42 protein-coding genes and 2 pseudogenes (2 of these 44 cut by a window edge) are annotated in these 57,671 nt (G+C 70.9%); 12 read left to right on the top strand and 32 right to left on the bottom strand.

Annotated elements, in window-relative coordinates; translation table 11 throughout:
• A protein-coding gene (locus ACWIHY_RS00475) for a DNA gyrase/topoisomerase IV subunit A (protein ID WP_454373334.1) crosses the window boundary here: on the top strand, positions 1 to 1,355 show its 3' portion. Its footprint begins 1,099 nt before the window's first position; the window shows 1,355 of its 2,454 coding nt (coding positions 1,100–2,454); its start codon lies beyond the left edge, outside the window; it ends in the stop codon at positions 1,353 to 1,355.
• On the opposite strand, the gene ACWIHY_RS00470 is transcribed toward ACWIHY_RS00475, so the two are convergent.
• Positions 1,352 to 2,479 carry a CobW family GTP-binding protein gene (locus tag ACWIHY_RS00470; protein WP_454373333.1) on the bottom strand — a complete coding sequence of 376 codons (1,128 nt, stop codon included), beginning with the start codon at positions 2,477 to 2,479 and terminating at the stop codon, positions 1,352 to 1,354. The genes ACWIHY_RS00475 and ACWIHY_RS00470 overlap by 4 nt on opposite strands.
• Positions 2,480 to 2,619: 140 nt before the next feature.
• Here ACWIHY_RS00470 and ACWIHY_RS00465 point away from each other — a divergent pair, with 140 nt between their 5' ends.
• Together ACWIHY_RS00465 and ACWIHY_RS00460 are read left to right on the top strand one after the other, a co-directional pair.
• Entirely contained in the window at positions 2,620 to 4,326 is a 1,707-nt protein-coding gene (locus tag ACWIHY_RS00465) for a sensor histidine kinase (RefSeq protein WP_454373332.1), read from the top strand.
• Positions 4,323 to 5,003 (top strand): DUF7342 family protein, encoded by a 681-nt coding sequence (locus tag ACWIHY_RS00460; RefSeq protein WP_454373331.1) that lies wholly within the window; start codon positions 4,323 to 4,325, stop codon positions 5,001 to 5,003. The genes ACWIHY_RS00465 and ACWIHY_RS00460 overlap by 4 nt, the downstream gene beginning before the upstream one ends.
• Before the next feature lie 21 nt (positions 5,004 to 5,024).
• Here the strand turns inward: ACWIHY_RS00460 and ACWIHY_RS00455 are convergent, their stop codons facing one another.
• The 5 genes from ACWIHY_RS00455 to ACWIHY_RS00435 form a co-directional block, all read right to left on the bottom strand.
• Entirely contained in the window at positions 5,025 to 6,617 is a 1,593-nt protein-coding gene (locus tag ACWIHY_RS00455) for a solute symporter family protein (protein WP_454373330.1), read from the bottom strand.
• Entirely contained in the window at positions 6,614 to 7,090 is a 477-nt protein-coding gene (locus ACWIHY_RS00450) for a DUF485 domain-containing protein (RefSeq protein ID WP_454373329.1), read from the bottom strand. The genes ACWIHY_RS00455 and ACWIHY_RS00450 overlap by 4 nt, the downstream gene beginning before the upstream one ends.
• Before the next feature lie 98 nt (positions 7,091 to 7,188).
• Positions 7,189 to 7,896, bottom strand: coding sequence for a response regulator (locus tag ACWIHY_RS00445; protein ID WP_454373328.1), 708 nt, complete (start codon positions 7,894 to 7,896; stop codon positions 7,189 to 7,191).
• A gap of 55 nt (positions 7,897 to 7,951) precedes the next feature.
• On the bottom strand, positions 7,952 to 9,151 hold the full coding sequence (locus ACWIHY_RS00440) for a sensor histidine kinase (RefSeq protein ID WP_454373327.1): 1,200 nt from the start codon (positions 9,149 to 9,151) through the stop codon (positions 7,952 to 7,954).
• 104 nt (positions 9,152 to 9,255) lie between these two features.
• Positions 9,256 to 11,376: a DNA gyrase/topoisomerase IV subunit B gene (locus tag ACWIHY_RS00435; protein ID WP_454373326.1), complete on the bottom strand. Its 2,121-nt coding sequence runs from the start codon at positions 11,374 to 11,376 to the stop codon at positions 9,256 to 9,258.
• Between the two features lie 432 nt (positions 11,377 to 11,808).
• Between ACWIHY_RS00435 and ACWIHY_RS00430 the strand changes: the two genes are divergently transcribed.
• Positions 11,809 to 12,039 (top strand): DUF7455 domain-containing protein, encoded by a 231-nt coding sequence (locus tag ACWIHY_RS00430; RefSeq protein WP_028814168.1) that lies wholly within the window; start codon positions 11,809 to 11,811, stop codon positions 12,037 to 12,039.
• A 109-nt stretch (positions 12,040 to 12,148) separates the two neighbouring features.
• On the opposite strand, the gene ACWIHY_RS00425 is transcribed toward ACWIHY_RS00430, so the two are convergent.
• From ACWIHY_RS00425 to ACWIHY_RS00395, 7 genes are all read right to left on the bottom strand, one after another.
• Entirely contained in the window at positions 12,149 to 12,976 is an 828-nt protein-coding gene (locus tag ACWIHY_RS00425) for a S1 family serine peptidase (RefSeq protein WP_454373325.1), read from the bottom strand.
• Positions 12,977 to 13,131: 155 nt separating this feature from the next.
• Positions 13,132 to 14,694 carry an RNA polymerase sigma factor gene (locus ACWIHY_RS00420; protein WP_454373324.1) on the bottom strand — a complete coding sequence of 521 codons (1,563 nt, stop codon included), beginning with the start codon at positions 14,692 to 14,694 and terminating at the stop codon, positions 13,132 to 13,134.
• Between the two features lie 362 nt (positions 14,695 to 15,056).
• Entirely contained in the window at positions 15,057 to 15,944 is an 888-nt protein-coding gene (locus tag ACWIHY_RS00415; RefSeq protein WP_454373323.1) for a FadR/GntR family transcriptional regulator, read from the bottom strand.
• 160 nt (positions 15,945 to 16,104) lie between these two features.
• The gene (locus ACWIHY_RS00410; RefSeq protein WP_454373322.1) at positions 16,105 to 17,859 is read right to left on the bottom strand and encodes an ATP-binding cassette domain-containing protein; all 1,755 of its coding nucleotides are present in this window, start codon (positions 17,857 to 17,859) and stop codon (positions 16,105 to 16,107) included.
• Between the two features lie 200 nt (positions 17,860 to 18,059).
• Positions 18,060 to 18,824: an NUDIX hydrolase gene (locus ACWIHY_RS00405; protein ID WP_454373838.1), complete on the bottom strand. Its 765-nt coding sequence runs from the start codon at positions 18,822 to 18,824 to the stop codon at positions 18,060 to 18,062.
• 99 nt (positions 18,825 to 18,923) lie between these two features.
• Positions 18,924 to 20,930: a glycogen debranching N-terminal domain-containing protein gene (locus ACWIHY_RS00400; RefSeq protein ID WP_454373321.1), complete on the bottom strand. Its 2,007-nt coding sequence runs from the start codon at positions 20,928 to 20,930 to the stop codon at positions 18,924 to 18,926.
• 108 nt (positions 20,931 to 21,038) lie between these two features.
• The gene (locus ACWIHY_RS00395) at positions 21,039 to 22,334 is read right to left on the bottom strand and encodes a DUF4192 domain-containing protein (RefSeq protein WP_454373320.1); all 1,296 of its coding nucleotides are present in this window, start codon (positions 22,332 to 22,334) and stop codon (positions 21,039 to 21,041) included.
• A gap of 111 nt (positions 22,335 to 22,445) precedes the next feature.
• Between ACWIHY_RS00395 and ACWIHY_RS00390 the strand changes: the two genes are divergently transcribed.
• Entirely contained in the window at positions 22,446 to 24,608 is a 2,163-nt protein-coding gene (locus tag ACWIHY_RS00390; RefSeq protein ID WP_454373319.1) for a RecQ family ATP-dependent DNA helicase, read from the top strand.
• 251 nt (positions 24,609 to 24,859) lie between these two features.
• Entirely contained in the window at positions 24,860 to 25,489 is a 630-nt protein-coding gene (locus ACWIHY_RS00385) for a hypothetical protein (protein ID WP_454373318.1), read from the top strand.
• A gap of 105 nt (positions 25,490 to 25,594) precedes the next feature.
• Here ACWIHY_RS00385 and ACWIHY_RS00380 read toward each other — a convergent pair whose 3' ends face one another.
• From ACWIHY_RS00380 to ACWIHY_RS00370, 3 genes are all read right to left on the bottom strand, one after another.
• Positions 25,595 to 26,230 (bottom strand): hypothetical protein, encoded by a 636-nt coding sequence (locus ACWIHY_RS00380; RefSeq protein ID WP_454373317.1) that lies wholly within the window; start codon positions 26,228 to 26,230, stop codon positions 25,595 to 25,597.
• 60 nt (positions 26,231 to 26,290) lie between these two features.
• Positions 26,291 to 27,001 carry a ribonuclease HII gene (locus tag ACWIHY_RS00375; protein ID WP_454373316.1) on the bottom strand — a complete coding sequence of 237 codons (711 nt, stop codon included), beginning with the start codon at positions 26,999 to 27,001 and terminating at the stop codon, positions 26,291 to 26,293.
• A gap of 61 nt (positions 27,002 to 27,062) precedes the next feature.
• Positions 27,063 to 27,692 (bottom strand): TetR/AcrR family transcriptional regulator, encoded by a 630-nt coding sequence (locus tag ACWIHY_RS00370; RefSeq protein ID WP_454373315.1) that lies wholly within the window; start codon positions 27,690 to 27,692, stop codon positions 27,063 to 27,065.
• Positions 27,693 to 27,813: 121 nt separating this feature from the next.
• On the opposite strand from ACWIHY_RS00370, the gene ACWIHY_RS00365 reads away from it, so the two are divergent.
• Positions 27,814 to 29,370 carry an MFS transporter gene (locus ACWIHY_RS00365; RefSeq protein WP_454373314.1) on the top strand — a complete coding sequence of 519 codons (1,557 nt, stop codon included), beginning with the start codon at positions 27,814 to 27,816 and terminating at the stop codon, positions 29,368 to 29,370.
• A gap of 77 nt (positions 29,371 to 29,447) precedes the next feature.
• Here ACWIHY_RS00365 and ACWIHY_RS00360 read toward each other — a convergent pair whose 3' ends face one another.
• The 4 genes and pseudogenes from ACWIHY_RS00360 to ACWIHY_RS00345 form a co-directional block, all read right to left on the bottom strand.
• Positions 29,448 to 31,190 (bottom strand): DUF4153 domain-containing protein, encoded by a 1,743-nt coding sequence (locus ACWIHY_RS00360; protein WP_454373313.1) that lies wholly within the window; start codon positions 31,188 to 31,190, stop codon positions 29,448 to 29,450.
• 606 nt (positions 31,191 to 31,796) lie between these two features.
• On the bottom strand, positions 31,797 to 32,705 hold the full coding sequence (locus ACWIHY_RS00355; RefSeq protein WP_454373312.1) for an ADP-ribosylglycohydrolase family protein: 909 nt from the start codon (positions 32,703 to 32,705) through the stop codon (positions 31,797 to 31,799).
• Positions 32,702 to 33,376 (bottom strand): histidine phosphatase family protein, encoded by a 675-nt coding sequence (locus ACWIHY_RS00350; RefSeq protein ID WP_454373311.1) that lies wholly within the window; start codon positions 33,374 to 33,376, stop codon positions 32,702 to 32,704. Before ACWIHY_RS00350 ends, ACWIHY_RS00355 begins: the two co-directional genes overlap by 4 nt.
• A 33-nt stretch (positions 33,377 to 33,409) precedes the next feature.
• Positions 33,410 to 33,921 (bottom strand): annotated as a pseudogene (locus ACWIHY_RS00345) (ATP-binding cassette domain-containing protein).
• Between the two features lie 229 nt (positions 33,922 to 34,150).
• Between ACWIHY_RS00345 and ACWIHY_RS00340 the strand changes: the two are divergent.
• Positions 34,151 to 34,577: pseudogene (locus tag ACWIHY_RS00340) on the top strand (TetR-like C-terminal domain-containing protein); the annotation flags it as partial.
• Between the two features lie 24 nt (positions 34,578 to 34,601).
• On the opposite strand, the gene ACWIHY_RS00335 reads toward ACWIHY_RS00340, so the two are convergent.
• Both ACWIHY_RS00335 and ACWIHY_RS00330 read right to left on the bottom strand, forming a co-directional pair.
• Entirely contained in the window at positions 34,602 to 35,207 is a 606-nt protein-coding gene (locus ACWIHY_RS00335) for a YdbC family protein (RefSeq protein WP_454373310.1), read from the bottom strand.
• A gap of 76 nt (positions 35,208 to 35,283) precedes the next feature.
• Positions 35,284 to 36,099 (bottom strand): arylamine N-acetyltransferase family protein, encoded by an 816-nt coding sequence (locus tag ACWIHY_RS00330; protein WP_454373309.1) that lies wholly within the window; start codon positions 36,097 to 36,099, stop codon positions 35,284 to 35,286.
• Between the two features lie 236 nt (positions 36,100 to 36,335).
• Here ACWIHY_RS00330 and ACWIHY_RS00325 point away from each other — a divergent pair, with 236 nt between their 5' ends.
• Positions 36,336 to 36,866, top strand: a complete 531-nt coding sequence (locus ACWIHY_RS00325; protein ID WP_454373308.1) for a TerD family protein — start codon at positions 36,336 to 36,338, stop codon at positions 36,864 to 36,866.
• 424 nt (positions 36,867 to 37,290) lie between these two features.
• On the opposite strand, the gene ACWIHY_RS00320 is transcribed toward ACWIHY_RS00325, so the two are convergent.
• Positions 37,291 to 40,197: a vitamin B12-dependent ribonucleotide reductase gene (locus tag ACWIHY_RS00320; RefSeq protein ID WP_454373307.1), complete on the bottom strand. Its 2,907-nt coding sequence runs from the start codon at positions 40,195 to 40,197 to the stop codon at positions 37,291 to 37,293.
• A 125-nt stretch (positions 40,198 to 40,322) separates the two neighbouring features.
• The gene (gene nrdR / locus ACWIHY_RS00315) at positions 40,323 to 40,841 is read right to left on the bottom strand and encodes a transcriptional regulator NrdR (protein ID WP_454373306.1); all 519 of its coding nucleotides are present in this window, start codon (positions 40,839 to 40,841) and stop codon (positions 40,323 to 40,325) included.
• Positions 40,842 to 41,299: 458 nt separating this feature from the next.
• On the opposite strand from nrdR, the gene lexA reads away from it, so the two are divergent.
• Positions 41,300 to 42,085 (top strand): transcriptional repressor LexA, encoded by a 786-nt coding sequence (lexA, locus tag ACWIHY_RS00310; RefSeq protein ID WP_069926533.1) that lies wholly within the window; start codon positions 41,300 to 41,302, stop codon positions 42,083 to 42,085.
• 79 nt (positions 42,086 to 42,164) lie between these two features.
• On the opposite strand, the gene ACWIHY_RS00305 is transcribed toward lexA, so the two are convergent.
• The 5 genes from ACWIHY_RS00305 to ACWIHY_RS00285 are packed head-to-tail and all read right to left on the bottom strand — an operon-like array spanning position 42,165 to position 50,286.
• The gene (locus ACWIHY_RS00305; RefSeq protein WP_454373305.1) at positions 42,165 to 44,135 is read right to left on the bottom strand and encodes an ATP-dependent DNA helicase; all 1,971 of its coding nucleotides are present in this window, start codon (positions 44,133 to 44,135) and stop codon (positions 42,165 to 42,167) included.
• A gap of 55 nt (positions 44,136 to 44,190) precedes the next feature.
• Positions 44,191 to 46,128 (bottom strand): IucA/IucC family protein, encoded by a 1,938-nt coding sequence (locus tag ACWIHY_RS00300; protein WP_454373304.1) that lies wholly within the window; start codon positions 46,126 to 46,128, stop codon positions 44,191 to 44,193.
• Between the two features lie 59 nt (positions 46,129 to 46,187).
• Positions 46,188 to 46,913, bottom strand: a complete 726-nt coding sequence (locus tag ACWIHY_RS00295; RefSeq protein WP_454373303.1) for a GNAT family N-acetyltransferase — start codon at positions 46,911 to 46,913, stop codon at positions 46,188 to 46,190.
• 39 nt (positions 46,914 to 46,952) lie between these two features.
• Positions 46,953 to 48,875, bottom strand: coding sequence for an IucA/IucC family protein (locus ACWIHY_RS00290; RefSeq protein ID WP_454373302.1), 1,923 nt, complete (start codon positions 48,873 to 48,875; stop codon positions 46,953 to 46,955).
• 31 nt (positions 48,876 to 48,906) lie between these two features.
• Positions 48,907 to 50,286, bottom strand: coding sequence for a diaminobutyrate--2-oxoglutarate transaminase (locus ACWIHY_RS00285; RefSeq protein ID WP_454373301.1), 1,380 nt, complete (start codon positions 50,284 to 50,286; stop codon positions 48,907 to 48,909).
• A gap of 324 nt (positions 50,287 to 50,610) precedes the next feature.
• Here ACWIHY_RS00285 and ACWIHY_RS00280 point away from each other — a divergent pair, with 324 nt between their 5' ends.
• Both ACWIHY_RS00280 and ACWIHY_RS00275 read left to right on the top strand, forming a co-directional pair.
• Positions 50,611 to 51,834, top strand: coding sequence for a trypsin-like serine peptidase (locus ACWIHY_RS00280; protein WP_454373300.1), 1,224 nt, complete (start codon positions 50,611 to 50,613; stop codon positions 51,832 to 51,834).
• Between the two features lie 146 nt (positions 51,835 to 51,980).
• A complete protein-coding gene (locus ACWIHY_RS00275; RefSeq protein ID WP_454373299.1) occupies positions 51,981 to 53,147 on the top strand; it encodes a trypsin-like serine peptidase in 1,167 nt (388 codons plus the stop codon).
• A 128-nt stretch (positions 53,148 to 53,275) separates the two neighbouring features.
• Here the strand turns inward: ACWIHY_RS00275 and hflX are convergent, their stop codons facing one another.
• From hflX to ACWIHY_RS00260, 3 genes are all read right to left on the bottom strand, one after another.
• Positions 53,276 to 54,775 carry a GTPase HflX gene (hflX, locus tag ACWIHY_RS00270; RefSeq protein ID WP_454373298.1) on the bottom strand — a complete coding sequence of 500 codons (1,500 nt, stop codon included), beginning with the start codon at positions 54,773 to 54,775 and terminating at the stop codon, positions 53,276 to 53,278.
• Positions 54,776 to 54,947: 172 nt separating this feature from the next.
• Complete coding sequence (locus tag ACWIHY_RS00265) at positions 54,948 to 56,492, bottom strand: M1 family metallopeptidase (protein WP_454373297.1); 1,545 nt, start codon at positions 56,490 to 56,492, stop codon at positions 54,948 to 54,950.
• A gap of 77 nt (positions 56,493 to 56,569) precedes the next feature.
• A protein-coding gene (locus ACWIHY_RS00260) for a RelA/SpoT family protein (RefSeq protein WP_454373296.1) crosses the window boundary here: on the bottom strand, positions 56,570 to 57,671 show its 3' portion. 1,019 nt of this gene lie beyond the right edge of the window; only the last 1,102 of its 2,121 coding nucleotides appear in the window; the start codon falls outside the window, past its right edge — the gene reads right to left on this strand; the stop codon is at positions 56,570 to 56,572.

Below are 57,671 nucleotides of genomic sequence, written 5' to 3'. Positions count from 1 at the left end.
TCGATCACCGCTTCGAGGTCGTACGCCGCCGCAGCGAGTTCCGCCGTACCAAGCGGCGCGACCGGCTGCACCTGGTCCTCGGTCTGCTGGTCGCGCTGCTCGACATCGACGAGGTCATCCGGCTCATCCGTTCCAGCGACAACTCGGCGCAGGCCAAGGAGCGGCTCATCGAGCACTTCTCCCTGAGCGAGATCCAGACGCAGTACATCCTGGACACGCCACTGCGCCGGCTCACCAAGTTCGACCGGATCGAGCTGGAGAGCGAGCGCGACCGGCTGACCGGCGAGATCGACGAGCTGACCGGGATCCTGGAGTCGGACACCGAGCTGCGCAAGCTGGTCTCGGCCGAACTGGCGGCGGTGGCGAAGAAGTTCGGCACCGACCGGCGCACCGTACTGCTGGAGTCCGGGAGTTCGCCCGTCGCCGCGGTGCCGCTGGAGGTCGCGGACGACCCCTGCCGGGTGCTGCTGTCGTCGACCGGCCTGCTGGCCCGCACGGCCAATGGCGAGCCCCTGGCCATGGACGACGCCCGGCGCACCAAGCACGACGTGATCGTCTCGGCCGTACCCGCCACGGCGCGCGGCGACGTGGGCGCGGTGACGTCGTCCGGCCGTCTGCTCCGTCTGGCGGTCATCGACCTGCCCCAGCTCCCCGGCACGGCCTCCGCACCCAACCTCTCGGGCGGGGCCCCGGTCACCGAGTTCCTGTCCCTGGAGCCGGACGAGTCGCTGATCTGTCTCACCACGCTCGACGAGGCCTCACCGGGACTCGCGCTCGGCACCGAGCAGGGCGTGGTCAAGCGGGTGGTCCCCGACTACCCGGCCAACAAGGACGAGCTGGAGGTCATCACCCTCAAGGACGGTGACCGGATCGTCGGCGGGGCCGAGCTGCGCTCCGGTGAGGAGGACCTGGTCTTCATCACGGACGACGCCCAGCTCCTGCGCTACCCGGCGGGGCAGGTCAGGCCGCAGGGCCGGGCCGCGGGCGGCATGGCGGGCATCAAGCTCGCCGAGGGCGCCAAGGTGATCTCCTTCACGGCGGTGGACCCGGCGGCGGACGCCGCGGTCTTCACGGTGGCCGGTACGGCCGGCACGCTGCTCGGCGACACGGAGACGTCGGCGAAGCTGACACCGTTCGACCAGTACCCGCGCAAGGGCCGGGCCACCGGCGGCGTGCGCTGCCAGCGGTTCCTCAAGGGCGAGGACATTCTCATCCTGGCCTGGGCGGGGGCCGCACCGGCCCGCGCGGCAGCGAAGAACGGCGCGCCGGTCGAGCTGCCGGAGCCGGACCCGCGCCGCGACGGCTCGGGCACCCCGCTGACCACGCCGGTGGCGGCGCTGGCGGGTCCGGTCTAGCCCTCGCCCCGTACGTACCGCAGGACGCCCCACATGCTGTGCTCGTAGGCAGCGGCGGGGGCGTCCTGCGGGCTGTCCAGCGGTACGTCCTGCGGGCCGTCCTGTGCGTCGTCCCGCGATCCCTCCCGCGTCCCGTCCGCCCGGCAGGCCGCGAGCTCCTTGGCCAGCGCCGCTCCGTCGGTGCCCGACCCGATCAGTACGAGCTGAGTGATCCGCTGCTCGTCGCGCCCCCACGGCTCGGGGTAGAAGCGGAGGAACCGGCCGACGGCATGCACCGCGTAGCGGTTACGGGCGTCGCCCGTGCCGAAGTCGACGTACCCCTTGATGCGGTAGAGCCCCTGCGGCCTGGTGTCGAGGAACTCCATGAGCCGTCGCGGGTCCATGGGCACCTCCGAGGTGAAGGAGACGCTCTCGTACGCCGCGTGCAGGTGATCCCCGTGGCAGTCGTGCGCGTCCGCGGCCTGCTCCTCGCCCCGCAGGTCGTCGAACGACAGCTGTCGTACCTTCTCCTCGGCGTCCGGCCGCGCCGCCGGGTCGAAGAGCAGCTCCGGATCGATCCGCCCGAACGCCGCGCGCACCACGGCCGTACCGCCGCTGAGGCCCCGGACGGTGCCGAGGACACGGGCGAGGTGCTCCTCCCCCACCCGGTCCGTCTTGTTCAGTACGACGAGGTCGGCGACGGCGAGGTGCCGGTCCAGCTCGGGGTGACGCTCTCGCGTCGCGTCGAACTCGACGGCGTCGACGACCTCGGCGAGCCCCCCGTACACGATGCGCTCGTTCTCGCTGGCCAGGATCATCCGGACCAGTTCCTGCGGCTCCGCGAGGCCGCTCGCCTCGATGACGATCACGTCGAGCCGGGCGGCGGGGCGGGTCAGCTTCTCCAGGTACTCGTCGAGCTCGCTCACATCGACCGCGCAGCACAGACACCCGTTGCCGAGCGAAACGGTGGAGTCCCCGAGCTGCCCGGCGACCGCCATGGCGTCGATCTCGATGGCCCCGAAGTCGTTCACGATCGCGCCGATCCTGGTGCCCCGGCTCCGCGCGAGGAGATGGTTGAGCAAGGTCGTCTTGCCGGACCCCAGGAAGCCCGCGAGGACGATGACCGGGATCTGCTTCTTGCTCACCAGGGGGCCTTTCTCTTGACGCGGGAAGGGGTCGCCCCAGGATATTGGCGACCTCGGCGCTCCGGACCGCCGTGGGAGCCGTACCGGGCCGGAGCGTGGGATTTCGGAAAGGTGTGCCCAGCGCTTTACCGTTCGTAGACATGAGCACCGCACCGACCACCTCCGGCAGACGGATCCGTCTGGGCTGGCCCCGGCGCGTCTTCTCGCAGGTGCTCCTCATGCAGCTGGCCATCGCCACCGGCGTCACCGTGCTGGCCACCGGCCTCTTCCTCGCCCCGCTCAGCGCCCAGCTCGACCAGGAGGCCATGCGGCGGGCGCTCGCGATCGCGCAGACCACCGCCGCACAGCCGCAGCTCGCCGACGCCGTGACCGGTTCGCGGCCGGCCGCGGCGGGACCCGTCCAGGCCGAGGCGGAGCGCATCAGGGTCTCGACCGGCGCCGAGTACGTCGTGATCATGGACGAGCGCGGCGTCCGCTGGTCCCACACCGACGCCCGCCAGATCGGCAAGGTCGTCTCCACCGACCCGAGCGAGGCGCTCGCCGGCCGGGAGGTCATGGAGATCGACGAGGGGACGCTCGGCCGCTCCGCCCGCGGCAAGGTCCCGCTGCGTGACGCCGACGGCGACATCGTCGGCGCGGTATCGGTCGGCATCGAGTACGACAGCGTCCGCGCCCGGCTGCTGGCGGCGATCCCCGGGCTGCTGGCGTACGCGGGCGGCGCTCTCGCCGTCGGCGCGGTGGCGGCGTATCTCATCTCCCGAAGACTCCAGCGGCAGACCCACGACCTGGCCTTCTCCGACATCTCCGCGCTGCTGGCCGAGCGCGAGGCGATGCTGCACGGCATCCGGGAAGGTGTCGTCGCGCTGGATGCCGGCGGCAGGATCCGGCTGATGAACGACGAGGCCCAGCGGCTGCTCGGCCTCGGCGCCGAGGCCACGGGGTGTCCGCTCGACGATGTGCTGGGCGAAGGACGTACGGCGGATGTACTGGCCGGGCGGGTGACCGGCGACGACCTGCTGACCGTGCGCGGCCATCGTGTCCTGGTCACCAACCGGATGCCGACGGACGACGGCGGCGCCGTGGCGACCCTGCGCGACCGCACCGAACTGGAGCGGCTAGGGCGCGAGCTGGACTCGACGCGTGGCCTGATCGACGCCCTCCGCGCCCAGGACCACGAGCACGCCAACCGGATGCATACGCTCCTGGGCCTGCTGGAGCTGGGCATGCACGAGGAGGCGGTGCAGTTCGTCACGGAGGTCGCGGGGGTGCACCGCGCCACCGCCGAGCAGATCACCGAGAAGATCCACGACCCGATGCTTGCCGCCCTGCTGGTCGGCAAGGCCACGGTCGCCGCCGAGCGCGGGGTCGCGTTGCGGCTGTCCGACGCGACGCTGCTGCCCGACCGGCTGGTGGACCCGCGTGGTCTGGTCACCGTCGTCGGCAACCTGGTGGACAACGCGCTGGACGCGTCGGCCGGCTCCCCGGACGCCGTGATCGAGGTCGAGCTGCGGGCGCGGGGGCGTACGGCCGTACTGCGCGTGACCGACAGCGGGCCCGGCGTCCCGGCAGAGCGGCGCGAACTGATCTTCACGGAGGGATGGTCGACCAAGGAGCTGCCGGCCCACGGCAAGCGGGGCCTCGGCCTCGCGATGGTGCGCAGGCTCGCGGAACGGCAGGGCGGCAGCGCCCGGGCCGGCGAGGGTGCGCAGCGCGGCGCCGAATTCACCGTCGTACTCCCGGAGGCGCTGACGGATGGCGGACTGGGCGATACGCGGCCGGTGGAGGCGGGCCTGGACGCGGCGGCGCCGGACACGGCGGCCCTGGACGCAGCAGGAGAGACGCGATGATCGACGTACTCGTGGTGGACGACGACGTCCGCGTCGCGGAGATCAACGCCGCGTACGTCGCCAAGGTCGCGGGCTTCCGCGTCGCCGGTCGGGCGCATTCCGCCGCCGACGCCCTGGCCCAGCTCCGCGCGCACCGCGTCGACCTGGTGCTCCTGGACCACTACTTGCCGGACGGGAACGGGCTCGCGCTCGTCCAGGAACTGCGCGCGCTCGGCCTCCAGACCGATGTGATCATGGTGACGGCGGCGCGCGACATCGGTACCGTGCAGGCGGCGATGCGCCAGGGAGCCCTCCAGTACCTGGTGAAGCCCTTCAACTTCGCCGGGCTGCGCACGAAGCTCGAGGCGTACGCCGCGCTGCGCCGGACCCTCGACGGGGGCGGCGAGGCGGAACAGGCCGAGGTGGACCGCATCTTCGGGGCGCTCTCCGTGACCGGTTCCCCCGACCTCCCGAAGGGGCACTCGCCGACCACGGCCGAGCTGGTCCGGCAGGTGCTGCTGGCAGCCGGAGGGCCGCTGTCCGCCCAGGAGATCGCGGAACGGGCGGGTATGAGCCGGCAGACCGCACAGCGCTATCTGAAGCTGCTGGAGCGGTCGGGGCGTGTACGGCTCAGCCTCAAGTACGGCGAGACGGGCCGCCCTGAGCACCGGTACGCCTGGACGGCGAGCAGCGGCTGAGCGCGGGGTCCGCCGACGGCTTCAGACCGCGCCCGCGCCCGTCAGTGCCCGCACCTCCGTCTCGGCGTGCCGGGCCTCGTCCGGCGGTTCGGGCGACAGCGCCGTACCGGCCCAGCCCGCGACGAAGCCCAGCGGGATCGAGACCAGGCCCGGGTTCTGCAGCGGGAAGAACTGGAAGTCGACGCCCGGGAACAGCGACTCGGGGCTGCCTGAGACGACCGGCGAGAGCAGCACGAGCAGCACCGCCGGGATGAGGCCGCCGTACACCGCCCAGACCGCGCCCCGGGTGGTGAAGTGCCGCCAGAACAGCGAGTAGAGCAGCACGGGCAGGTTGGCGGACGCGGCGACCGCGAAGGCCAGCCCGACGAGGAACGCGACGTTCATGTCGCGGGCGAGCAGGCCGAGCGCGATGGCCACGGCCCCGATCCCGGCCGCCGCGAACCGGGCCACCGCGACCTCGCTGTACTGCTTGGCGTGGCGCCGCCTGAGCGAGGCGTACAGATCGTGGGCGACGGATGCGGAGGACGCCAGGGTGATGCCGGCGACGACCGCGAGGATGGTGGCGAAGGCCACGGCCGCGACGACGGCGAAGAGAACCGTTCCTCCGGTGGAGCCCGCGCCGCCGCCGAGGTCGAGGGCGAGCAGCGGAACCGCTGTGTTGCCCGCCGCGTTGGACGCCCGTACCTCGTCGGTGCCGACCACCGCCGCCGCGCCGAAGCCGAGCACGATCGTCATCAGGTAGAAGCTGCCGATCAGGCCGATCGACCAGACGACGGAACGGCGGGCGGCACGCGCGGTCGGCACGGTGTAGAAGCGGGACAGGATGTGCGGCAGACCCGCCGTGCCGAGGACGAGCGCGAGGCCGAGGCTGATGAAGTCGAAGCGGGCCGTCCAGTCCCCGCCGTACCGCAGACCGGGCGAGAGGAAGTCCTTGCCGTGGCCACTGCGCTCGGCGGCCGTGAGCAACAGCTGGTTGAAGTCGCCGTGGAAGCGCACCAGTACGAGCACGGTGAGCACGACCGTGCCCGCCATGAGCAGTACTGCCTTGACGATCTGGATCCAGGTGGTGGCCCGCATCCCTCCCAGTGATACGTAGATCACCATCAGCGCGCCCACACCGATGACCGTCCAGGAGCGCGCGGCCTCGCTGCTCCCGCCCAGCAGCAGCGCGACCAGGCTGCCCGCCCCCACCATCTGCGCCACCAGGTAGAGAACGGACACCGTGACCGAGGAAGTTCCCGCCGCGATACGGACGGGCCGCTCCCGCATCCGCGCGGCGACGACGTCGGCCAGCGTGAACCGGCCGCAGTTGCGGACGAGTTCGGCGACGAGCAGCAGGACGACGAGCCAGGCGACGAGGAAGCCGACGGAGTACAGCATGCCGTCGTAGCCGAAGAGCGCGATCAGACCCGAGATGCCGAGGAACGACGCGGCGGACATGTAGTCGCCCGCGATGGCGAAACCGTTCTCCATGGGCGAGAACAGCCGTCCCCCCGCGTAGAACTCCTCCGCGGAACCGCGCCGGTTGCGGCTCACCCACGTCGTGATGGCCAGTGTCGCGGCGATGAACGCGCAGAACAGCAGTAGCGCGAGTACCTGGTGGTCGTCGGTCACCGCTTGATCCCCCGGGTCAGTTCCTGGGTGTCCCAGCGGAGATCGAGCGCCGCGCGGTCCCTGCGCAGCCGCGCGTGACGTGCGTACGCCCAGGTCAGCAGGAAGGTGGTGAGGAACTGTCCGAGTCCGGCGACCATCGCCACGTTCACCGCACCCGCGACCGGGCGGGCCATCAGGTCGTGCGCGGTGGTCGCCGCGACGACGTAGACGACGTACCAGGTGAAGAAGGCGAGCGACGCGGGCACGACGAACCGCCGGTAGCGGCCGCGCACTTCCTGGAAGGCGGCGCTGCGCTGCACCTCCAGATAGATCTCGGCGGCACTGTGACCGGGTTCGGGGCCCGCCGGTGCGGGGGGCGCGAGTGGCGCGGGAGCGCCCGTGCCGTCGAGTTCGCCCCAGCCGGAGGCAAGCGCGTCGTACCAGGGATCGTCGTACCGCACTGCTGCGGCCTCTCGCCCTTCCTGCTTCTCCACCGAAACAACTCTCCTTGTCCGCGAACGAATTGTCCGCGTGCCCAAGGATGGACAGAGTGGGAACATCCCGGACTCTTCAATCCCCGCACTTCACCCCATCAGGTGACGGATGTTCCTGGCGGCTGTGCGAGCCCGTGCCGGTAGGCGTACCGCACCGCCTGGGCCCGGTCGCGCACCCCCGCCTTGGCGAAGAGGTTGTTGATGTGCGTCTTCACGGTGGCCGTGCCGATGTGCAGCGTGCGGGCGATCTCGGCGTTGGACAGCCCCTCGGCGACGAGCGCCAGCACCTGCGCCTCGCGTCGGGTGAGACCGTCGGGCGGCTCGGCCGGCGCGCTCGCGACGGGAGCGGTGACCTCCTCGAGGAGGCGCAACTGGACGGCCGGCGCGAGGCCGGCCCGGCCCGACATCACGTCCGCTACGGCGCGTGCGATCTCCTCGCCGTCGGCGTCCTTGGTGAGATAGCCGCGCGCCCCCGCGCGCAGCGCCGCGAAGAGCGACTCGTCGTCGGCGTAGGTCGTGAGGACCACGACCTGCGTCGCCGGATGCGCGGCGCGGATGCGGCGGGTGGCCTCGACGCCGTCGCAGCGCGGCATCCGCAGGTCCATGAGGACGACGTCGGGCGCGTGGGTGGCGACGAGGGCGACCGCTTCGTCGCCGTCCTTCGCCGCGCCGACCACCTCGATGCCGGGCAGCAGGCCGAGGAGCAGCACGATGCCCTCGCGCACCATCGCCTGGTCGTCGGCGACGACGACTCTGGCGGTCGCCTCCGTATTTCCGGCGGCCATGTCAGCCTCCCTGGCGGTCATGCCGGGCTCCCGGCGGCCGTGGCAGCGCCGACGGCCCCACCCGCCCCTTCGGCGGTCATGCCGGGACCCGCAGCCGCACCGAGTACCCCTCGCCGTCCGGTCCCGCCTCCAGGCTGCCGCCCAGAAGCTCGGCCCGTTCCCGCATCCCCAGCAGGCCGTAACCACAGCCGGAGTCCGTGAGCTCGCCGACGGCGCCTGTTGCTCCGGCGGCGCCAGGTGCGTCCGGTGAACCCTCTGCGCCCGAATCCCTTACGTGCAACGTCACTTCGCCCTCCCCGTACCCGAGCAGGATACGAACTGTCGCGCCCGGCGCGTGCTTTCGTACGTTCGTCAGCGCCTCCTGCGCCACTCGCCGCACCGCCTGCGAGGCCTCGGCGGACAGCGGCCGGCGCTCCCCCGACACCTCGACCGTCGCGCCCCCTGAAGGGGCCACCAGTTCCCGCAGGAAGGCCTCGACGGCCACCACCTCACCGCGCAGCGCGGAGAGCGCCTGGCGGGTCTCCGCGAGCCCCTCGCGGGCCATCCCGCGCGCCGCCACGACCCGCTCCAGGATCTGTGCGGGGTCGGCGCCCTGTTCGATCTGGATCCGTGCCGCCTCGAGGTGCACCATCTGCGCGGAGAGGCTGTGCGCCAGTACGTCGTGGATCTCGCGGGCGATGCGGGCCCGCTCGGCGAGGGCCGCGGACTCCGCCTCGGCGGCCCGGGCCACCCGCTCCTGGCCCAGCAGCCGGAAGCCCGCGCCCCGGGCCTGTGCGTCGAGGCGCAGGGCGTAGCCGATGATCACGATGCCGAGCCCCAGGACAGCCGGCTCCGCGCCCCCGTCGTCGTTGACGGCGTGCGCCGCGAGGACGGCCGCGGAGACGGGCAGGGCGGCGGCGAGCGGAAGCCGTGCCATGGCCTGTACGGCGCACATGATCCAGAGGATGGAGGCGGGGGCCCGCGCCCCGGCGGCGTACGAGCCGGCCGCGACCAGGGCCACTACGCCGAGCGTCCCCACCGCCGGCACCAGCCGGTTGCGCCTCGTGAGCCGCTCGTACGCGTGGGCGGCGGCGGCGCACAGCCCGACCCCGGCCACCGGGACGACGACGGCGGCGCCCCGGAAGACCCCCGCGTCGTACGCCGTCCAGAGGACCCAGGTGGTCATCGACGCCCAGACGATGCCGTCGATGACCATGCGCCCCCGTGGCACACCGAGCCGCGACAGGGCCTCCGCCGAAGGCCACGCGGTCCAGCCACCGTTCGCCTGCGATGTCATGGAGCGACCCTACGGACCGGGCTCCCGCAGGGGATCGGCTCGTGGGTGGAGCTGTGCGCTCCACCCACGGGCGGACTCCGTGCAGCCCTCGACGGCGGCCGGACTCAGGCGTCGATGCGCGAGCGGTCCAGGGTGGCGGCGGAGCTGGTGATGAACTCCTTGCGGGGAGCCACCTCGTTGCCCATCAGCAGGTCGAAGACCTGCTCGGAGGATTCGAGGTCACCGATGTTGATGCGGCGCAGAGTGCGGTGACGGGGGTCCATCGTGGTCTCCGCCAGCTGGTCCGCGTCCATCTCACCGAGGCCCTTGTAGCGCTGGATGGAGTCCTTGTAGCGCACGTTCTTGCGCTGGTACTCCAGCAGCGTCTGCCGCAGCTCGTTGTCCGAGTACGTGTAGACGTACTTCTCCTGGCCCTTCTTCGGCTGGATCAGCTCGATGCGGTGCAGCGGCGGTACGGCCGCGAAGACCCGCCCCGCCTCCACCATGGGCCGCATGTAGCGCTGGAAGAGCGTCAGCAGCAGGCAGCGGATGTGCGCACCGTCGACATCGGCGTCCACGAGGAGCACGATCTTGCCGTAGCGGGCGGCGTCGAGGTCGAAGGTCCGTCCCGACCCCGCTCCTATGACCTGGATGATGGCGCCGCACTCGGCGTTCTTGAGCATGTCCGAGACGGACGACTTCTGAACGTTGAGGATCTTGCCCCGGATGGGCAGCAGCGCCTGGAATTCGGAGTTCCGCGCGAGCTTGGCCGTACCGAGCGCGGAGTCTCCCTCGACGATGAAGAGCTCGCTGCGCTCCACGTCGTCGCTGCGGCAGTCGGCGAGCTTCGCCGGCAGCGAGGACGACTCCAGCGCGGTCTTGCGGCGCTGCGCCTCCTTGTGCTGGCGGGCCGCGATGCGCGTCCGCGCGGCGGCGACGACCTTCTCCATGACGGAGCGAGCCTGCTGCTTGGCGTCGCGCTTGGTCGAGGTCAGGAAGGTCTTGAGCTCCTTGGCCACGACATTGCCGACGATCCGCGCGGCAGCCGACGTACCGAGCACTTCCTTCGTCTGGCCCTCGAACTGCGGCTCCGCCAGCCGCACGGTGACGACCGCGGTGAGGCCCTCCATGGCGTCGTCCTTGACGACGTCGTCCTCGGCTACGCGCAGCAGCTTGGCCGACCGCAGCGCCTCATTGACGGTCCTGGTGAGGGACCGCTCGAAGCCCGAGATGTGGGTGCCGCCCTTGGGGGTGGCGATGATGTTGACGAAGGACTTGACGGTGGTGTCGTACCCGGTGCCCCAGCGCAGCGCGATGTCCACGCCCAGCTCTCGTGTGACCTCGGTGGCCGTCATGTGCCCGCGGTCGTCGAGGACCGGCACGGTCTCCTTGAAGGTGCCCTGTCCGCTCAGCCGCAGGACGTCGCAGACGGCCCTGTCCTGGGCGAGGTACTCGCAGAACTCGCTGATGCCGCCGTCGAAGCGGAAGATCTCCTCGGTCTTGCCCTCGCCCTCCATGGCGCGCTCGTCGCGGACGACGATGGTCAGGCCGGGGACGAGGAAGGCCGTCTGGCGGGCGCGCTGGTAGAGCGTCTCCAGGTTGAGCTTGGCGTCCTTGAGGAAGATCTGGTGGTCGGCCCAGTAGCGCACGCGTGTGCCGGTGCGCGTCTTGGGGACCCGCTTGCCCTTGCGCAGGCCGTTCGCCGGGTCGAAGGGCGAGTCGGGCCCCGACTCGGTGAACATGCCGGGGACGCCGCGCCGGAAGCTGATGGCGTGCGTCGCGCTGTTGCGGTCGACCTCGACATCCAGGCGGGCGGAAAGGGCGTTGACGACGGAGGCGCCCACGCCGTGCAGACCACCGGAGGCCGCGTACGAGCCGCCGCCGAACTTGCCGCCGGCGTGCAGCTTGGTCATCACGACCTCGACGCCGGACAGGCCCGTCTTGGGTTCGACGTCGACCGGGATGCCGCGGCCGTTGTCCCTGACCTCCACCGAGCCGTCCTCGTGGAGGACGACCTCGATGTGGTCGCAGTAACCGCCGAGGGCCTCGTCGACGGAATTGTCGATGATTTCCCAGAGGCAGTGCATGAGACCGCGGCTGTCGGTGGACCCGATGTACATACCGGGGCGCTTGCGGACGGCCTCGAGACCCTCGAGTACGAGAAGGTGCCGCGCGGTGTAGTTGGAGCCGTCGCGGTCTGCACCGGTCAGAAGCGCAGTGGACGGCACGGACGTTTCGGCGGTCACGCGGTTCGCTCCTCGCTGAATTTCAAATGTGTCCCGATGGGGTACGGGCCCGGCGTGGGTCGCCGGTCAGAGGGTACCGAGGCCTGGTAGAGCCGATGTAACGCCACCCTAGGGAAAACTCATGCTAGTCCAGAGTCGTATGCACGTTCGATCCCTCGAAGGGGTGACGTGGACATCACGTTCCCTTCGAGGCATGAACCATTTAGGCTCCGGGCACGTCCTCATGAACAACCGGCAAGCCAGCCGGGAGGGCAAATACCCAACAATCGACGCGAAACCGTAGAGCGACGCAATACGGCTCCTTCGCCGCTAACCGGCAGCAGACAGCCACCTCGGAAGAATTTTCAAGGAAAAGCCACGAGCGGGAACGTTTTCGGCCTGGTTGGATGTTGACCCTGGTACGACAGCTCGTCGAGCTAGAGAAGAGGCGACGTGACTACTGTTCTGACCCCCGCGAGCCCCCTGACGGCCGCTGACCGATGCGACCGATGCGGCGCCCAGGCCTACCTGCGCGTTGTCCTGGCCAGCGGCGGCGAACTGCTCTTTTGCGCCCACCACGGACGTAAGTTCGAGCCGGAACTCAAGAAGATCGCCGCTGAAATACAGGACGAGACCGACCGGCTGACCCCCGTGCCGCCGTCCCCGGAAGACGAGGAACGCTGACACGTCCTCGCGATCACGACGAGCCATGGGCCGGTCCTGAACCGGCCGACGGGCGGTCTCCCCGGCTGGTCCGGGGAAGGCCGCCCGTACTCGTACGCTGCAAGCGTAATCAGCTTCTTGCGGCCCAGGTTTCAGGGGCCGCAGAGAGGCGTGAGTACACCCCAGGGCTCTCCGCCTGACCACAGCCACTCCCCCAGGAGACGAGCCCGACCAGCCGGCCGTCGGCCACCAGCGGCCCGCCGCTGTCCCCCTGACAGGCGTCGTGGCCCCCGTTCTCGTCCCCGGCGCACAGCATCGTGTCCGCGCGGTACGTACCGTCGGCATGCCCCGGGTACGCGCGCTCGCAGGCACTGTCGGCCAGCACCTTCACCGGCGCGGCCCGCAGCTCACTGGCGTACGCGCCGCTGCCGCTCGTATCGCCCCACCCGTAGACGATCGCGCTAGTACCAGCGCTGTACGCCCCGTGCCCCGGCCCCGCCGCCGTGATGGTGTGAGCCGCGGGAAGCCGGCTCGACAGCGTCAGGAGCGCGAAGTCTCCGGCGTTGGTCTTGGCGTCGTACGCCGGATTGACCTGGACGTCACTCACTGCGATCTCCCGGCCACCCGCGCCCTTGAGTGCGCTGCGCCCCGTGATGACCCGCAGATCGCGCACCTGCCCGAGCGGTACGCCGAGTACCTCAGAGCTCACACAGTGCGCCGCCGTCAGCACCTTGGCGGGCGCCACCAGCACTCCCCCGCAGAATTGCCCCGCTCGCGTACCCCCGAACCGGTCACGGCTGGACAGGGCCACTACCCAGGGCGCCTGCGAGATCTGTACCGGCCGGCCCCCGATCACCACACCGTCCGGGGCAGCGCCTCCCCATGCCTTTGGCGCCGCGACGGCCATGGCCGTCAGGGCCAGCGCCCCTGTCAGTGATCCGGCGAAAGAGCGACGCATACGGCCTCCTGGCTCGGTGCTGCAATGGCACCACCAGCCTCAGCCGGACGCCTGCGCACCGCACCCGCGAAAGCCCGGGGCCCGGAGCCTCACGTATGAGACTCCGGGCCCCGGGCCCGAGCGGGTGCAGCGGTGACGCGTGCTGCGGTGACGTCCTAGTCGAGGTAGTCGCGCAGGACCTGCGAGCGCGACGGGTGGCGCAGCTTCGACATCGTCTTCGACTCGATCTGGCGGATGCGCTCACGCGTCACGCCGTAGACCTTGCCGATCTCGTCCAGGGTCTTCGGCTGGCCGTCGGTGAGACCGAACCGCATGGAAACGACACCCGCCTCGCGCTCGGAGAGGGTGTCCAGCACCGAGTGCAGCTGCTCCTGGAGGAGGGTGAAGGAGACCGCGTCGGCCGGGACGACCGCCTCGGAGTCCTCGATCAGGTCACCGAACTCGCTGTCGCCGTCCTCGCCGAGCGGGGTGTGCAGCGAGATGGGCTCGCGGCCGTACTTCTGGACCTCGATGACCTTCTCGGGGGTCATGTCGAGTTCCTTGGCCAGTTCCTCCGGGGTGGGCTCGCGGCCCAGGTCCTGGAGCATCTGGCGCTGCACGCGGGCCAGCTTGTTGATGACCTCGACCATGTGCACGGGGATACGGATGGTGCGGGCCTGGTCGGCCATCGCGCGGGTGATCGCCTGACGGATCCACCAGGTGGCGTACGTCGAGAACTTGTAGCCCTTGGTGTAGTCGAACTTCTCGACGGCACGGATCAGGCCCAGGTTGCCCTCCTGGATGAGGTCCAGGAAGAGCATGCCGCGGCCCGTGTAGCGCTTGGCCAGCGAGACCACGAGACGGAGGTTGGCCTCCAGCAGGTGGTTCTTGGCGCGGCGGCCGTCCTCCGCGATGATCTCCAGCTCGCGCTTGAGCTTCGGCGCGAGCTTGTCGCTGTTGGCGAGCTTGTCCTCGGCGAACAGGCCCGCCTCGATGCGCTTGGCGAGCTCGACCTCCTGCTCGGCGTTGAGGAGGGGAACCTTGCCGATCTGCTTGAGGTAGTCCTTGACGGGGTCGGCGGTTGCGCCGGCGACCGCGACCTGCTGTGCGGGCGCGTCGTCCTCGTCCTCGTCGGAGAGAACGAAGCCCTTCTCGCCGCCCTCTTCCTCTTCGTCGCCGCCGGGCTTGGCCGGGGTCTCCTCGCCGGAGTCCTCACCGTCGGCCTCGTCGGCGTCCTTCTTGGCGGTGGTCTTCTTGGCGGCCGACTTCTTGGCCGCGGTCTTCTTCACAGCCGTCTTCTTGGCTGCCGTCTTCTTAGCGGCGGCCTTCTTCACCGACTCCGGGGCGACGACGTCGTCGTCGGCCACGGCGTCCACGGTTTCCGATGCCGGTGCGGCGGTTGCCGCGACCGTCTTGGCGGGGGACGGCTGGGCCGCGGTTGCCGCGACGGACCTGGTGGCGGTGCGCTTGGCCGGGCTCTTCGCTGCGACGCTCTTGCGGGGGCGCTTGGGCGACTCCGCGGCAGTGACCATCAGCGTCACACCCTCTTCCTCGAGGATCTGGTTGAGGCTGCGCAGAACGTTCTTCCACTGGGCCGCCGGAATCTGGTCGGCCAAGAATGCCTGGCGCACGTCATCGCCCGCGATCTGCCCATCAGCCTTTCCCCGCTCGATGAGCGCCATCACAGACTCGGACTCGGCGATCTCCGGCGGGAGCGTACGGGATGTGCTGGCCGACACGAACAACCTCTCGGAACGATGGAAACGGCTTCCGGCCTCGCCCTGAGTACGGGCCACGACCGACGACATCGGCTGGGGATGTACCGACGGCGCAGGTTGAACCTCGGACTGGTTACAGCGCCACTTTCGGCGGCTGTATTCCCTCTTCGGCTGTCACCTCTTAGGTCATCGCACAGTTCCGCGGAGTGTTACGCCCAATCTGCGTGGCCCGAGTCACACCCCGTACGAATTGAGGAGGAACAGAAGGGACATCGGCTCGCAATCAGTTCACAACCGTGTCGCCGGACCCCATGGGATCCGGCGACACGAGGTTCGTCAGCGCAGCCGGGCCGCAAGGCACACACCCTGGCCGTGGTCGGCGGTCAGTGCTCGCGCGGCGCCGGCACCACACGCTCCACTTCCGGGTGAACGGTGAGCAGTTGGCGCATGGCGGTCTCGGCGGCCATGGCGTCGCCCGTGGCGAGCGCGTCGACGGTGCGGGAGTGGTGGACGAGAGCCGCCTCGGTGGGGCGATCACAGCCCGTGACAGGGCCGCCGGACACCTGGAGGGCGGCGGAGACGATGCCGGAGAGGTGCTCGAGCATGCGGTTGCCGGCGAGCTGGATGAGCAGCGAGTGGAACTCGGCGTCGGCGCGGGAGAACGTCAGGGAGTCGCCCTGCGTGAGGGCGTGGCCCATGATCTCGACCATGTCACCGAGGCGCTGCTGGAGGTCCTCGCGTCCGTGGCCGGCCGCGAGGCGGGCAGCGAGCGGCTCGATCATCCACCGCAGTTCACCCAGTTCGCGACGCTGGTCGTCGCGCTGCGGACCGAAGGCCCGCCATTCGATGATGTCGGGGTCCAGGAGGTTCCAGTCACTGACGGGGCGGACCCGGGTGCCGACGTTGGGACGGGCGCTGACCAGGCCCTTCGCCTCGAGGACGCGCAGGGATTCACGTACGACGGTACGGGAGACCTCGAAGCGCTGGCCGATCTCCTCGGGGACGAGCGGACGGTCGGCGCCGAGGTCGCCGGAGACGATCATCTGGCCGAGCTGCTGGACGAGTTGGCCGTGGAGCCCGCGGCCCCGGCTGCCCGCCGAGCGGCGGCCCATCCGGCCGAGGTCCGTGTCGGCCCCGTCCCAGGAGGGCACGCCGACGCGGTCGGCGCCCGGCGCCTCCGCGTAGGGATAGCGGTCGAGTTCACCCGGCCCGGCGAGGCCGGAATCGGCGGGGCGGGAGGCGGTCATCATGGTGTGCGCAAGGGTACTCACGGATCCTTTGTCGGCGGGACTTCCACGACCCTTGAGGTCTTTGGTGAAAAGCACACGAAAGGGTGATCGCCGCTCGCCCTGCAATTGACGACTTATCGGAAAGAAACGGGCGTACTCAGGGGAGTTGTGAGCGGTCACCAGCCTTCACAGCCGGAGCCGGTCACCAAGAGGTCCTGCGGCGAAGGCCAGTGAACAGATATGCGCAAAGCAGGGCACACAGCGACAACGTCAGTGCTGCCCCGACCGGTTGGGCCGCAACTCTCATCGCTGCCACAAGCCACGGATCGATCTCGTACGGCCACTGCAGCCACGCCACCTCGCGCAGCCTGCCCGGCAGTCCGGCCACCGAACGCACGGACGGGGCCACGACCATCCGCTGCGCCAGCGGAGCCACCAGCACGGGTACGGCGAGCACCGCGGCCACTCCGGCGGCCGTGGCGCGGAAGACCCCCGCGCCAAGCAGCCCGGCCCAGGCACAGCCGACGGTCAGGCCGGACCAACTGACCGCCATCGGCACCCATTTGTCGGGTACGCGCAGCAAGTCCTCGCCGTACACCAGCCTCAGGGCCTGCGCGTCGGCCACCGCGACGAGGACGCCCAGCAGCAGCGCGGTGGCGGCCGAGACGGCCAGTTTGGCGAGGAGCAGTCCGAGGCGGCGGGGCACCGTGCCGCGGGCGGCCGCGAGGGCGGGGTACCGGAACTCCTCGCCGAAGGCGATCGCGCCGAGCAGTCCGGCGCCGAACGCGGCGGGCGGCAGGGGCAGAATGTCCGGCCAGGCGGCGAGAAGGGCGGGCAGGGGGGTGCTGCCGACTCGGGCCAGCAGCACGGAGATCGTCACTGAGGCGGCCAGGACTGCGCCGGCCACGAGCAGAGTCGTCCTCGTACCGAGGAGGCGGTGCAGTTCGTAGCGCAGGGGGCGGATCGGGCTGCGGGTCGGCCGCAGGCGCGGCGGCCTCAGAACCGTAACGGGGGCCCGGGCTCCGGTCTCTCCCGCGCCTCCGGAGCCGCCGGGGGCGGCCTGCCGGTCCGGCACGGGGGCCGGGCCGGCGTCGCCGGTCTCGTCGGCGAGCCGGTGAACGAGGATGCCGTGCCGGAACGCGGTCTCGCCGATCTGTGCGCAGTCGCTGCCGTAGACGGAGAGGCGGGTGCCGCCCTCGGTGACGACTTCGACGGAACGCCGGGCGGCGCGCGCCTCGCGGGTGACCAGGGCGCCCAGGCGGGCGGCGTGCGGCGTCCTGACGGCCACGCGGGGGCGCAGCCGGGTCCTGGCGAACTCGGTGGCGTCCTGGTCCGCGACGAGGCGGCCGCCGTCGATGGTGACGACCCGGTCGGCGGTACGGGCGGCCTCCTTGGCATCGCGCGTGGTGTACAGGACCGTGCCGCCCTGAGCCGCGTGGCCGCGCAGCAGCCCGAACAGCCAGCAGTTCTCGCGCGGCGACAGGCCCTTCGCGGGCTCGTCGAGGAGGAGCGTGTGCGGGTCTCCCAACAAGGCGGAAGCGAGACCGAGTCGGCGGTCCATGCCCAGCGAGAGCGTACTGAGGCGCTCGTCGGCGAGGGCGGCCAGGCCGACGAGGTCGAGCATGTCGTTGGCGCGGGAGGCGGGCACGCCGACCGCGGCGCAGAGCATGCGGAGTTGACCTCGGGCGGTACGCGCCGGGTGACCCGGGACGTCACCGAGGAGCGCCCCGACCTCGCGGGCGGGGTGAGCGATGCGGTGCAGCGGGCGGCCGCGGAAGTACGTGACACCGCGGCGCGGTGCGAGGTCGAGCATCAACTTGAGCGCCGTGCTCTTGCCGGACCCGGCGGCACCCAGGAGGGCCGTGACCTGCCCCGGCCGGGCCTCGAAGGTGAGGTCGTCGACGGCGGGCGGGAGTTCCCGGCGGGGGGCGCTGGTGAGTCCGATGGCCTGGAGCATCGCTTCTCTCGCGGAAGGGGGACCGCTCGGCGGCTGGGTGGTACCGCAGCAAGATAACGCGACATATCCGACTTTTTGTGCAATGAAGGGCGTGCGGGTGTCACGGGTCTGCCGCCGAACGGATGCCGGGCCTCCGGGCCGGCGCCTGACAGGCCTCGGTACAGCCGTCGGCGTGGCTTTCCTTCGTCGGAGCCCCGGCGTCAGACCTCGGGGCGGAGCATCGGCGGGTTGAGCAGCGTCGCCCCGCCCGCCCGGAACAGCTGCGCGGGCCTGCCGCCCTGCCGGGTCGTAGTGCCACCGGAGGGGACGAGGAAGCCCGGCGTGCCAGTGACCTTGCGGTGGAAGTTCCGGGGGTCGAGCGCGACGCCCCAGACGGCTTCGTACACGCGGCGCAGCTCGCCGACCGTGAACTCCGGCGGGCAGAAGGCGGTCGCGAGCGACGAGTACTCGATCTTGGAACGGGCGCGCTCCACACCGTCGGCGAGGATCTGCGCATGGTCGAAGGCGAGCGGCGCCGGGGGTTCGTCCTCGCGGCTGTAGTCGCCGTCCTGGCCGAGCAGAGCCTCCACCGGCGCCCAGCGCGCACTGTGCGCGTCGCCGCCCGCCCGCGGCGCGGGCAGGTCCGGCGCCAGCACCAGATAGGCCACGCTCACCACCCGCATCCGGGGATCCCGCTTCGGGTCTCCGTACGTGGCGAGCTGCTCCAGGTGCGCCCCGTTCCCGACCGAAGGTGTGCCGGGCTCGTGCGCGCACAGCCCCGTCTCCTCGGCGAGTTCGCGTGCCGCCGCCGCCCCGAGGTCCTCCTCCCCCCGGACGAAGCCGCCGGGGAGCGCCCAGCGGCCCTGGTACGGCTGCTCGCCACGGCGTACGACCAGTGCGCAGAGCGCGTGACGGCGCACGGTGAGTACGACCAGATCCACGGTGACGGCGAACGGGGGAAAGGCCGATGGGTCGTAGGGCGACATGCCGTGATCATAGTCGTCTGCCTGACGATAAACAGTCCTCTTGGCGTGGAAGCCGCTGTCCGCGCCCACCTCTTCGCGCCATGCGTCGTCGTCCACGCTTCAGCCCCCCAACTGGAGTGCGCCGGCGGCTTCCTCGATCATGCCGAGACCGAGCCTGTTGATCCGTACGGCGAAGGGCTCCCCCGCCACCCGCAGTCCGGAGAACTGCACGGCGCCGAGTGGCGCGCTGCGCACGGGAGCAAGCGCGACCGTGCCCGCCGGGACGTCCGGGCGAATGCCCGCGAGGGTGGTGAGCAGGTGAATCCCGGCAGCGGCGGCCACGGCCGCGGGCCGACAGGCGGCCGGGTGCGGCACGGGAAGACTGTCCGCGGTGCGCTGCTCGCCGGCGTACATCTCCGGCAGCCGGTTGCCGAAAGCGCCCGCCGCGTCGAGGACCCCGCGCAGCAGAGCCGCAGCCTCCCGCTCGTACCCGGCGGCCGCGAGTCCCGCGACGGCGACAGCCGTTTCGTGGACGCGCACCGCACCGCCTCGATGACCGAATGGGTTGTGGCCGGTCTCCTTCGCGCCGAGGCTGCGCAGCCCCCAGCCCGAGTCCATCGCCGGGCCGCCGAGCAGCCTCGCCACCTGCCCGGTCTGCACCCTGTCCAGCAGGCCGGGCCCCTGTCTCCCCGCGCCGAGCAGCCCGGTGTCCAGGAGATGCGCGGCGGCTCCGCCGAGGTGCGGGACGAGCCGCCCGCCGGGCGCACGTGCCGCCGCCGGCCGGCCGCCTGCGCGGTCGTCGATCCAGAAGCTCTCCCGGAACGTACGGCGGAGCATGGCCGCCCACTCGCGCCACCCTTCGGCGCCCGCTCTGCCGCACTCCGCCAGCAGCTCCGCGCCGAGCACGGCCGCACGGTGGGCGTGGGCCTGGGTCTCGCTGCGCCGGGGCCCGTCGGGTCCCCGTTCGGCCAGGCAGCCGTCGTCGTCCGCGGCTCTGCGCAGCCAGAGCAGACAACGTTCGGCCACCGGGAGCAGCTCTTCCAGGTCCTGGTCCGGCAACCCCCACCGCCGCGCCTCCGCGAGGACGACCGGGAAGGCCAGCGTCGCCTCCACGCCCGTGCAACTGGGCGGGAGATGCGGGCCGGCGTCCCTGAGCGGGCCTGGCAGCCGCCCCTGGCCGGGCCCCGCGCCCCTGAGCTGGGTGCGGGCAACGGCCCGCAGGGTGGAGGCGGCGAGCCGGGTGCCGAGCGGCAGCAACATCCGCGCCGCCCAGAGCGCCTCGGCGGGCGCGAGCCCGCAGCGCCAGGGCACCCCCGCCGCGAGGTACAGGTCCGACGGGTTGCGAGGGTCGCGCATCAGCAGCGCCCGCAGATCGTCGAGGCTGGTCCGCAGCAGCTCCCGTACCCGTGGATCGTCTCCCTCCGCCGTCGCCTCGGAAAGCGGCCCCGCCCCGGCCTTCGTCGGCGGCCGGGCACCACGGTCCGTACGGATCCGCAGCTCGATGACGCGGGAGGCGCCCGGCAGCAGCTCGATCTCCCAGCGCAGCAGACCGGCGGAGGCGATCGCGTCCTGTGGAGGGGGGTCGGCGGTGAGCACGGACCGGGCGCCCGCCGCCGACCAGCGCAGGCCCGACGCGTGGACGCTGGCCGGCAGTTCGGGCCCCGGGCGGCCGGCGGATACGGCGCCGAGGTCCGCGAGATCGGTGCCGAGTTCGATCTCCACCCGGAGCCGCAGGACGCGGCGCGCCGAGCTGCGCAGGATGATCCGTTCGGTGCCCTCGGCGTGCCGCAGCCGCTCCACGGCGATCTCGGGGTCCGGTCCTGTGCTGCCCGGCATACGCACCACCCCGACGAACCGGGCCCGGCCGGCCGAGACCAGCCGGCCCTGCACGGCGACCGGTTCGCGCCCGGTGACGCGCAGATAGCAGCGGGAGAGCAGCCGGCGCCCCGACTGGTAGAAGCCCTCCAGGCCGTGGCCGTTCAGCTGCCCGTTCTCGGCGGAGAGCGCGAGGCCCGGGAGGTCCGCACAGATCAGCAGGGCATGGACCGAGGGCAGCTCACCAGGGGGCCGGGCACCTCCCACGAGCGGCCTTCCCGTGGCAGCGGGGGACGGGGCGGTGAGGGTCATGCGGTGCCTCCTCTGCGCTCGTTACAGCCGCACCGGTCGATGGGGCGCGGGGCGTTCGCGGTACCGCCACACGTGTGAACGGCCGCATCGGCACCCTGGTCACGGCTCTCATCGCTCGCTCCTCCCGCGCTGCTCGTCCTGCCGTTGGGCGCGGCCTCGCGCGGCGGCCGCCCCGGACCGCCCTTTGGTGGGTGGTGCGCTCTGCGTGCCGACTGCCTGCGGCCGCACGGAACGAGTGGACGGCCGCGTACGCACGACCCGTGGGCGGGGCCGCCTGCGCTGCGCGCGCTCCTCACGAAGACAGCGCCGCAACGCCTCAGGGTCGACGCCCTCGTTGCACGCCTGGTGAAGCAGCTGCGCGAAGGTGTACTCGGGGTCGGACCGCAGGGCGCGGCCGAGGGCGACCCTGGCCGCCGGCTCGTCGCCGGTCGACCAGGAGACCCACCCCGCGAGCGTGAGCGGCGCGGCGGCATGGGTCTCGTACGCTCCGGCGCACCGCCGGGCGAGCGCCCGCCACAACCTCAGTGCGGGCTCGGCGTCGGGGCCTTCCATCCACTCCGCGGCCCGGTCCCTGGTCTCCCGGTCCTGAAGCCCGAGGATGACCGCGGCGGCCTCGTCGTGGGAGATGAGCACGTCGTCCCCGGCGTCCGCGTCGGACGGGCCGGCCGACGTCGGCCTGTTCTCACCGAGGCGCTTCATGAGTCGGCGCGCCAGCCCGAGCGTCTCGGCCCCGACCTCCTCGCGCTCGGCCCCGCCGAGGATCCGCGGCACCAGCGCGAACGCCGCCGCGTCCATGGCCCGCACCTGCTCCTGGTCGGCCGGTTCCCGCGGCGCGAGCCTCGCCTCCATCTCCCGCAGGGATCCGCGTACGTGGATACCGGCGTAGGCGGCGGCCGCGGCCATCACCGACGTACCGGGCAGGGCCAGTACGTTGCCCTCGGGCGGGCAGCAGCGCTCATCGGGGCAGCAGTAGGACCAGTACCTCCCGTCCGAAATGCACAGTGCTTCGAACACGGGCACGTCGAGCGCGCCGCACGCGGTGCGCAGCCGTTGCGCGAAGGGGCGCAGCCGCTCCATCACCTGCCGGCCCGACTCACCCTCGGCCGGGTCCTGGCAGAGAAAGACGACGATGCCGTCGGGACGGCCGCCCCGGCGCTCGCTGCCGGTCACCAGACACTCGGCGAGCTGGTCGGAGACGAATGGCCATTCCCTCGGCGAGCGGGGGATACCGAGCCTGAGCCGGCCGCCGAACCGGCCCCGGCGGCCGTGCAGCGCCACCATGACCACGCTGTCGGTCGGATGGAAGCCCATGAGGTACGGAAGGGCGTCGGCGAGTTCGGCGGGGCCACGCAGGGTGATCTGGTCGCCGGCGGAGGGGCCTGTGGGTTCGTGGTGCTTGTTCATGGCTCGACGGTCCCGCAGACACCGCACACTCCGCCAACCCTGTGGATAACTTTATCCACAGGCTGGAGGCCGCATTCGCACAATGTCCGAGTCATCAGGTTGCATGGGGGCATGACCAACGCAGAGCTCAGGTCCTCGGCCGATTCCGTACTTGCCCGTCTCGTCGGAGACACCACCGGCGCCGCACGGCTGCGCGAGGACCAATGGCTGGCCATCGAGGCGCTCGTCGCCGACAAGCGCAGAGCGCTGGTCGTCCAGCGGACCGGCTGGGGCAAGTCGGCCGTGTATTTCGTCGCCACCGCGCTGCTCCGCGAGCGCGGCGCGGGCCCCACAGTGATCGTTTCGCCGCTTCTCGCGCTCATGCGCAACCAGGTCGAAGCCGCGGCCCGCGCCGGCATCCGCGCCCGCACCATCAACTCCTCCAACACCGAGGAGTGGGAGACGGTCCAGGCCGAAGTCGCGGCAGGCGAGGTGGATGTGCTGCTGGTGAGCCCGGAGCGGCTCAACAACCCCGACTTCCGCGACGAGGTCCTGCCCAAGCTGTCCGCAGCCACCGGTCTGCTGGTGGTGGACGAGGCCCACTGCATTTCGGACTGGGGCCACGATTTCCGCCCCGACTACCGGCGGCTGCGCACCATGCTCGCCGACCTTCCGCCCGACGTGCCCGTTCTCGCCACCACGGCGACGGCCAACGCGCGGGTCACCGCCGATGTGGCGGAGCAGCTGGGCACGGGGGGCGGCTCCGACGCCCTGGTGCTGCGCGGGCCGCTCAACCGGGACAGCCTCAGCCTCGGTGTGGTGCGCCTCCCCGACGCCGCTCACCGGCTGGCCTGGCTCGCCGACCACCTCGGTGAGCTGCCCGGTTCCGGGATCATCTACACCCTGACGGTGGCCGCCGCAGAGGAGGTCACCGCCTTCCTGCGCCAGCGCGGGCACACGGTCGCCTCGTACACGGGGAAGACCGAGAACGCCGACCGGCAGCAGGCCGAGGAGGATCTGCTCGCCAACCGGGTCAAGGCTCTCGTCGCCACCTCCGCGCTCGGCATGGGCTTCGACAAACCCGACCTGGGCTTCGTCGTCCACCTGGGTTCGCCCTCCTCCCCCATCGCCTACTACCAGCAGGTCGGCCGCGCCGGCCGCGCGGTGGATCACGCGGAGGTGCTGCTGCTGCCCGGCAAGGAGGACGAGGCGATCTGGCAGTACTTCGCCTCGGTCGCTTTCCCGCCCGAGGAGCTGGTCCGGCGGACCCTCGATGTGCTCGCCCGCGCGGGAAAGCCGCTGTCGCTGCCCGCACTCGAGCCGCTGGTGGAGCTGCGCCGCTCCCGCCTGGAGATGATGCTCAAGGTCCTCGACGTGGACGGCGCGGTCAGGCGGGTCAAGGGCGGCTGGACCGCCACAGGACAGCACTGGACCTACGACGCCGAACGGTATGCCTGGGTGGCTCGGCAGCGGGAGGCCGAGCAGCAGGCCATGCGTGACTACGCCACGACGGCCGGCTGCCGCATGGAGTTCCTGCAACGCCAACTGGACGACGAAGGCGCGGCGCCATGTGGCCGCTGCGACAACTGCGCGCAGCCCCGGTTCACCGCCGATCTGTCCCCGGAGGCGTTGGCTACGGCACGCGGCGAACTGGGCCGCGCGGGCGTGGAGGTGGAACCGCGCCGCATGTGGCCGACGGGACTCGGCGCGGTCGGCATCGACCGCAAGGGCCGCATCCCGGCGGCCGAGCAGGCGCTGCCCGGGCGGGCCCTTGGGCGGCTTTCGGACATCGGCTGGGGCAACCGGCTGCGCCCGATGCTGTCGCCGAGCGCTGCGGACGGGCCCGTGCCGGAGGCGGTGGCCCAGGCAGTGGTGGGTGTGCTGGCGGACTGGGCGAAGGGGCCGGGCGGTTGGGCCTCGGGTGATCCGGACGCTCCCGCCCGCCCGGTGGGGGTGGTCACCATGGCCTCGCGCACCAGGCCGGAGTTGATCCACACACTGGGCACAAAGATCGCCGAGATCGGACGGATGCCGCTGCTCGGCACGCTGGAGTACACGGCGGCGGCCCAGGTCACTGCCCCGCAGCGCAGCAACAGCGCGCAGCGCCTCCGTGCGCTGGAGGGCGCCTTCACCGTGCCGCCTCAGCTGGCTTCGGCCTTGGCCGGTGCCGAAGGCCCGGTGCTTGTCGTGGACGACTTCACGGAAACAGGCTGGACGCTGGCGGTCGCGGCACGGCTCCTGCGCCAAGCGGGCGCCCAGGCGGTACTGCCGCTGGTACTCGCCGTGCAGAGCTGACCCGCATGATCGACGGGGTGGGCGCGCAGACGTGACGGGAGGCATCGCGCGCGGCCGGACTGGGCAGGGATATCCACGCCATACCCGCAGATTTCAGTCGGCCGCGCCAATTGCTCGTTGCCGCACACCCCGCGGGGCAGTGAGAATTGGACCGCTCCCCGCAACGGCCCGCCTGCGGACCGGAAGGGCTGTGCCGCGGTGCGCCCAACCAACCCTGCCCGCATTGTGGGCGCGTATGCGAAGGGAGGACCGTGACCTTCGGATTCGCTCCGTCCACCGGCTCGTTGCACCCGGCTTCGGCCGACGCCGTCAGCCGTCTGGGCCGCACACTCGAACCGTCCGAGTGGGCAGCGGCCGGTATACCGCTGCTGCGCAATCCGCGTGAAGTCGTCAGCGGACTGCACGCCCGGCATCACCCCGAACCGGCCACGGCAGTCGTCGCCGTCCTCGACTCCGAGGAACGGCTCACCGCCAGCGCGTCGTTCGCCCGGCGCTCCGTCCCGGCCGACGGCTGGGAGTTGCGCAACGCCCTGCTCGCGCACCTGCGCCGCGTCATCCCGCACGACCTGCGCCGCCGCACGCCCGTACGGACCGCCGTGCTGCTCTACTGCCGCGAAGGCGACGAGCGCTGGACCGAGGAGGACGGGGCCTGGATGTGGGGCCTGCGGGACGCCTGCACCTTGCACGGGCTGCGCTGCGGCGCGTACATCACGCTGACGCACAGCGGCTGGCAGGTGCTGGGCGAAGGCCGTGGCGGCCGCCGCCCGAGCACCGGATCACGCCCGTTCGGCCTGGCGGAAGCCGCGGCCGAGGCCGAGCCGCCCCCGCCACGCACCGGCGGCGGAGCGGCGGACGCGCTGCGGCGGGCGGCGGCCCGCTGAAGCGGCCCGCCGGCCTGCGCGCCCCCGCCGTACTTCACGTGCCTCGCGCCCCGCACGGAGCGCGAGGAGCCCACGGAACGTACGGCGCGTACGACGACGTACGGCTCAGACGCCCGCGCCGAGTGCGGAGTTGACCCGCTGCGGGTCACCGCACACGATCAGCAGCACGCCCGCACGGGACTTCGCGAGCGGCAGCACGCGGTTCACCGCGTCGTCACCCCCGCCGGCTTCGCCGTTGACCGCCACGACGACCACGGGCCGGGCGGCAGCCCGCTCCGCGACGGCGGCGTCCGCGTAGAAGACGTCGTCACGGGCCTCGTGCTGGGCCCAGTACGAGGCTTCGCCGAAGGAGAGCTCGTGAGCGGCCCACGGGTGCTGCTCACCAGTGGTGAGCACCAGGATGTCGCCGGGCGCGCGGCCCGAGTCGAGCAGTGCGTCGACCGCCTCGTCGGCGGCGTCGAGCGCGCCGCCCACCGGGGCGGGGATCAGCTGGATCTGCGGCGCGGAACGATTCTCCTGGCGCGGGGACGGGGACCGGCCACCGGGCGTGTGCGACCGCTGCGCGGCGGGCGCGGGCCTGACCGGGGCGGGGCCGGGTACGGGACGTCCGGGACGCGGCGTGGCCGCGGTGCGCGGACCGGGTACGGGACGGGGGGTCGACGCGGGACGGCCGGTGGCCGGAGTGACGCGGGGACCCTGGGCGCTCTCGTGAATCTGAGGCTCCTCGGGGGAGAGAGGCATGAGTGGATTTCTATCAAATGCCACCGCTGAACGCAGCAGTGGGTGGGTACATGCGTGCGATCAGAAATCGAAGCCGAGTTGGCCCCCGCTTTCCAGAGCTGCGGCCTCCGCCGAGATCCGGGTCTTCTTGAGGTGCGCCCACTGGGGCAGCGCGTCGAGATAGATCCACGAAAGCCGGTGGTACGGGGAGGGGCCCCGCTCCGCAAGCGCCGCCTTGTGCACGGGCGAGGGATAGCCCGCGTTGGCCGAGAAAGCATAGGCGGCCAACTCCTCGGACTCCTTCTCCAGTTCGGCCATCATCGCGTCCCGCCGCACTTTGGCGATCACCGAGGCGGCCGCGACCGCGATGCACGACTGGTCGCCCTTGATGACCGTACGGACCTTCCAGGGCTGCCCGAGATAGTCGTGCTTCCCGTCCAGGATCACCGCGTCCGGTCTGACCGGCAGCGCCTCGAGGGCGCGCACAGCGGCGAGCCGCAGCGCGGCGGTCATGCCGAGCTCGTCGATCTCCTCGGGCGAGGAGTGCCCGAGGGCATGCGAGGTGACCCACCCCTCCAGGACCGCGGCCAGCTCGGTACGGCGCTTCGGGCTGATCAGTTTGGAGTCGGTGAGACCCTCGGGCGGGCGGCGCAGACCGGTGACGGCCGCGCAAACGGTGACGGGTCCGGCCCACGCTCCGCGCCCGACTTCGTCGACACCGGCGATGATCTTGGCACCGGTGGTGGCGCGCAGTGAGCGCTCGACGGTGTGGGTGGGTGGTTCGTACGGCATGGCGCCTGCCAGGTTACGCCGCCGCAGGCCGTCGGCGACACCCCGGGGCCGCCCCCCGCGTTCAGCCGGCCACCGGGCGCAGCAGGGGCACCATGATCCGGTCGATCATTTCGGTGATCTCCTCGTCCGACCATTCGCTGCCGCACACCTTCGAGCGGTACATCATCAGGCCCGGGATCACGTCGAAGACCAGATCGCTGGTGGCATCGGGGCGGACGTCACCCCGCTCGATTCCGCGGCCTACGACCTCACGGAAGAGCCGAGTCGAGGGCTCGATCACCTGCCGCAGGATCACTCCATGGAACCTCCCGGCCACCTCACTGTCGCATTCGTAAAGAACCGAGCGCAGGGCGAAGCCGGGCTTGGAATACATGGCTGCGCGTATCTGCCGACAGAGCTGATAAAGATCTTCGCGGATGCTGCCCCGGTCCGGCGCCTCGTCGAGATCCGGCAGGCCGGCCCGCAGGGCGTCCGCGACGAGGTCCTCCTTGGAGGGCCAGCGCCGGTAGACCGCGGCCTTCCCGGTCTGCGCGCCGGCCGCGACGCCCTCCATGGTGAGCGCGTTCCAGCCGACCGTACTCAACTGTTCCAGTGCGGATTCGAGGATCGCCCGCTCCAGCACCGGTCCGCGGCGGCGCAGCGAGACCGGCTGCACCTTGGCAGCGGCGGCGGTCCAGCGCGAAGTAGCCATCTTTTTCTCTCCGTTGAGGACAAGGGCTCCAGTGAACGCTTGCGTTCACTGAGGGGGAATCCCTACCGTTGACACGACAGTGAACGCATCCGTTCACTAACTCACTTCTGGGGGACTCATTGTGACCACCTCTCAGCTAGCGACACCACACAAACCAGGCGCGGCCCGTCGACAGGGGCGTCCCGGGATCGCCCTCGCCGTCATCGCGGCCCTCCAGCTCATGGTGGTCCTCGACACCACGATTGTGAATATCGCGCTCCCGCACATCCAGACCGCTCTCTCCTTCAGCACCACCGACCTGTCCTGGGTGGTCAACGCCTACACCCTGACCTTCGGGGGCCTGTTGCTGCTCGGCGGGCGGGCCGGCGACATCCTCGGCCGCAGGCGCGTGTTCGTCTTCGGTGTCCTGCTCTTCACCTTCGCCTCCCTGCTGTGCGGAATCGCGCAGGAGCCGTGGCAGATACTCGCGGCGCGGGCGCTTCAGGGCGTGGGCGGCGCCATCGCCTCACCCACCGCGCTCGCGCTCATCACCACGACGTTCCGCGAAGGCCCCGAGCGCAACCGGGCGTTCGGAATCTTCGCGGCCGTCTCGGCCAGCGGCGCCGCGATCGGCCTCCTGGCGGGCGGCATGCTCACCGAGTGGCTCGACTGGCGCTGGGTGTTCTACGTCAACCTGCCGATCGGCATCCTCATCGCCGTCCTCTCCCCGGTGTTCATCAACGAATCGGAGCGGCACGCCGGCCGCTTCGACCTCACGGGCGCGCTCACCTCGACCGTGGGCATGGCGGCCCTGGTGTACGGGTTCATCCGCGCCGCCGACGACGGATGGCGGGACGGCCTCACCCTCGGCTCGTTCGGCTTGGCCCTCGTCCTGCTGATCGCGTTCGTTTTCAACGAGCGGCGGGCACCGGACCCCATCACGCCCCTGCGGATGTTCGCCGACCGCAACCGCTCGGGTACGTACGCGATCATGATGAGCCTCGCTGCGGCGATGTTCGGCATGTTCTTCTTCATCGTCCTGTTCGTGCAGAACGTGCTTGGGTACAGCCCGATCTCCGCCGGTCTGGCATTCCTGCCCGTGACCGTGATGATCGTGACCGCGGCCGGTCTCTCCTCGAAGCTGCTCCCGGTGCTCGGTCCCAAGCCGTTCCTGATCGCGGGTGCGGTGTTCACGGGAGCGGGCATGGCATGGCTGACCGCGATCGATCCGGCGACTTCGTACCTGGGCGGCGTGCTCGGTCCGATGCTGCTCTTCGGTTTCGGCATGGGTCTGGTCTTCGTCACGGCGACACTGACGGCGGTCTCCGGTGTGGCGCAGCACGAGTCGGGGGCGGCCTCCAGTCTGCTCAACGCCACCCAGATGGTCGGCGGTTCCCTGGGACTGTCGATTCTCATGACGGTCTTCGGCACCGCCGGCCGCGACGAGGCCGCGCGGCAACTGCCCTCGTTCCTCAAGGAGGCGACACCGGCCCAGCAGGAAGCTTTCGCCAAGTCCCACGAGCTTCCGGCTCCGTGGGGGCACCATGTCCTCGCCGAGGGCATATCGACGTCCTTCTGGGCGGGCGTCGGCCTGGTCGCACTCGCCGCGGTCGTCGCGCTGTTCGTCATCCGGGTACGCAAGAGCGACCTGGAGGCACTGAGCGGGGCGGCCGGCGCCGCGGGGCCCGGGGCGGCCTGAGGAATCCCTGCCCGGAAAGGCCAGGGGCGGAGCCGCTGTCCGGCTCCGCCCCTGGTCATTGACCTGATCCAGCCCGCTCAGTACTCGTCGTACAGCCCGCGCTCGTCGCCGTACGTGCCGAGCCTGCGGCACTCGGCCTCGTCGACGTCGAGGGGCCGCTCGTCGAGGATCTCGCGCGCCCTGGCCACGCCGAGACTCGTCGCGTACCAGGGCTGGTTCCCCTCATCCAGCCGCTCCGCGATGCCCACCAGCGCGCAGGAACGCTGTGGCTCCGGCAACGTGTCCAGGGCCGGCACGGCGTCGGCCGACAGGTCCTGGAAGTAGTGCACGTCGAGCTTGTCAGTGGTGCGGTAGCGCGTCACGTTCTGCTCCGCGACCAGCCCGTCCGGCGAGACCAGTCCGAAGGCCAGCACAGCTGCCGCCGCGCTCGCGGCTACCGCGCGCGGCAGCCAGCGGGCCCCCAGGATGCCGGCGGCCATGATCAGGACGATCACCAGGCCCAGCCACAGTTCGACCGCCGCCACCGAGATGCGCAGCCGGGTCAGGCCGTACGCGTCGACGTACAGGTCCATGCGGCGCAGCGCGGACGCGACGACGACCAGTGTGAGAACGCACAACGTGCCGAGCACCGAGCGGACCAGGGTGCGGTCACGGTCTCCGCCGCGCGGGGCCCAGCGCAGAGCGAGGGCGATCACCAAGAGGATCAGCAAGGTGGCCCAGAGCAGCTGCCAGAAGCCCTGACGCGCGTACTGGGCGTACGTCAGTCCGGTCTCGCTGAGCACCTTGTCGTAGCCGCCGAACAGGACGGCGAGCTGGACCGCGATGAAGGCGGCGAAGAGGAGATTGAGCACGACCAGTGGCAGCGCCCATTCCGCTCGGCCGCGCGCACGCCCCGGACGTATCTCGAGACGGTCCCAGCGCATCGGCGCGGCGGCGGTGCGGGCAGCGGCGAGGGCACCGACAAGACCGAGCGCGAAGAGGAACGTGCGCCAGGGGCCGTCCGCCACGGACACGTCGGGCGTGAGGCCGCCGAGCAGATCGGCGAAGGCGGCGTCCGCGGAGGCGAAGAGCGCGCCGAAGACGATCAGCAGTACGACGGCGACCAAGCTCGTACGCACCATGGGCGCCCAGCGGCCGCGGGACACTTCCGCCCGCTCGCGCAGACCGCGCCAGGCCCAGGCCGTACCGGAGCCGAGTGAGCCGAAGACGCCCAGGGATCCGACGAGGACGCCGGCCCAGGTGCGGTTGCCGTGCAGGGCGAGCGAGCCGAGGGCCAGCGCGGAGATGCCCGCGAGGAATGTCGGCCAGCCCGCGTCGCGCAGCGCCGGAACGGCCAGCAGCACCAGGCCTCCGACCGCCCAGACGAGGGTCCAGGGGCGCAGGCGGCGGCCTGCGGCCTGGGCGGCGAAATACGCGGCGAGCGCGGCCGGGATCGCTACGACCAGCAGATTCAGGCCCAGCCCCTCGCCGAGGAGCAGGGCGCTCAGCAGGGCGGTTGCCAGGGCCGCCACGAACGTGGCGGGGCGGATCCTGGCCGGCGGTTCGGGCCGTACGTCGGTGAGCCACTTCGGCGGGCCGGGCGGTGTACGCGGCCCGGCGTGTGGCGGCGGCCAGGGCTGGTGGCGCTGGGGCTGCGTCGCCCTGCTGTGCTGCTCCCGGTACGAAATCTGCGCGATCGGCGGCTTCGGAACTGTGTCCTGGGGCGCAGGGCCTGGACCGGTGCCCGCGGCGGACTGCACGGGCGGTGCGGAAGAGCCGGATGGCGTGGATGGAGTAGATGGTGTGGATGGAGTAGATGGTGTGGATGGCGTGTCGGACACGGGACCCCCTCCCGACCGGGCGAGGAGGCGGCAGGGTGCCGCGGCCGGAGCCCGGTGTCTTTCGTCGGCGCACGCCCGACATGATCAACAGGGCGGCTAGCCCGTCAGATTAGCCCTGGCTTGCTGTCATGGCGCTGCCAGAAGCGTGCTGTGGCAGGACCGTGACAGTTACGGAACCAACGCGTCCGGCGACAGGCCGGCGCCCCGAAGGCACTCCGCGCCGGGCGGGCGCGGCTTCACGCAGAAGGCGGTGCCGGGCAGCGGTGGACCTCATGAGGAGGCCGACGCCCGGCGAGGGCCTGCGTCGCGCGACGGCCTACCTCACGCGCGCGGCCAACGTGCGGCGGCAGCCCCGCATCAGGCGCGGTCAGCTTTGGGCGCGCGGCGTAAGGCCCGGGGTGAGGCCCAGCTCGGGCCGAACAGCAGCCGCGAGGCCGACGGCAGACGCCGTCTGACTCCGGCTGTCACGAGGGGCAGCCCTAGGCCAGGCGTGCCGCCCGCGCATGGGGGAGGGCAACGCCAGGCGCGCGGCCGGCGCGAGGCCGGGCCGCGCGAGGAGGCGCGCTACCGGCGCGACGCGCAGCCGACGCCGGGCAGGCGTCGGCGTCAGACCGCCTGGGCCGGAGTCCATTCAGGCAGCTCTTCGGTCTGCTCCAGCCAGGCGGCCGGCGGCGCACCGGCCTTCCCCGCGGCGACGACTCCGCCGAAGATCGCGCAGGTCGTGTCCACGTCGCCGCCCACCTGCGCGGTGACCCAGAAGCCCTGCTCGAAGTCGCCGAGCGATCGGGCGGCAGACCAGAGAGCGAACGGCACGGTGTCGTGCGCACTCGTACGGCGTCCACAGCCCAGCACTGCGGCCACTGTCCCGGCGTCGCCGTAGTCCAGCATGTCGCGGGCCCGGCGGAGTCCGGCGCCCACGGCACTGCGCGGTACCAGCGCGATCACGCCGTCCAGCAGGGCGGTGGGGGTCGGCGGCCCGGCCGGATCGGCGGCGAGCGCGGCGGCAGCGGCAACGGCCATGGCTCCGACGACGGCCTCACGGTGCTGATGCGTGACGTACGCCGAGATCTCGGCCTGGTGAGTGGCCTGCTCGGGGTCGTCCGCGTACCAGGCGCCCAGCGGCGCGATGCGCATCGCCGCGCCGTTGCCCCAGGAGCCCTGGCCATTGAAGAGCGCGGCCGCGAGTTCCCGCCAGTCGCCGCCCTCCCGGATCAGGCGGAGCATCCGGTTGACGGCGGGGCCGTAGCCGCGGTCGAAGTCGTGGTGATCGGCGAAGGACCGCGCCAGTGCGTCCTGGTCGATACGGCTGTGTTCGGCGAGCACGGCCAGGACCGAGCAGGCCATCTCGGTGTCGTCGGTCCACTGCCAGGGAGCGGGCGGCAGCTCGCGCCTTTTGAGCAGCGGATAGTTCACGGGCACAAAGAACTGGGAGCCCAGGGCGTCTCCCAGGGACAGCCCACGCAGGCTGGCCAGGGCGCGTTCGAAGCGCCGGACGGTGGAGGAGTCAGCGGTCATCGCTCCGCCACTCTATCCGGACAGCCGTACGGCTCGGCAGCCCGCCAGCGCTCGAACGGCCGGTCAAGGGTGTAGCGGCCGTCCTTCCCCAGCAGCAGCGACCGCATTTCGCCGTTGCCCGGATTGCACAGCGACTCGAAGTCCGCCACCGTCCAGTGGAACCAGCGCATGCAGAACAGTCGCATGGTCAGGCCGTGGGTGACGAGAAGCACGTTCGGCGGATGGTCGGGCGCCTCGAAGCTCCGGTGCAGGCTCTCCAGGAAGGCGCCGACCCGGTCGTACACATCGGCCCCGGATTCGCCCTGGGCAAAGCGGTAGAAGAAGTGCCCGTACGCGTCCCGGTAGGCCTTCTGCAGCCGTACGTCGTCCCTGTCCTGCCAGTTTCCCCAGTCCTGCTCGCGCAGCCGCGGCTCCTCCCGCACCCGCACCCGTTCCGGGTCGAGCCCGAAGGCGGCGAAGGTCTCGTGCGTGCGGCGGTACGGCGAGACGTAGGCGCTGACCCGCTCCTCGCCGAAGAGCTCACGCAATCGCGCACCGGCCTCCCGCGCCTGGCGCAGTCCGGCTTCGGTGAGTCTGAGCGCGTGATCGGGCTCACGCTCGTACACCGAGTCGTCGGCATTGCCCTCCGACTCCCCGTGCCGGACGAGAACGATGCGCCGCGGTCGTGCCATGCCGAAACCCTAGAACGTGCGATCGGATGCGGCTCAGCCGGGCAGCCGCCCCGCCTCCATCCAGCGTATCCGGCCGTTGAATCGTCGGCGCAGCAACCGGTCGTGGGAGACGACCACCAGCGCGACGGACCACTGCGCGAGCGCCTCCTCCAGTTCCTCCAGGAGACCGAGCGCCAGATGATTGGCCGGCTCGTCCAGGAGTAACAGGTCGGCGGGGAGCGCCAGCAGCCGGGCGAGGGTTAGGCGCCTGCGCTGCCCGGCGGATAGCGCACCCACAGGGACTGACAGGTCGTCGGAACGGAACAGACCGTAGGACAGGAGCAGTTCCCTCCGCTCGTCCTCATCGAGCGCGAGCCCCCGGCCGAACGCGTCCAGGACGCGCTCCGCCGGCCGGTACACCGATATCTCCTGAGCGAGGTATCCGATGCGGCCCCTGGGGTGACGGATCCGGAGTCCGGCTCGGTCACCCCCGCCATCACCCGCAGCAGCGTCGACTTCCCCGCGCCGTTGCCCCCATGGATGAGCAGCTTCTGCCCCGCCGCCACGCACAGCTCCCCGACCCGCAGCCGAGCGCCCACCCGGACGTCTTTCAAGGTGACGAGTTCGCCTTCCGCCGCGCCGGCCGCCGGCCGGGCGGTGAACCGCAGCGGCCGCGGCGGTTTCGGTACGGGCCTCTCGCGCAGCCCGCGCAGCCGCTCCCGGGCGTTGCGCACTCGCCCCGAGACCGAAGGCCTGCACCCGGCCGCCCGCCCTGTCGTACGCCATCTTGTTGCCGTCCTTGACGCCCTCGACCCGGCCGGCGAGGACGACTGGGCCCCGCCCGACACCGGCAGCCTCGAAGGCGACCTGCGCGCCCTCGCCCGCGAGGTGACGGACTCCTTCAGCAACCCTGCCGCGGCCGCGGCGCCCACCGCCTTCATCGCGGCGGCCTTCCGGTCGGAGCGCGCCGCGGATGCCCTGCACGCCTTCTACGCCGAGCGGTTCACCCGCTGGGCAGCGGTCGTGGAGCGGGCGATCGCCCGGGGCGAAGCGGACGCCGACACAGACGCGGGAGCCCTCGTACGGGCCGTCTCCGCGCCCCTGCTCTTCCGCCTCTACATCACGCGGGAGCCGATCGACGAGGCGCTCGCCGACCAGTGCGCGGCCGCCGCGGGTCGCCGCCGCCCGGGCCGGTGCGTACACGACCGTTCGTCCAGCCTGATCACACCGTCCACGTACGGCCTGATCACACCGTCCAGGAGGGTTCCAGCTGAACGACCGCGCCCGCCAGTTCCGCCACATCGGCGTCGGTCTGCGCGCGCAGGGAAAGCCGCTCCACCCGCTCGGCGCGGTACTTGCCGTGCTCGGCGGCGGAGTGCCACATCGACAGCACCAAGAACTCATTGCCCGGCGCCTCCCCGAACACCCCGCGCAGCATGCCCGGCGACCCGGCCATCGCCGGATTCCAGACCTTCTCCTGCATCAGCGAGAAATGTTCGACGCGGCCCTCATGCACCTTGCAGTGCGCGACACGCACCACATCGGCGTCCGTGAACCGTGGTTCAAACCCCGTCTTGACGTCGAACCGGTAGTCGAAAAGACTGATTCGGATGTTCTTGTACGTACCGGACTGGGCAGCCGCGAGCCGGTCGTGGGAGCGCGCCATGAACGAGTCGTAGAACGCGCGGCTCTCCCAGAAGGAGAAAATGTGCGCCACACCCGGCCGCTCACGACTCCAGCCTCCGCCCTGCCCCCGGAAACCCGGTTCCCCCAGCAGCCCCGCCCACTTCCGCTGCCCCCGCTCGAAACCCCGACGGTCGATCACTGTGCAGCGAATCCACTTGACCAGCACCGCGCCATCGTACGGCCAGGAACGCGCACCCGGTCACGCCTGCGGCACACTTCACCCCGAACGGTGCGGCTCAGCCCTATCCCCCTGCCAGCACGCCCAGTTGCGCCACATCCGCAGCGCCCAGCCCGATACCGAACAGCTCCCCCAGTACCTGCCCGAGGTCTCCTGCGGGCACGCGCCGACGGCTGGCGGAACCATCCGTGCGCACGGTCGTCAGCTCGTCCCGTACGAGCGCGTGCCGCTCCCTCGGCCCGGTGCGCTGCGCGACGACCTGGCCGACGAACTTCGACAGAGGATGCGACGAGCTGTAGTGATTCATGACAGTGAAGTCGGAAGGAAAGAGTGTCTGCGGCGCGAAGGCATAGAGGTCCACCCACCCCTCCGGCCGAAGCGACCGCAGTACGTGCGCCCCTTCGTCCTCGACGTGTATCCCGAACGTCCAGCCACCCTGCTCGACCACGGCGCCGTCACGAAGCGGAACCGGCTCCAGGGGGCCCTGCTGCCCGAACCCCGTGTCGACCAGCCACTGTTCACCGTCCACCTCCGCGACCAGCATGGCGTGCGTCACCGGCGGCAGCACCGCGCCCCGCGTGCGGTTCCTGGCACCGCGCCCCGCGACCTGGAAACCCAGGCGTTCCAGCACGGCCGCGAACAGTGAGTTCTGCTCGTAGCAGTAGCCTCCGCGCGGCCGCCCGACGAGCTTCGCCTGCACGCTCTTGAGGTCCAGGGGTACGGGCCGGCCGAGCGCCACGTCCAGATTCTCGAACGGAATCGACGCCACATGCGCCCGGTGCACCGCCCGCAGCGTCCCGGCGGTCGGCGCCGTCCCGCCCTCGTACCCGATGCGTGCCAAGTACGCGTCGAGATCGACCTCTTCACCGCTCCACGTCATGCTGCTCCCCCACCCCGTCCAGAAGTTCAGCGGCCACACGACCCCTGCCTCACAATGATCAGCGGGGGAAGGCCGCGCATCAATCCGCTTTTCGCCGATTCAGCCGATTCAACAGAGCGGAACGGGCCTCGGTGCCACCCGGGTTGTCGGCGGTCGGGGCTAGCCTGGTTCCAGGTGCACATTCGCACAGCTCGCGCCGGTGAGATCCGGCCGGGTTCCGAGGGAGGGGAAGACCGGTGGGCAGTCTCAACAAAGGGGTCGGCAAGGTCGAAGTAACGCTCAGGTGGGACCCCAGCCCCCTGGGCAAGCCGGCCCACGATCTCGACGTCATCGCCGCGACGTACGCCGCCGGCGACCCGTACGGCAGTCCCGCGTACATCGTGCACTTCGACAGCCGCTCGCCGGACGGCACCATCACCCTCAACAGGGACAGCCGGGACGGCCAGGGCTTCGGCTTCGACGAGGCCATGACCCTGGAGCTCAACCGGCTGGCACCCGCGTACGCCCGCGTGGTGGTGGGCGTAGCGATCCAGCAGCGTGGCGGAAGGATGACCTTCGGCGACATAGTGAATACGGGCTTCCGTATCCGCGAGGGCTACACCGTGCTGGCGGAGGGCGGCTTCGCCGGCGTGTCCGCCTCGACCGCCGCCACCATCGCCGAGTTCACGAGAGAGGACTCGGGCGGCTGGGAATTCCGTCAGGCCCTCCGGGGCTTCGACACCGACCCCGAGGCCTTCGTCGGATCAATGGGAAGCAGCCCGGCCTGACATCGACCCGACGTGACAGCGGCCGGGTACGGGGGCGACCGCCCCGCACCCGGAACCGCCGAAGGGCGGCAAGCCCGTCAGGCGCGGCATCTCCAGTGGGGGGTTGGCGAGGAAGTCCGCCCAGAAGTCCGCACCGCACGCGCGCGCCGGGGGTTGAGCGGATGACGACAACTCGGTGCGACCTTCGGGCCGCGCCTCGCGCCCGGTCTGGTCGCCTGGCTCGGTGTGCAGTGGGACATCGGCCTGTCCGCTCGAGGACCGGCGCGCGGGCAGGAGCCGGCGAGGGCGACCAGAGGTGCGTTCACACGAAGGGGACCGGCCATAGGCCGGTCCCCTTCGTGAGCTGCTGGTCAGCTACCTGTGCGGGCTACGTCGGAAGTTGCATCCCACGTGATTCCGCCCGCTTTCAGCTGCAACCGCTGGTTCAGCTGCAACCGCTCGTCGAGCCGCAGCCCTCGCAGATGTAGCAGCTGCCCGCACGCTGCATCTTCGTACCGCAGGAGAAGCACAGCGGCGCGTCCGCGCTGATGCCGAGCTGCATCTCGACGAGCTCCGCCGAGGTGTGCGCCTGCTTCTGCTCCGGGACGGTCTCCACCTTGGGGGCGGCGACCGGCTTCGGCGTCTCCGTCTGGCGCGGAGCGGACTGGGCCAGTCCCTCCACGTCGATGTCGACGTCGGCGTCCTCCATCGACGGCTCGTACGAACCGGTCTCCAGGTGACGCTGGCGCTCGTCGGCCGAGTGGATGCCGAGCGCCGAACGGGTCTCGAAGGGCAGGAAGTCCAGCGCCAGGCGGCGGAAGATGTAGTCGACGATCGACTGCGCCATCCGCACGTCCGGGTCGTCCGTCATGCCGGCCGGCTCGAAACGCATGTTCGTGAACTTGGAGACGTACGTCTCCAGCGGAACGCCGTACTGCAGACCGACCGAGACGGCGATCGAGAAGGCGTCCATCATGCCCGCGAGGGTCGAGCCCTGCTTGGACATCTTCAGGAAGACCTCACCGAGACCGTCGTCCGGGTAGGAATTGGCGGTCATGTAACCCTCGGCCCCACCCACCGTGAAGGAGGTGGTGATCCCCGGGCGGCCCTTCGGGAGACGCTTTCGCACCGGGCGGTACTCGACGACCTTCTCGACCGCGGCACGGATCGTTTCCTCGGTCTTCGCCGTGACCTCGGCCTTGACGTCCTTCGTCTTGGCGGAGAGGGGCTGACCGACCTTGCAGTTGTCGCGGTAGATCGCGAGCGCCTTGACGCCCATCTTCCACGCCTCGAAGTAGACCTCTTCGACGTCCTCGACGGTGGCCGTCTCCGGCAGGTTCACCGTCTTGGAGAGCGCGCCGGAGATCCACGGCTGGATGGCCGCCATCATGCGGACGTGGCCCATCGCGGAGATGGAACGCTCACCCATCGCGCAATCGAAGACCTCGTAGTGCTCCTGCTTCAGACCGGGAGCGTCGATCACATTGCCGTGATCGGCGATGTGGGCGACGATCGCCTCGATCTGCTCCTCCTGGTAGCCCATACGACGCAGCGCCTGCGGCACCGTGCCGTTGACGATCTGCATCGAGCCGCCGCCGACCAGCTTCTTGAACTTGACCAGCGCGAGGTCGGGCTCGAGGCCGGTGGTGTCGCAGGACATCGCGAGACCGATGGTGCCGGTGGGCGCGATGACCGAGGCCTGTGCGTTGCGGAAGCCGTTCTTCTCGCCGAGGCGGAGCACGTCCTGCCAGGACTCCGTGGCAGCCGCCCAGATCGGCGAATCCAGGTCGTCCACGCGCGGTGCGATGGCGTTGGCGTCGGAGTGCTGCTTCATGACGCGCTTGTGGGGCTCGGCGTTGCGGGCGTAGCCGTCGTACGGACCGACGACCGCGGCCAGCTCGGCGGAGCGCTTGTACGACGTCCCCGTCATCAGCGAGGTGATGGCGCCGGCGAGCGAACGGCCGCCGTCGCTGTCGTACGCGTGGCCGGTCGCCATGAGCAGCGCGCCGAGGTTCGCGTAACCGATGCCCAGCTGACGGAAGGCGCGGGTGTTCTCACCGATCTTCTGCGTCGGGAAGTCCGCGAAGCAGATGGAGATGTCCATCGCGGTGATGACCAGCTCGACGACCTTGGCGAAGCGCTCGGACTCGAAGGACTGGTTGCCCTTGCCGTCGTCCTTGAGGAACTTCATCAAGTTCAGCGAGGCCAGGTTGCACGAGGTGTTGTCCAGGTGCATGTACTCGCTGCACGGGTTCGACGCAGTGATCCGGCCGGACTCGGGGCAGGTGTGCCAGTTGTTGATGGTGTCGTCGTACTGGATGCCGGGGTCTGCGCAGGCCCAGGCGGCTTCGGCCATCTTGCGGAAGAGCGACTTGGCGTCGACCTCCTCGATGACCTCACCCGTCATGCGGGCGCGAAGACCGAACTTGCCGCCGGTCTCGACCGCGTTCATGAACTCGTCGTTCACGCGGACCGAGTTGTTGGCGTTCTGGTACTGGACAGACGCGATGTCGTCGCCGCCCAGGTCCATGTCGAAGCCCGCGTCGCGCAGGGCGCGGATCTTCTCCTCCTCCTTGACCTTGGTCTCGATGAAGTCCTCGATGTCGGGGTGATCGACGTCGAGAACGACCATCTTGGCCGCGCGGCGCGTGGCGCCGCCCGACTTGATCGTTCCTGCGGACGCGTCGGCGCCGCGCATGAACGAGACCGGACCGGAGGCGTTGCCGCCGGAAGAGAGGAGCTCCTTGGAAGAGCGGATACGGGAGAGGTTCAGGCCGGCGCCGGAGCCGCCCTTGAAGATCATGCCCTCTTCCTTGTACCAGTCGAGGATCGACTCCATGGAGTCGTCGACGGCCAGGATGAAGCAGGCGGAGACCTGCTGCGGCTGCGGCGTACCGACGTTGAACCAGACCGGCGAGTTGAAGCTGAAGACCTGGTGCAGGAGGGCGTACGCCAGCTCGTGCTCGAAGATCTCGGCGTCAGCGGGAGAGGCGAAGTAGTTGTAGTCCTCGCCGGCCTTCCGGTACGTCTTCACGATCCGGTCGATCAGCTGCCGCAGACCGGTCTCGCGCTGAGGCGTACCGACAGCCCCACGGAAATACTTGCTGGTGACGATGTTGACCGCGTTCACCGACCAGAAGTCGGGGAACTCGACGCCACGCTGCTCGAAATTGACCGAGCCGTCGCGCCAATTGGTCATGACGACGTCACGACGCTCCCAGACCACCTCGTCGTACGGGTGCACGCCGGGCGTGGTGTGGATGCGCTCGATGCGCAAGCCCTGTCGAGCCACAGCCGCTTTGGATCCCTTGGTGCGGGAACCTCGTGCCGGGCCGCTCGCCGTCTCTGTCATGCCGCCTCCCATATACGTACAAAAACGCTCTGACGTGCCCAGTTCTTCCCGGGGCACGCTGTGTGTCTGATGTTCCGGACGCCGCAAACAGCGGCCGGAGCAGGTCTGGTTCTTCCGCCGGCCGGTCAGTCGGCGGCAGCGGCGGGCGCGGGGACCTCAGGGGCCACGCCGGGCCCGCAGCCACAATCACTTGCGGGCGGCCGCTCTTCGCGGAGCTCCGCGATGGCGGCCTCAAAGTCTTCGAGCGAATCGAACGCCCGGTACACGGACGCGAAGCGCAGGTACGCGACAAGATCGAGTTCCTGCAACGGGCCGAGTATGGCCAGCCCCACGTCGTGGGTGGTCAGCTCGGCGCTGCCGGTGGCGCGCACCGCCTCTTCGACCCGCTGGCCGAGCTTGGCGAGGGCGTCCTCGGTGACCGGCCGCCCCTGGCACGCCTTGCGCACGCCGGAGATGACCTTGGTGCGGCTGAAGGGTTCTGTGACACCGCTGCGCTTGATCACCATCAGTGAGGCGGTCTCCACCGTGGTGAAACGGCGGGAGCAGTCGGGGCACTGACGGCGCCTGCGAATCGACGTTCCGTCGTCGGTGGTGCGACTGTCGACGACACGACTGTCGGGGTGCCTGCAGAAGGGGCAGTGCATGGATCCCAACCCTCCCTCACGGCACGACTGAATAGCCTCGGCGGCCCCACCAGGGGCCCTTCGAAGCAGCCACCAGCATAGGTGATGGGAGGGCTCTCGACGGACCGGGGACCCACTTGGACCACAACTTGTGGGTGGCTGTAGCCATGCGACTACTAGATCTAGGGTCTGGGCGCATTTTTTGCACTTCGCGCGTGTCGCGGCGCCCATGGCGCCCCCGTACGCGCTCTGCGCGCGGGCGACACGCTGACGGCCCCCCGCCACCGACCCGCCCGGCCGCGAAGGTTACCGTAATGGCCCGAATTGCCATTCGGCTCAAAACGGCCCCTCATACACCCCGCTGTGCGTTCGAGAAAGGCATTCCGCGCTTTTTCACTCGAACGTGTGTTTGGCGCAACCTTTCGAAAGCAACTACCGTTGTCCAACCAGGGAGAGAGAACATCTCGAGAGGGGCCGACGTGACCACCACCGCTGACAGTGCAACTATCACTGCCCAGGACCGATCCCAGAGCCGACTCGAGCCGGTGCATGCCATGAATGAAGCAGCCACAAACCCCGAGGGCCCCAAGCCCTCACGCTCGCTGCCCGGCCGGCCTCCAGGAATCCGGGCGGACAGCTCCGGCCTCACCGATCGGCAACGACGTGTCATCGAGGTCATCAGGGACTCGGTGCAGCGGCGAGGATACCCGCCGTCCATGCGCGAAATCGGTCAGGCGGTGGGCCTCTCCAGTACCTCTTCCGTGGCCCATCAGCTCATGGCCCTCGAGCGCAAGGGCTTCCTGCGCCGCGACCCGCACCGCCCCCGGGCATACGAGGTGCGGGGCTCGGACCAGCCGAGCACCCAGCCCACCGACACGGCCGGCAAGCCCGCCGCGTCCTACGTCCCGCTCGTCGGCCGGATCGCGGCCGGCGGCCCGATCCTCGCCGAGGAATCGGTGGAGGACGTCTTTCCGCTGCCCCGGCAGCTGGTGGGAGACGGTGAGCTGTTCGTCCTCAAGGTCGTCGGTGACTCGATGATCGAGGCGGCGATCTGCGACGGCGACTGGGTGACGGTACGCCGCCAGCCCGTAGCCGAGAACGGCGACATCGTGGCCGCGATGCTGGACGGCGAAGCCACGGTGAAGCGGTTCAAGCGCGAGGACGGCCACGTGTGGCTGCTCCCGCACAACGCCGCCTACCAGCCGATCCCCGGCGACGAGGCGACCATTCTCGGCAAGGTCGTGGCGGTGCTCCGGCGGGTGTGACACCCGCGGTCAAAGACCGGGCCCCTGGAACCCACTGCGCCGGTTCCGGGGGCCCGCTGCTTTCCGCGGCCGAGCTGCCCTACTGCCCTTCGGTCTGCGCCGCGGCGTTGATCGCGGCGAGCGAGCGACGTGCCTGATTACGGTCCGTGGTGTACCAGAAGTCGGGCAGGGACGCCCGCAGGTAGCTGCCGTAGCGGGCATTCGCCAGCCTCGGGTCGAGTACGGCGACGACGCCGCGGTCCCCCATGGCCCGTACGAGCCGTCCCGCGCCCTGGGCCATCAGGAGAGCCGCATGCGTGGCCGCCACGGCCATGAAGCCGTTGCCGCCGGCCTCCTCGACCGCCTTCTGCCGGGCGCTCATCAACGGGTCGTCGGGCCGGGGGAAGGGGATCCGGTCCATGACGACGAGCTGGCAGCTCGGACCCGGCACGTCGACGCCCTGCCAGAGGGACAGCGTGCCGAAGAGACACGTCTCCGGGTCGGCCGCGAAGGATTTGATCAGCTCGCCGAGTGTTTCCTCGCCCTGGAGCAGGATCGGCATGCCGAGCCGGCCACGCAGCTCCTCGGCCGCCGCCTTCGCCGCCCGCATCGATGAGAAAAGGCCGAGCGTGCGGCCTCCCGCGGCCTCGATCAGTTCGGCGAGTTCGTCCATCATGTCGCCACGCGAACCCTCACGGCCCGGCGTGGCCAGCTGGCGGGCGACGTACAGGATTCCCTGCTTCGGGTAGTCGAAGGGCGAGCCCACGTCCAGGCCCTTCCAGACCGGGATGCCCTCCCCCTCGGTCCCCTCGGGCGACAGGCCGAGCGAGGCACCGACGCCGTTGAAGTCTCCGCCGAGCCTGAGCGTGGCCGAGGTCAGAACGACGGAACGGTCGCTGAAGAGCTTCTCGCGCAGCAGCCCGGACACGGAGAGCGGCGCCACCCGCAGGGAGGCGCCGTACCGGTCGTGCCGTTCGAACCAGACGACGTCGTACTCGGAACCGTTGGCGATGCGCTCCGCGACACCGTGGATGCTCTCGACGGCCGCGAGCGCCTGCTTACGCACCGCGTCCTCGTCCTGGACGGACTTGTCACGGGTCGAGCCGATGGCCGAGATGACATTTCGGGCGGCGTCACGCAACGCCATGAGGGCGTACCCAAGATCCTCGGGGAGCTCTTCGAGACGTCCTGGAAGCGCGAGCTCCATCAGCCGCTCGAAGGACTCCGCGGCCGTCTGGAGGGCGTCGGCGGCCTTCTCGTTCACCAGCTTCGCAGCGCGGCGGACCGCCCTGTTGACCTGTCCGGGGCTGAGCTCCCCGGTCGCGACGCCCGTCACCCGCGAGACCAGTTCGTGCGCCTCGTCGACGATCAGCACCTCGTGCTGCGGGAGCACGGGGGCGCCCTCAATGGCGTCGATGGCGAGGAGGGCATGGTTGGTCACGACGACATCGGCGAGCTTGGCGCGCTCGCGGGCGGCCTCCGCGAAGCATTCCGCTCCGTACGCGCATTTCGACGCGCCGAGACACTCGCGGGAGGAGACGGAGACCTGCCCCCAGGCGCGGTCGGAGACACCGGGCGTGAGGTCGTCGCGGTCGCCCGTCTCGGTCTCGTCCGCCCAGTCGCGCATACGGAGCAGGTCCTGGCCCAGCTTGCTGGTCGGAGCGGCGGCTTCGAACTGGTCGAAGAGCCCGTCCTCCTCTTCCTGCGGCACGCCCTCGTGCAGCCGGTGCAGGCAGAGGTAGTTCGACCGCCCCTTGAGCATGGCGAACTCGGGGCGCCGGCGCAGTAGCGGATGGAGCGCCTCGACCGTACGCGGAAGATCACGCTCCACGAGCTGGCGCTGCAGGGCCAGGGTCGCCGTCGCCACGACGACGCGCTCGCCGTGCGCCAGGGCCGGCACCAGATAGCCGAGGGACTTTCCGGTACCGGTGCCGGCCTGGACGAGCAGGTGGGCATTGTCGTCGATGGCTCCGGCCACGGCCTCGGTCATGGCGACCTGGCCGGGCCGCTCCGTGCCGCCGACGGCGGTGACGGCGGCATGGAGGAGCTCGGGGAGTGAGGGCTTCGTCATAGCCCGTCCAGCCTACGGGGCACCACTGACAACCCGGGTCACCGCGGCGAGCGCATCAGGACAGGTGGAGGGGGTTCGGGACGGTGCCGTGCACTGCCGCGTGCGGGCGGTTGGGGCGGTCGCGATAGCCATCGAGGTGCAGACGATTGCGGTTCAGACAGAGGCGCTCGATTTGCGGGGTGAGAAGATCAAAAATCTCGTACCGGTCCTTGAGCTCGGGGAAGCGGGCCTGGTGCCGCAGAATTTCAGCCCGTACGAGTGACCAGAATTCGTTCTCGGGAACGTTCAGTTGTTCTTCGCACAGAGGCGCCAGATAGCGGAACACGCCGACGAACAGGCCGGAATGGATGAACTGTGTGAGGAAGGCGGGAGGCTCGGTCAGCAGAACCTCGCGCACGTCGTCGGGCATGGAGTCGTGCTCGGGCAGCGGCTGCGCGCTCACGTTCACGTCGTCCACGAAGTCCTTGATCGCCAGGCGGACCGGAATGTCGTGTTCGTCGAAGACGACGATGGCGTTCTCGCCGTGCGGGGAGAAGACAGTGCCGTAGCGGTACAGGAAGTGCAGCAGCGGGGGCAGCATCGCGGCGAAGAGGCGCCGGAGCCATACGGCGGGCGGCAGACCGGAGCGGGCCACGAGCTCCGCCGTGAAAGCGCGCCCCTCGGGGTCCGTGTGGAGCAGGGAAGCCAGCGTGCGGGCGCGCTCTCCCGGCGCCAGCCGGCCGGTGAGCGGCTCGCGCCAGATGGCGCCCAGCAACTCCTTGTACTGGTACGGGACCTCCGGGAGGCCGTCGTACAGGGGGTGCTCGACGGCGACGGAGGCGACCTCCCCCAGGAGGATCACGCCGCACTCGTCGCGCAGGAAGGGGTCGGCGTCCCGCAGTGCGTGCACCCAGGCGGTGACGGCCGGCGCTGCCAGCGTGCGCTCGGTGGGCAGTCCCCGCCAGACCAGCGTGTTGAGGACGGCGAGCGGCAGCTTGACCGTGTGCCGGTCGGGACGGCTCGTATTGAGGAACGTACGGATGGACTGCTGAGGCAGCCGTACGTCGCCGTCGCTGGGGAGCGGCACGATGGCGCCATGGGCTACGGCGGGTGCGAAGAGCGGCAGGACCACCTCCTCCCATTGCCACGGGTGCACGGGCAGGTAGAGGTACCGCTCGGGGTCCAGGCCGCGGGCGCGGAGCACTGCGGCGAACGACTCACGGGTGTCAACGTCGAGTTCACGTGCGTAGAGCCGCTCGGGCGTGGCGAGTAAGGGGACCCCTCGGTAGCCGGCGATGTCCGTGCTGACCGCGATCCAGGGGAGGGCGGCCGGTGTACGGGCTTCGGGGGCCCAGCGGGCGGTGTCGGTGGCGGAGAAGCCGAGGCGGCCCTTGTTGAGGACGAGCCAGGGGTGGCCGGTCTGGTGTCCTTCGAGTTCCGCGTATCCGAGGTCCGCAAGGCGCGCGGCGGAGATGGCGGTGTGGTCGAGGCGGGCGTCGGCGGCCAGGGTGGCGCTCAGCTCTCGGATGAGGTGGCCGAGGGTGGCGCCGTCGAGCGCGAGAAGGCGGCGGGCGAGGACCAGGAAGCGGAGGGGGTCGCCGAAGGGCCGGCCTCCGGCGCGGGCATCCCCGCCCGCACGGGCGTCGGCACCGGCTTCCGCTTCGACGTCGGCTGCCGCGTCGGCACGGGCTGCCGCGTCGGCGTCCGGATCAGCCTCTGCTGCCGCAGCTTCGTCGGGCTCGCGGAGTTCGATCGTGTCGGGGTTCACGCGCCAGCTGCCGTAGGCGCCGCGCTGCCCGCGGAAGGAGAGGGTGCCGCCGTCGTCGAGCGTGAGCGTGTGACGGTCACTGGCGGGCTGCGGGACTGGCTCGATGATCTCCTCGTACGCGAACTCGCCGAGCATCTTGGCGAGGAGGCGGCGAGCGGCCGGCTCCCAGGTGCCCGGCTTCAGCTCGGGCGGGGCGAGCAGCGGGAGCGAGTCCTCGAAGTCATGGGCGACGGCGGGCTTCGGCACGGGGACTCCTCGGGTGGAACCCATTCGGGGCGAGCGGTGTATGAGAAGTAGCGGGTCGTTCACAGCTGGTTTCGCAGGGCGCGGTCGCGGACCATGAGCGCGGCTCGCTTGTCGGGGAGGTCGAGTTCCGCGGAGAAGCGGAAGCCGGCCCCGAGGAAGGCTGACACGGAGGGGGTGTTGCGCAGTGCTGGTTCGGCGACGACACGTGCACAGGCGGGACGATGGTCGAGTACGACGTCGGCCACGGCTCTGAGGAGGGTGGTGCCGAGGCCGCGGCCACGGTCGGCGACGCCACCGACGAGGAGGTGAATGCCGGTGTCGTTCGGGCGGGCCGGGTAGTGGCGGGCCAGCGGGTCGAGGTCGGCGCGGTAGATCTCCCAGTAGCTCATGGGTACGCCGGCCAGTACGCCGAGGCAGGGCGCGCTGCGGCCGTCACCGTCGAGCTGGGTGCGCAGATGGTCGGCGGTGACGTCCTCCGGGCCTGCGAGTTCCCAGAACGCGGCGACGGCCGGATCGTTCATCCACCGGCTGACGAGCGGCACGTCGCGCTCGATGCGTACGGGAACGAGCTGGAAGAGGCCGGCGGAGGTGCTGAAGGGTCCCCAGTCGGCGGGGGCGTCGAGGAGGCCGCCGCCGACGGGCCCGGGGGCGGCCGCCGGCGAGTCGTCACCGAGCAGCGCGACGAGCTCGTCGGTCAGCCGCAGATCGAGGGTGTCCTCGGTGCTGGATCCGGCGCGGGGAGCGGAGTTGGTTCCTGCGTCGGTGCTCGCATCGGTGGGAGGCACGGCGACGCTCCTCTCAGCAGTTCGGGTGGGCACGTGCCTTCAGGTACGGAGGGGGTTGGCGATGGTGACGTAGACGGACTGGGTGTCGACCGGGCCTTCGAGCTCGTCGAGGCCGTGCAGCCGGGTGAGGAGGTTGGCCTTGCAGCGCAGGCTCGGGGTCTCCAACAGCTGTGCGGGCAGCGGGGAACCGAGGCCGGTGTTCTTCCCCAGGAACTGGCGGAAGGCCGCGATCAGGACGCGTTCGTCGGCGAGCCGCTGGGCACCGAATGCTCCGATCAGGCCGAAGACGTTGTTGATGGCGAGGTAGTAGGCGAAGCGTTCGTCGGTCACGGCGTCGGTGACGAAGGTGTCGCTGGTCGCGCCGATGCCGGGAAGCCGGCGCTCGAGCCGGTCGCGGTGGGATTCGCGGAAGTAGTAGCCCTGGTTGTCGCGGTAGCGGCCGCCGACAGGCCAGCCGTCGGGGTCGAGGAGGACCAGGGTGTTCTGCTGATGGGCTTCCAGCGCGACGCCTGCCGTGCCGTCCAGCCAGAGCACCGGGCGTACGACGTGGTCGAGGTAGCGCAGGAACCACTCGGCGGCGACGGCTCCGGTGGGCCGGCCGGTCCGTGCGGCGAGCCGGGCGACGACATCGGCGAGGCGGGAGCGCATGCCGGTGCGACCGGGCCAGGGACGTGGGGCGGTGAGGCCTGCGATGCAGACGGCGTCGTCGCCGGGGCCGAACGGGTTGTGGCGCAGCAGGGCGTCGAGACCGGGGACCGGCTGGCCGTCCGTCGTGTTCACGGCGAGCCATGCCGGGTCGCGGACGATGTCGAAGCCGGGGTGGGCGGACTGCCATTCCTCGGCGAGCCCGCCGCGCAGCAGCCGGTGGACCTCGACGCCGCGGTGGAGTTCCTTGCGGAGGTTTTCCCGACGGGAGTTGGTGATGCGTACGCCGAGCGACAGCTTGAGCATGGCGGGCGAACCGGGACGGTGCACGGTACGGACGGAGGAGGTGGGGTGCCACGGAGCGCCGTGAGGGCCGAGGTCGTGGAGGAGGCCCTGATCCAGGAGCGCCGCGACGGCAGGCCGGTGCTTGAGCTCGCGGGCCTGCCACGGGTGCAGCGGCAGAGGAACGGTGTGGTCGGGCAGACGGAGTCCGTCGGCCAGCCGGACGACAAGCTGCTCGACGGAGACGGTGCGGCCGCGTTCCGTCCAGGCCGAATCCCCGGCCAGTACGGACCGGTCGGCAGCCATCCAGTGCAGCGGGAAGCAGCCGTGCAACTCGGGTGAGTAAAGGAGCGCTTCGGCCTCGGAGAGTCCCTCGCGGCTCTTGGGCGTGGGGTGCAGCGGATGCCCGAGGAGAAGGGACTGTTCCGCGCTGAGGAACAGGTCCGCCTCTTGGGCGGGGCCGGGGTACCTGCGCCGCTCGGTGATGAACCGCGCGGTGCGCCGGACGGAGTCGGCGACCCGCCCGACCATGTCCGCTCCTTCACGCTGCCCCGCCTCCCGGCCGAGGAGCGCGGCGACCGTGACGGCGTCGGCGGGCGGCGCGCCCTGCGGCCCGCCTTCCAGGGCGGGCATGCCGAAGCGGTGCCATCCGGTGGCCGACCAGTAGCGGACGGGGACGAGGAGCGCGGTGCCGCTGGCGTCGAGCGGGATGCGGAGGGTCGGCCCCAGGGGCTGGGCGAGGTCGCTCTCCCGGACCCAGCAGCGCAGCAGGTTCTCGACGGCGGCCGCTTCCGCCGCCGTACGGGGATCGGGGTGGTCGAGCAGGTCCGGGACGGCGCCGGGATCCGCGCCCGCTGTCTGCGGGCAGGCACCCGGTCCCGGCGTGCGCGGCTCCCCATGGGCGCCGCTGCCCTTCTGCCGGGGCACCTTGGCCTCGTCGACGACGAGGCGGCCGTGTGTACCGCCCTGTCCCCGGTCGTGGGCGGTGGGACGGTCTTCGGCCTCGGACGCATCGGATGCGGGAGTGGGATTCACGGAGGGTCTTCCTTGGGGACGAGGTCCGGGGTCAGTGCGAGGGCCCGGCCGATTGCCGGGAGTACGGAGAGCGTTCGGCGGCCGACAGGGCGTCGGCCAGACGGTCGAGGACCGCCGTGGCCTGTTCATCGGTGAGAGTGAGTGGAGGCAGCAGACGTACGACGGCGGAGTGACGCCCGCCGAGCTCGACGATGAGTCCGCGCTCCAGGCACTCCTGCTGGACGGCGGCGGCCAGAGCGGGCGCAGGCGGGGGAACGCCCGTCGACGTACGGCTGTCGGCGTCGGGGTCCACGAGTTCCACGCCGATCATCAGCCCCCGGCCGCGTACGTTGCCGATGCAGGGGTGACCGGCGGCCAGCCCCTGCAACTGACCCATCATCCGCGCGCCGAGTACGGCGGCGCGCTCGGCGAGCCGGTTCTCGCGTACGTACGCCAACGTGGCGGCACCCGCCGCCATGGCGAGCTGATTGCCGCGGAACGTGCCGGCGTGCGCGCCCGGCTCCCAGGCGTCGAGGTCGGCCCGGTAGACCACCACGGCCAGCGGGAGGCTGCCGCCGATGGCCTTGGACAGGACCATCACATCGGGCACGATGCCGCTGTGTTCGACCGCCCAGAAGGTGCCGGTCCTGCCGACGCCGGTCTGCACCTCGTCGGCGATCAGCGGAATGGATCGGTCCGCCGTGATCCGGCGCATCCGCCGCATCCAGTCGTCGGGTGCGGGGATCACCCCGCCCTCCCCCTGCACCGGTTCGAGGATCATCCCGGCGGGCGACGCCACCCCGCTCTTGGGGTCGTCGAGGAGGTTCTCGGTCCAGCGGGCGGAGAGTTCGGCGCCGCGTTCGCCGCCGACACCGAAGGGGCACCGGTAGTCGTACGGGTAGGCCAGGCGCGTCACCCGTACGTCCGGCGCGCCGCCCGAGGCGTCGAGGGCACCCGCGGTCATGCCGTGGTACGCCCCGGTGAAGGCCAGCAGTCCGCTGCGCCCGGTGGCCGTGCGGACGAGCTTGAGCGCGGCCTCGACCGCGTCCGTACCGGCCGGGCCGCAGAACTGCACCCGCGCGTTGTCGGCGAGCCCGCGCGGGAGCGTCGCGAACAGCTCAGTGATGAACGCGTCCTTGACGGGGGTCGCGAGGTCCAGCACATGGAGCGGTGCCCCGGAGTCGAGGACCTTCTTGATGGCTTCCAGGACCACGGGGTGGTTGTGACCGAGCGCCAGCGTCCCGGCGCCCGACAGACAGTCGAGGTAGCGCCGCCCGTCGGCGCCCTCGATCGTGAGCCCCCGCGCGCGTACGGGGACGATGGGCAGCGACCGCGCATAGGTGCGGGCTGAGGATTCGCGCAGCGACTGGCGCCGCAGGATCCCCTCGTGCGCGGCGCTCAGCACCGCAGCTGCAGGTTCGGTCACGGCCACGTCTGTTGGTCCTCCCGCGGTGAAGCGTGCGTCGCTCGCAGTTGTACGTACGTCCGTGCCCGTCAGGGCAGAACGCCGCCCCCGCGTCCCCCGTACGTACCAACGACGGTGGCGCCGGAGGATCACGGGCAATAAGAAGATCCTTACGTCCGGGGAACCGCGCCCCTGCCGCGCGCCGTCCCCATCGGCACCGGCATAGTGGGGACCGCGCGCTCCGGCCCAAAGCTCCGCCGCCGGGGTGCGTAACGTGTGCAGACTGCGCAGAGTTCGCATAGTTCGCCGAGTTCGCTGAAGAAGATTTCGAAGTCCCAGGGGGATCAAGACATGCGACCCATTCGCCCGACCATCGCAGCACGTGGCGGGAGGAGCGCGCGTCGCCGAACCTCCCCCGCACTCGCCGCTGTCGGCCTTGCCGCCGCCCTCGCCCTGACCGCCACCGCCTGCGGTCCGAGCGAGGACAACGCCGGCGGGGAGCCGAGCGCCTCCGCCAGCCAGGGCACCGACGGCAAGATCGTCATCCCCGACGACCTGAAGGACCGGCTCAAGGAGCACGGCGTCGACCTGGACAAGTGGAAGGGCGGCGCCTGGAAGGACTGGAGCAGGGACGACTGGCTCCGCGAGGCCGAGGACTACATCAACCCGATCATCGAGGACCTCTGGGACGCGGACCGGATGCGGGACGCCGAGGAGCCCGACACGCCGGTGGACAACGACATCTCCGGCGACGAGGGCGTCACCGACCCGACACCCGCGCCCGTCCAGGCGTTGCCGGTGAAGACCCCGTACACCAAGAGCACTCCCGAAGCCGGGAAGCTCTTCTTCGACGGCCCCGAGGGTTCGATGGTCTGCTCCGCGACCGTCGTCAAGGACCCGGCGCACCCCGGAAAGTCCAACATGGTGTGGACGGCCGGCCACTGCGTGCACGCCGGCAAGAAGGGCGGCTGGTACCGCAACATCGCCTTCGTCCCGTCCTACAACGACACCGGCAAGTCGGCCGCCGAGCTCGACGGCGCCCCCAAGAACGAGAAGGAAATCACCCCGCACGGCGTGTGGTGGGGCGACTGGGCGCAGACGTCCTCGCAGTGGATCGCCCAGGGCGGGCCGACCGGCGGCGAAGGCGCTCCGTACGACTTCGCGGTGCTGCACGTCACCCCGGAGAAGGGCAATGGCAAGTCGCTCGAGGAGACGGTCGGTTCAGCCCTTCCGGTGGAGTTCGACGCACCGGCCGCACCCGGGATCGCGAGCATGACGGCTACCGGTTACCCGGCCGCCCCGCCCTTCGACGGCCAGAAGCAGTTCCAGTGCTCCGACAAGCCGGGCCGCCTGTCCATCAAGCCCGGCGACCCGACGATGTACCGCATCGGCTGCACCATGACCGGTGGTTCGTCCGGCGGCGGCTGGGCGGCCACCGGCCGGGACGGCAAGCCCGCGCTGGTCTCGAACACCTCGATCGGCCCGGTGACGGCCGGCTGGCTGGCCGGTCCGCGCCTGGGCACCGAAGCCAAGGCGATCTACGACACGGTGAGCGGGAAGTTCGCCGACAAGTAGCGGTGACTGGCGGGTGACTGCTGGTCAGGGGCCCTCGGCGGGTGCGCCGGGGGCCCCTGACCTGCCTCTGGGCCCGCCGGAGGACCGACCTCACGCGTGACATGCTCAAGACATTATTTACGTGCTCTACAGGGGGACTCGTTTCCATGCGATCCATACGTCCGCTGCTCGCCGCCACCGGCATCGCGGCGGCCCTCGCGCTGACGGCCACCGCGTGCGGCCCGGGCGAGGACAAGGCCGTCGGCGGGGCCACCGCTTCCGCGCCCGCCGGGGGCGCGGAGGCCGCAATTCCGGCGGACCTCGCCGACCAGCTCAAGGACCACGGCGTCGACATCGACCAGTGGAAGGGCGGCGGCTGGAAGAACTGGGACAAGGAGGACTGGCTGCGCGAGGCCGAGGACTACGTCAACCCGGTCATCGAGGGTCTGTGGAAGCCCGAACGGATGCAGGCGGCGAAGGCCCCGTCCAAGACCATGGCCGCCGGTGACGCGTCAGGCGGCCAGGGCGTCTCCGATCCCGAGCCGCGCCCGGTCCGGGCCGAAGCGGAGAAGACCCCGTACCACGCCCACGCGGCCCCCGTCGGCAAGGTCTTCTTCGACTCCCCCGAGGGGTCGATGGTCTGCTCGGCGACCGTCGTCAAGGACCCGAGGAACCCGGGCAGGTCCAACCTGCTGTGGACGGCGGGGCACTGCGTCCACGCGGGGAAGGCCGGCGGCTGGTACCGCAACATCGCCTTCGTCCCCTCCTACAACGACCTCGGCAAGTCCGCGGCCGCGCTGAAGAACGCCCGGCACCAGGACATCTCCCCGTACGGCGTCTACTGGGCCGACTGGGTCTCGACCTCCAACGAGTGGATCCGGGACGGCGGCCCGACGGGCGGCGAGGGCGCCGCGTACGACTATGCAGTGATGCACGTGAAGCCCGAGAAAGGCGGCAAGTCGCTCGAGGAGACCGTGCGCAACGCCCTGCCGATCAGCTTCGACGTCCCCGAGACGGCGAAGGCCGGTGCGATGGGCGCCTGGGGCTACCCGGCCGCGCCGCCGTACAACGGTCTGATCATGCACAAGTGCGTGGACCGTCCGACCCGCCTGTCCATCAGCCCCGGTACGCCCACGATGCACCGGATCGGCTGCACCATGACCGGCGGTTCCTCCGGCGGCGGCTGGTTCGCCACTCAGCCGGACGGCAGGACTGCGCTGGTCTCCAACACCTCGATCGGCCCGGTCACTTCGGGCTGGCTGGCGGGCCCGCGCCTGGGCGCGGGCGCTGAGCAGGTCTTCACCGCCATGAGCGAGAAGTACGGCAGCAAGTAGCCGCCGCGGGCAGTGCCCCGAACGGCCCGAAGGCCCGCCCCTCGTCGTGAGGGACGGGCCTTCGGGCTTGCTCGGTGCCGGTACGGCTCCCGTACCGCTCCGATGGGGCCGCGGCCGGCGGCCGCGCGTCAGCGAGTCGCCGGCACGTACGGCGCCAGGTCCGCCGCCAGTTCCTCGTGCACCCGCACCTTGATCAGCGTGCCTTCCCCGGTGTGCTCCTCGGAGATCACCTCGCCGTCGGCGTGGGCGCGCGAGATAAGCCCGCCGTGCGTGTACGGCACGAGCGCCTCGATCTCGACCTCGGGCCGGGGCAGCTCGGAGTCGATCAGCGCCAGCAGTTCCGCCATGCCCGCGCCCGTACGGGCCGACACCGCGATCGCGTGACGCTCGATGCGCAGCAGCCGCTGCAGCACGACCGGGTCTGCCGCGTCCGCCTTGTTGATCACCACGACCTCGGGCACATTCAGCGCGCCGACATCACGGATCACTTCGCGTACGGCCGCCAGCTGCTCCTCCGGCGCCGGGTGCGAACCGTCCACCACGTGCAGGATCAGGTCGGCGTCACCGACCTCCTCCATGGTGGAGCGGAACGCCTCGACGAGGTGGTGCGGCAGATGCCGTACGAATCCGACCGTGTCGGCGAGCGTGTAGATCCGCCCGGTCGGTGTCTCCGCGCGGCGCACGGTCGGGTCGAGGGTGGCGAACAGGGCGTTCTCCACCAGCACGCCCGCGCCCGTAAGGCGGTTGAGCAGCGAGGACTTTCCGGCGTTCGTGTACCCGGCGATCGCGACCGAGGGCACCTTGTTGCGCTTGCGCTCCTGCCGCTTGATGTCGCGGCCGGTCTTCATCTCCGCAATCTCCCGGCGCATCTTCGCCATCTTCTCGCGGATCCGACGCCGGTCGGTCTCGATCTTGGTCTCACCGGGACCACGGGTGGCCATACCGCCGCCACCGCCGGAGCCTGCGCCGCCCATCTGCCGGGAGAGCGACTGACCCCAGCCGCGCAGCCGGGGCAGCATGTACTGCATCTGCGCGAGCGCGACCTGTGCCTTGCCCTCCCGGGACTTGGCGTGCTGGGCGAAGATGTCGAGGATCAGGGCGGTGCGGTCGACGACCTTGACCTTGACGACGTCCTCGAGGTGGATGAGCTGGCCGGGGCTGAGCTCACCGTCACAGACGACGGTGTCGGCACCGGTCTCGATCACGATGTCGCGCAGCTCGATCGCCTTGCCCGAGCCGATGTACGTGGCCGGGTCGGGCTTGTCACGACGCTGCACGACGCCGTCGAGCACCAGGGCGCCCGCGGTCTCCGCGAGAGCGGCCAGCTCCGCCAGTGAGTTCTCGGCGTCGAGCACGGTTCCGGAGGTCCAGACACCGACCAGCACCACGCGCTCCAGGCGCAGCTGCCGGTACTCGACCTCGGTTACGTCTTCGAGCTCTGTGGAGAGGCCCGCCACACGTCGCAGCGCGGCGCGGTCGGAGCGCTCGAACTGGTCGCCGTCCCGCTCCCCGTCGACTTCGTAGCTCCAGGCGACGTCCTCTTCCATCAGGGCATCGGCCCGAAGGCTCTCGGTCACGTTCTCCGTGAAGCTCTGTGCGTCTTTGGAAGCGGAAGAAGAGGAGGTCATTGGATCCTTACGTCGATAGAAAGTCGGTTGTATCGGTCACAACGCGTGACGTGGCCGGAAGATTCCCGAACTGTGCGGTGGCCCCCCGGTCCCGGCAGCGCCGACGACCCGTTGATAGTGGCACGGGCCGCCCCGGGCCGTCACTCCGGTTTATGCCCGCTTCCCGCGTCCCCTACCTCTCCCCGCGCCGCGCCGCCTTGGCTGTCGGCTCGGCCCCAGCCTTGCCCGACTCCTTCGCCTTGGTCGCCTTGGTGGCCTTGGCCGCCGTCTCACTGCGCCAGTCCGGGTGCCCGGGCATGGCCGGCGTCTTCTTCCCGTACAGCCACTCCTTGAAGAAGCCGGTCAGGTCCCGGCCCGCGATCTGCGACGCGAGGTTCGTGAAGTCGCCGGTCGTCGCGCTGGCGTCGCGGTAATCACTGACCCAGCGGCGCTCCAGCTGTCCGAAGGCCTCCTTGCCGATCTCCTGGCGCAGCGCGTACAGCACCAGGGCGCTGCCGTCGTAGACGACCGGCCTGAAGATGCTGATCTTCTTCCCCGGCACGGGACCGCGGGGAGCGGCGGGCGGGCCGCCCTGCGCCCGCATGGCGTCCGACTGCGCGTACGCCTGGCGCATCCGCTCCTTCAGCGGCCGCTTCGCGTGGTCCTCGGCGTACTGGGCCTCGTACCAGGTGGCGTGTCCTTCGTTGAGCCACAGGTCGGACCAGGAGCGCGGCGAGACGCTGTTGCCGAACCACTGGTGCGCCAGTTCGTGCACCATGATCGACTCGACGTACCAGGCGGGCAGATCGGAACGGGTGAACAGCGACCGCTCGAAGAGCGACAGCGTCTGCGTCTCCAACTCGAAGCCGGTGTCCGCGTCGGCGATGAGCAGCCCGTACGTCTCCAGCGGGTAGCGGCCGATCTGCCGCTCCATCCACTCCAGCTGCCCCGGCGTCTTCTTCAGCCACGGTTCGAGCCGCGCCCGGTCCGCGGTCGGCACGACGTCGCGTACGGGAAGACCGTTCGGCCCGTTCCTGTGCAGCACGGTCGACCGGCCGACTGAAACCTGGGCCAATTCGGTCGCCATGGGGTGGCTGGTCCGGTACGCCCAGGTGGTGCCGCCCGCCGTCTTCGCGGCCTTTCCCACGGGCAGCCCGTTGGCGACCGCTGTCATGCCCTTCGGCGCGGTGACACGGAACGTGAAGTACGCCTTGTCGGCCGGGTGGTCGTTGCACGGGAAGACGCGGTGCGCCGCGTCGGCCTGGTTCGCCATGGCGAGGCCGTCGCGCGTACGCACCCAGCCGCCGTCCGCGCCCTTCTTGGGACTGGGATCGCTCGTGTGCCGGACAGTGATCCGCAGCGGCCATCCCTGGTCCACCGGCTCCTCCGGCGTGACGATCAGGTCCTCGCCCGCCGTCGCGAAATCCGCCCGCTCGCCGTTCACCTCGACCGACGCGACGGTGCCGCGCGAGAAGTCGAGATTGACGCGGTCGAGCCGCTCCGTGGCCAGCGCGTCGATCTTCGTGACGGAGTCCAGGGGCTTGCTGTTGCTCCCGCCGTACGTGAAGGAGATGTCGTACTCGAGAACGTCGTATCCGGGGTTCCCCAGGTGCGGGAAGAGCGGATCGCCGATACCGAGCGCCACGGGTGGCACGGGGGCGGGCACGGTCGCGGCGACGAGGGTGGCCGATGCGGCGGCCAGCAGGGCGGCACGCAGGCGCCGGGAGGTGAGCAGCATGGACCACCGCTATCAGGGACCGACCGGGCCACCGGGACGGCTCGCGCTGCACCCACTCGAAAGAGCGGTGCGTTCGATCAGGCGGTGGCGGGATGCTGGGCGCGGCTCACGTCGTACACCCCGGGTACCTCGCGCATCGCGCGCATCAGCGCGGGGAGCCCGGCGGCGTCGGGCAGCTGGAGCGTGTACGTGTGCCGTACGCGCTGCTCGCTCGGCGGTTCCACGGTGGCCGAGACGACCGCCGCGCCCGCGGTGGCGATGGCCTCCGTCAGGTCGGCGAGAAGCCTCGGGCGGCCGAAGGACTCGGCGACCAGGGTGACCCGGCAGTCGCCGCTGGCCAGCCAGCGCACGCCCACGGGCTCGCGCCCGTGCGCCCGCATCCGGCCCACCGCGGGGCACTCCTCGCGGTGCACGGTGACGGCGCCGCCGCGTACGGCGAAGCCGGTGACGGCGTCCGGCGGCACCGGCGTACAGCAGCCGGCGAGGCGTACGGTCGCGTCCGGCAGGTCCACGACGGCGTTGCCGGCGACCCGGCGCACCAGGGTGTCGATGCCGGGCGCCGAGGCGCCGGCCCCTCCCCCGGGTCTGGGCTCCGGCGGCCGGCCCACGCCTCCTTGCGGGACGGGGACCTCGTCCTGGTGGGAGGAGAGCCAGCCGCTGATGGCGATGCGCGCGGCGGGCGTACGGGCGTGGTCGAGCCACTCGGGCAGTGGCCCTGAGCCGATGTCGTGGGCGAGGAGCAACTGCACCGTGTCGCCGTCGCTGAGCACCGTGCTGAGCGTCGCCAGACGCCCGTTGACGCGTGCGCCGATGCAGCGGTGCGCCGCCTCGCCGTACTGCGCGTACGCGGCGTCCACACAGCTCGCGCCGGCCGGCAGGCCCAGCGTGCCGCCGTCCGAGCGGAACACGGTGATCTCCCGGTCCTGGGCGAGGTCCGCGCGCAGCGACGTCCAGAAGGTGTCGGGGTCCGGTGTGGACTCCTGCCATTCCAGCAGCCGGGAGAGCCAGCCGGGCCTGGTGGGGTCGGCCCGCTCGCCCTCCTCGGGCGCCTCGGCGCCGTCGGTCGGGGTGTACGGGTTGCCCAGGGCGACGACGCCCGCCTCGGCGACCTTGTGCATCTGGTGCGTACGGATGAGGATTTCGGCCACCTCGCCGTCCGGGCTCGCGACGGCCGTGTGC

Source organism: Streptomyces sp. NPDC055287, from assembly GCF_053646035.1.
This window is presented reverse-complemented; position numbering and strand designations above follow the sequence as displayed.

Excerpts from the sequence above, each read along its gene's own strand:
- ACWIHY_RS00465 (WP_454373332.1), top strand. The coding sequence starts at position 2,620 with ATGAGCACCGCACCGACCACCTCCGGCAGACGGATCCGTCTGGGCTGG.
- ACWIHY_RS00460 (WP_454373331.1), top strand. The coding sequence starts at position 4,323 with ATGATCGACGTACTCGTGGTGGACGACGACGTCCGCGTCGCGGAGATC.
- ACWIHY_RS00445 (WP_454373328.1), bottom strand. The coding sequence starts at position 7,896 with ATGACCGCCAGGGAGGCTGACATGGCCGCCGGAAATACGGAGGCGACC.
- ACWIHY_RS00440 (WP_454373327.1), bottom strand. The coding sequence starts at position 9,151 with ATGACATCGCAGGCGAACGGTGGCTGGACCGCGTGGCCTTCGGCGGAG.
- ACWIHY_RS00425 (WP_454373325.1), bottom strand. The coding sequence starts at position 12,976 with ATGCGTCGCTCTTTCGCCGGATCACTGACAGGGGCGCTGGCCCTGACG.
- ACWIHY_RS00410 (WP_454373322.1), bottom strand. The coding sequence starts at position 17,859 with ATGCTCCAGGCCATCGGACTCACCAGCGCCCCCCGCCGGGAACTCCCG.
- ACWIHY_RS00405 (WP_454373838.1), bottom strand. The coding sequence starts at position 18,824 with ATGTCGCCCTACGACCCATCGGCCTTTCCCCCGTTCGCCGTCACCGTG.
- ACWIHY_RS00400 (WP_454373321.1), bottom strand. The coding sequence starts at position 20,930 with ATGACCCTCACCGCCCCGTCCCCCGCTGCCACGGGAAGGCCGCTCGTG.
- ACWIHY_RS00395 (WP_454373320.1), bottom strand. The coding sequence starts at position 22,334 with ATGAACAAGCACCACGAACCCACAGGCCCCTCCGCCGGCGACCAGATC.
- ACWIHY_RS00390 (WP_454373319.1), top strand. The coding sequence starts at position 22,446 with ATGACCAACGCAGAGCTCAGGTCCTCGGCCGATTCCGTACTTGCCCGT.
- ACWIHY_RS00380 (WP_454373317.1), bottom strand. The coding sequence starts at position 26,230 with ATGCCTCTCTCCCCCGAGGAGCCTCAGATTCACGAGAGCGCCCAGGGT.
- ACWIHY_RS00375 (WP_454373316.1), bottom strand. The coding sequence starts at position 27,001 with ATGCCGTACGAACCACCCACCCACACCGTCGAGCGCTCACTGCGCGCC.
- ACWIHY_RS00370 (WP_454373315.1), bottom strand. The coding sequence starts at position 27,692 with ATGGCTACTTCGCGCTGGACCGCCGCCGCTGCCAAGGTGCAGCCGGTC.
- ACWIHY_RS00355 (WP_454373312.1), bottom strand. The coding sequence starts at position 32,705 with ATGACCGCTGACTCCTCCACCGTCCGGCGCTTCGAACGCGCCCTGGCC.
- ACWIHY_RS00350 (WP_454373311.1), bottom strand. The coding sequence starts at position 33,376 with ATGGCACGACCGCGGCGCATCGTTCTCGTCCGGCACGGGGAGTCGGAG.
- ACWIHY_RS00330 (WP_454373309.1), bottom strand. The coding sequence starts at position 36,099 with ATGACGTGGAGCGGTGAAGAGGTCGATCTCGACGCGTACTTGGCACGC.
- ACWIHY_RS00320 (WP_454373307.1), bottom strand. The coding sequence starts at position 40,197 with ATGACAGAGACGGCGAGCGGCCCGGCACGAGGTTCCCGCACCAAGGGA.
- nrdR (WP_454373306.1), bottom strand. The coding sequence starts at position 40,841 with ATGCACTGCCCCTTCTGCAGGCACCCCGACAGTCGTGTCGTCGACAGT.
- ACWIHY_RS00305 (WP_454373305.1), bottom strand. The coding sequence starts at position 44,135 with ATGACGAAGCCCTCACTCCCCGAGCTCCTCCATGCCGCCGTCACCGCC.
- ACWIHY_RS00280 (WP_454373300.1), top strand. The coding sequence starts at position 50,611 with ATGCGACCCATTCGCCCGACCATCGCAGCACGTGGCGGGAGGAGCGCG.
- ACWIHY_RS00275 (WP_454373299.1), top strand. The coding sequence starts at position 51,981 with ATGCGATCCATACGTCCGCTGCTCGCCGCCACCGGCATCGCGGCGGCC.
- hflX (WP_454373298.1), bottom strand. The coding sequence starts at position 54,775 with ATGACCTCCTCTTCTTCCGCTTCCAAAGACGCACAGAGCTTCACGGAG.
- ACWIHY_RS00265 (WP_454373297.1), bottom strand. The coding sequence starts at position 56,492 with ATGCTGCTCACCTCCCGGCGCCTGCGTGCCGCCCTGCTGGCCGCCGCA.